The sequence below is a fragment of the Stappia sp. BW2 genome, from assembly GCF_008107695.1.
GTDB lineage: Bacteria > Pseudomonadota > Alphaproteobacteria > Rhizobiales > Stappiaceae > Roseibium.
The window spans coordinates 1-48,738 of sequence record NZ_VIRG01000046.1 but is presented as its reverse complement, the minus strand read 5'-3'; the positions used below and the strand labels follow the sequence as shown (position 1 = coordinate 48,738).

The window sequence follows — 48,738 nt, the reverse complement described above, 5'->3', positions numbered from 1 at the left end:
CGTCAATTGCCCGCCAGAGCCAGTATTTTACTCCGCCAATGACGATCACGGCTTCATCCAGATGCCATTTGCTGTTGGGCTTTGGTCTGTCCCGGCGAATGCAGCACGCGAAATGCCGGCCAAACCGGTTCACCCATTTGCGGATCGTTTCACGGCTGACACCAATACCCCGCTCAGCAAGGAGGTCTTCAACATCTGCCGTACTCAACGCAAACCGATGATAGGCCCAAACCGCATAGGAGATAATCGATCTGGGAAAACGGAAGCCCTTGAGGCGCGGCAAATCTGAACTTGGAAACATAACAGCGATCTACCAAACCGAAACCAGATCAACAAATTGGCAATGCCCGCCGGAAGCCTGGCAGGCACTCGCCCTTTCGCCTTACCGCCTAGCCCAGCCCGAGTTGCTTGCACTTCGCATCCGACTGGCGCTGCAGGACATCTCGACCGGCAATATCGGCCCCGACCTGTTCGCGCTCTATAACCTCGACCAGGATCGTGAGAAACTGCGCGCCGACCTCTCCCAGGTGGAGACCTATGCGCGTCTTGTCGCCGCCCAAATTAGGGCGCAGTGGCCCGATCTTGCCTCGGCCGGCAATTCACGAGGCGCATTTCTCGTCGAGAAGATTGTCGGCGCGATTGACCTGACGGCCCCCGCCGAAGCCGCGCTCGTCGCAGCCCTGCGCGGGCAGCTACCTCACGCTGACTCACCGGTGTAGGTACCTTCGGTTTGAATAGCGTGGCCGACTGCTTCGGGCGCGATCGCGAAATTCATGTCTGCTTTCAGACAGAGACAAAACTGACTGCAACGACCGATTTGGGGCCGCGAAGCGACGCCAGCGAAGTCGTTCGAATACGGCATGCCTGCCGCGCCGCCGCATGGCGGCTTGGAGCCCTAAGTTCGCCCGAACGATCATGTCCAATCCTTCAGTTCTGGTCTGGCTCCATCCCTTCGGGCTCGGCCGCGGTCGCGGAGAGCATCTCTTCGAACAAAGCCTTCCACTGCGGCTCGGGAAGAGCAAGCAGACCGAATGCCTTCAACAGGAATGCACCTTCTGCGGCGAGGAAGGTCGTTGCCAACCGACGGTCTTCCCGCTTCGTTAGGTCAAGTCCGCCAAAGCGGGCAGCATACCAGTCGCGCATCTCTAACAGCCGATCGGGATGTTGAAGAAGCGCGGTCATGGCCACGGCCGCACGGGAATGGTCCGCCTCATCGGCATCCCGCATTGCCGCGAGATGCCCCAGGATCAACGCTTGTGGCGAAGGATCGGGCCCGGTTCGCCGGGCCACATCGGCGTCGAAAGCGTCTTCCCAGCGGGTGATCATTGACCAGATCAGATTGTCGCGTGTCCCGAAGGCGTATTGCACGCCACCCTTGGTGATCCCCGCGGCTTTTGCCACCGCGTCGAAGCTGAGCGCAGAGGCCCCTTCGGCGATCACCAGCGCCTCGGCGGCATCCAGAACCTTGTCACGGTCGATAGAGCGGGGACGTCCGGCCATTTTCTCTCTTTCAATACGATACGACTGTATTTATATATATGCGCAGCCATGTGACGCAACCCTAACCCGACTCCCCAAGGAAACTCCAGATGCTTCCCCACAACCGTTGGCTTGTGCTGGCCATAGTCTCGAGCGCCCTGTTCCTGATCGTCGTCGACATGACGGTGCTCTACACGGCGTTGCCCAGGCTGACCCAGGACCTTGCCGCGACGGCGTCCGAAAAGCTATGGATCGTGAACGCCTATCCGCTGGTTGTAGCGGGCCTCCTGCCGGGTATGGGCGGTTTGGGAGACCGAGTCGGCCACAAGCGCATGTTCCTCGCCGGGTTAGCCGTCTTTGGCCTCGCCTCGCTGGCGGCCGCCTTTTCACCGACGCCCGCGGCGTTGATCGCGGCACGGGTGTTGCTGGCCGTTGGGGCAGCGATGATGATGCCGGCGACCCTGTCGCTGATCCGCCTCACCTTCACCGACGAGAAAGAGCGCGCCTTCGCCATCGGCATCTGGTCCGCCGTCGCCTCCAGCGGTGCAGCCGGGGGGCCCGTCCTCGGAGGCCTCCTGCTGGAGTGGTTCTGGTGGGGGTCGGTCTTTCTCATCAACGTGCCGATCGTCCTCGCAGCCCTCGTTAGCGGTGCGCTGATGCTGGTCAATCGGCGGCCCGAAACGGCGCCTCCCTTCGATCTTGCAGGCTCAGCCCAGGTGATGGTCGGGCTGGTCGGTTTGGTCTACGCCATCAAGGAGGTCGCCAAGAGCGACCCGTCCATCGCAGCCGCTGGCGTCGCTCTCGCCGTCGGTATCATCGCCATGGCCGCCTTCGTGCACCGCCAGCGGTCGAGTATCCATCCACTGATCGACTTCGCGCTCTTCCGCAACGCGCGCTTTGCCTCTGGCGTGGTCGCTGCGCTGGTGGCGGCAGGAGCCCTGACCGGGGTCGAGCTGGTGTTCAGTCAGCGCCTGCAGCTGGTTCTCGGCCTCTCGCCGCTCGAGGCGGGCCTGCTGATCCTGCCGATCTCTGCCGCATCCTTCATCGCCGGCCCCGTGACGGGCCTCGCGATGCCGCGTTTTGGGGACGTGCGCGTGCTGACGTCGATGATGGCGCTGACTGGCCTTGCCTTGGGCGCATTCCTGCTGACGCATCAGGGACCGACCGCCCTCTGGCTTTCGGTTCTGGCGGTCATGGGCTTCGGGATCGGGGCCACCATGACGGCCGCGTCGAGCGTGATCATGATGTCCGCCCCCGAGGAACAGGCCGGCATGGCGGCCTCGGTGCAGGAGGTCTCGTTCGAACTCGGCGGCGCCGTAGGCATCGCCATCCTCGGCAGCGTCATGACCGCACTCTACACCCGCGCCATGACCGTTCCCGCAGGTCTTAGCACGACCGTGACCGACAGCATCGATCAGGCGCTGCTGATTGCCGAGAGCCTGAACGACAGCGCCGCCGCGCACCTCACGTCGCTGGCCCGGGGCGCTTTCGACGAAGCTTTCGTCGGTGTGATCGCGGTGGCGTCCGTCATGGTCTTGGGTGCGGCGTTCGGGATTTGGCGCAGGGGGACATGAGATCGGGCCAAGCCGTTCGCGGCGACGTGGATCATGTGTGCCGAGCCGTAGGGCAGCAAAGTCCGCGCTGCCGACCTTGCCGAATTACCTGGTTGAGCAGTTGTAGCGAATGTCTCCTTCGACTGGCCGCATCGCAGCGAAGTGGAACCGGTCGAACGGCAGCAGTGGGCCGTTTGTGTCGAACCAGGCCCCAGCGAAGGTCAGGATCGATACGCAGCACCGCTGTATGGCCGCTTGGATTTCAACTGTATCAGTCTTCTGCAACGCGGCGAATAACGGCTAACAGCTCTCAGTGCAATACTTCGTTGTCAATCGGCGACTGAACTGAAATGTATCTAACGGATGTGTACACACATATTTAGTTGTGGTGACGCTTCCGAGGGCAAGCTGCAGCGCGAGAAAGATCGGCTTTGTTCACAGTTGGACCAAACTAGCGCAGCGCAGATCAAGAGGCACAGCGGAATTATAGGCATTCGACAAAATGGTGAACTGTTCGTTCCGAACCCAGTACAATTGTTGGCCTGCTGCCGTTTGTTCGCGAGACGCCAATGACGACCGGCTTGGATCACCCATCAATATCGGGAAGCATGATGACCACTCTGCCTCTTGCATGGATTGTCAGTATTTTGACCTCGATCGCTGCATTTGCATTGTCTCAAGATACAAGAATACCTTTCATCGCACGATTTTTCTTTTGTATTTTCCTTCTTACGCTGGCCGCCGCTGGCTTATTACTGGGGCTTCGACTTTCATTTGACACGAGGTGGGCAGCGCAACTTCAGCCGTTGGTGGCGGTGATGATCGCGCCGTCAGCCTATCTTGGTTTCGACGCATTAACCCAAAATGGAGCATCCGAATGGCGAAAACCGTTGCTCGTGAACGGTGTTCCGGTTGTCCTGGCTCAGGTCATGATAATGTCGGACCTTCCAGTGTCCGCGGATGTGTTCGTCTTGGGTTTCACCAGTACCTACCTTTTTCGGGTGGCACGGCTATTGCCCTGCAACGCGGATGACTTCGTGCATGTTGCTCCACACGCGCTGCGTATTTTGCGCTCCGCGGTTTATGCTACGATCTTCTTGCTTGGCATGATGGTTGCCTCCGACCTTTTGGTCGTTGCCGCCAGCGTCTTGGCGGGAGATGCCATTGTTCTGAGATTCTTGACCGGATTATCAGGCGTGTTTACGGCATTTATCTTTGTTGTCGCCCTTGTCGGTGCTCCGATGTTGCTACGGTCGACAAGAAGCAGCTTTGCCAGCCCTGAGAGTGCCACTCACAGCGACCGTGCATTACTCGCCAAACTCGATGCGATCATGAATGATCAAAACATCTATACAGACAGCAACTTGACGCTTGCACGGGTGGCGCGGAGATTATCGGTTCCAGTCCGAGATGTCTCGGTCGCGATTAACCGAGTAACGGGCGAAAATTTCTCTCGTTACATCAATGGCTTTCGTATTCGTCATGCCCAAGATGCTTTGCGAGCAACAGAACTGCCGATCACAGAGGTGATGTTTGACGCCGGGTTTATCAGTAAATCAAGTTTCAATACTGAATTTCGCCGGATCACTGGGCAGACGCCATCGCAGTATCGTTCAGGCAGGGCAAACGATTAACAGCGTCCCCCCTGCCTGTCTGGCCCTACATTTCTGAACAGGTCAAGCGGCTTGTCGCCGCACCGAAAACATCCGCAACAATGGAGGTTCCCGGATTAAGTACGAAGCCATGGTTTTCACTCAATCCACCTTCAATGATGATATCCGCGTCGGGGTCATTTATCTGGCTACTGATGACATAGATGTCACTTACGACGTCTTCACCGCGCGCCAACGCTTTTGAAACGCGTTCAGATTGAAGTATCAGACGAATGGGTTGCGCCGTGTGGGTAGAGACACTGTCGCCTCCAAAATCTCCGGCGACGAACCGTAACTGCATACTTTGACAATCCTGGTTATCGTCACTTCTTAGGATGGCTGTGCCACGCCCGATAACGCCTCGCAGTTGTAGTAAGTTTGCAACGCGGGGAGTCTGAATCTGGACAATTCCGTAAGCACCAGCAGGGATTTGTTGCCCCGTTTCGGTTTGGACTGCGACGCTTGTTGGCCAGATTACCTGGCGGTCTGTCTCTTGGGCGATTGATGCAAGGGGGGTGAAAAGTATAGTTGCTTGCAAAACTAAGCGAATTGACGGTTTGCGGTGAGTTGACATCTGGAAAGTCCTTTTGTGCAGTGTTGTTGAAGTTGCTGAATGCAGCGGCAACCTCTTGCACTTAGGCAATCCCAGTATGTGAAAAGCCCAGATACGCGATCTAGAACGTTCGAAATCGCGATTTCGAACACATATTAATCGCGTCTTTTCTCCCATAGGCACCGGGGCCTGCCTGTTGTTTTGATTAGAACAAGCGGGTTCCGTAAATTCCCGGACAGCGATTCCGGTAAATTTCGGAAAGCTTCCCGGAGTGGATTTTATCGGTCGGATCTCGGCTGCGCCGTTTTGGCAATGTGGTTTCTTTTCAATGCATTGAGAGAGCCCGTGCCAAGACGGAAGCAAACGAGAAGAACGACAGTGAAAGACATTCGATCGATCCTGTGCCTGACCTCTGACCAGGGTCTTTCATGCGGGAGGTGTCCAAGTGGCTGAAGATCAGCAAGACAACGGTTTCCGCGGCACTGTAAAGTTAGTGCGTCGGGTCGCATAAGCTGCGACATGGTTGCATGACCAATGCCCGCCTCTATCACCGCCATCGTTTCCCACCCGACGCATAAACTTTACAGCGCCCGCGACGGAAGTTGGGGGGCTAAATAAACAGTGGGTAGGGGTCCTTTTGCATTCGTTTGCGGAAATCGTTGCCTGTGACCAGTGCCAGAAATTTTAGACGATAGTGTGTGAAGTCGTTGTTTCACCACGATCAAACGCTGCTGCATTAACGACTCTTCCTGTCGGCTCAGACGGAGACTCTGTTCGGCATACGCCAACAGAACAGAATGATCAGATCGCTGCAGAACCCATCACGAAGTTTTGGTTACGGTAGTCTGTTGGTGTGATGCCGGTGAAACGGCGGAAGGCACGTGTAAAGTGTTGAGGGCTCTCGTAGCCGGCCATCATTGCAACATCAATGACCTTCAGCGTGGGATTTTCGAGGTTCTGGCGAGCAAGCTCAAAGCGTGCCTCCTGAAGCAAACCCGAATAGGAACTTCCGCAAAGCTTGAGCCGTCGCTGAAGTGTTCTTTTGCTTATCCCCGCCATTTCGGCGATGAAGGCGACATTGGTGCTTCGATCGGCAAGATACGGCTGAACCATCTTTCGAAGAAGGGTGACAAACTCCCAGTCCTCCGATTGACCGATTTGGTCACTATCCAAAGGGACCGGACCTGGCGTTTGCGGAGCCGGCCGGTGCGTTGCCTGGGCGTTCGTAGCCAGCACGCTCGTCGAGAGTGCGAGACACGCACGCTCAACCACAATGGAAGCAAAGGCCTGGCCAACTAGTATGCGCGTGTCGGGAAATGCGACGTGTACGGCATCGGGAAGACGATTCGTGGAAGTGAAGCACAACTCACTTGGATACCAAGTTGGGCCAACGACGCTGCGCATCACCGAGATGATCGCCTGGAGATTCAACCATTCCGCAAAACACACGTGAGGGTGGCGCTCCATTCCCCTCATGTTGCAGGTCACGCGAACTTCGTCGGCCTCCTGGCGGATGCTCATTTCAAGGGCACTGTCCTCGTAACGCGACAAGGCGCTCAAGGCCTCCAGACGTTTAAGGCCGGTTTGCGCCGTCATGATGGCGGCCTGCTGGGTCGGAGGCAAAGATGACAGCGAGGCTGCCTGCGCGCCAATCAGCCCAAGTTCCATGGCTGGAAGGTCGCGTCCGGTCCGCGCGACCCATTCCATGGCAATAGGTAGGCTGACGTAGAGATCCGGTGTCTCTTCAATGTATTTTGGCAATCTGGACTGTGCGAGCTCGCGATCTATCGGAGCGCCCATGTCACGCAGTACGGAAATGTAGGTGTTCAGATGCGTCGCCCGGACGAGCGCAAGCCTGGTTTCCAACTGAAATCCCCCTGGTGTGACCGCCCGAATATTGGCGCGTATTGGTCGGAGTTCGTTTTCCCGATCGGCCAATGTGACCATCCACCATCCTTCAACCTAGGGTAACATGGATGCCCAGCCGCACAAAGGGTTCCGAACAGGAACTTGCAAGAATCCGGTCGGTGATCGCCGGACTTGTTCTGGCCGGCACAATATCGCTTGAAGCCGCGGCAGAACGTCTTGCGACCAGTCCGCGAACTCTTCAGCGCAGATTGAGCAACCATGGCATGACCTTCTGGGAACTCGTGGAAGACAACCGGTTCAAGATCACCAGTGCCTTGCTGCGCGAGACCGACCTGAAGGTTCAGGAGATTGCCGCAAGGCTTGGCTACTGCACGCCAAGCACCTTTGCCCGGGCGTTTGCCAGGTGGACCGGCCAGTCTCCCAATGCCTACAGGAAAGCTCAAACAGATCGGCTATCCGACGCGAAATAATGGCGCGAAATGGGCAGAAGCAGTGACTGACCTAAGGTAATCTTCGAAAGCGGTCCAGACCTGTCCGAGGAGGAAGACGAATGATACGCCTGTCTGCTATGAGCGCCATTGCGTTCGCCCTAGCCGTTGGCCCTGCGGTGGGGCAGGTTTCAACCGTCGAACTCGACGCGATCTCCATCCCCGACAAGGTTGAAACCTCCATCGGGACGCTCGAGTTTTTCGATGGCGTCCCCAAGGATACGACAATCGCCGCGGTCTATGACAACCTCGACCGCATGCGCGGCATGGAGGTTTTTCTGGACAATGTCGGTGCGGTGTCGATGTACAGCGTGCGTACCGGCCTGGCCGACGCCGGATCGAAGGGCGCGAATAAGATTGCAATCTTCGAACAGTTGCTGAATTCGCAGACCCTCGTGGTCACCGCCAACACCTCGACGCTTTATGCCTATACCTACACGGATCTCGCCACTGACGGCCCGACCGTGATCGAGGTCCCACCCGCCATGCTCGGCTTTCTCGACGACGCCTGGCAGCGCTTTGTCGGCAATATGGGCGTCACCGGGCCAGACAAGGGCAAGGGCGGCAAGTATCTGGTGGTGCCCCCAGGTTATACTGGCGACATTCCGGACGGCTATTATCTGCTGAAGCCTTCGACGAACCGCAACTTCATGTTCCTGCGCGGCTCGATAAAGAATGGCCTCAAGCCGGCCGTGGAAAACATCACCTCCAAGCTGAAGGTCTACCCGCTCAAGGATGCGGAAAACCCTGCAGCAACCGAGTTCGTCAACATGTCGAACAAGCCTTTCAACACGGTTTTCCCGAGTGATTTTAGCTATTTCGAGAACCTCAACGAGGTCATCCAGGAAGAGCCCATCGACGCCATCAGCCCAGAAGTTCGCGGCGCCATTGCCTCGATCGGCATCATCAAGGGCAAGCCCTTCGCGCCAGACGACCGCATGAAGAAACTGCTCACCGAGGCGGCGACGCTCGGCGATGCGACGTCGCGGGTCATCACCTACCATCCGCGTATCGAGGGCGTGAGGATTTACCCCGACGATCCCAAGAGCGTCTGGTCAACCGCCTTCGCCAACAAGAATACCAGCTTCGAGGCCGACGGCATCATGGGGCTCGACGCGCGGGTGCTCTATTACTTCAACGCAGGCGGGGTGACCCCGGCCATGGCCGCGACGCGTGCGGGTGAGGGATCGGATTATGGCCTGGCGGTTCTCGATTCCAACCAGCAGCCCTTCGACGGTTCGAAGACCTACAGGCTGCATCTGCCGAAGGACGTGCCAGTCAACGATTTCTGGGCTGTGACCCTCTACGACACTCAGACCCGTTCTCAGCTCCAGACCGGCCAGCCTTTCCCGACCATCGGCAGCCAGACCGACGGCATGACCAGGAACGACGACGGCTCCTATGACCTCTATTTCGCCCCCGAGGCGCCTGCGGGCAAGGAAGGCAACTGGCTGCAGACCGTTCCGGGCAAGAGCTGGTTCACGATCCTGCGCATGTATGGCCCGCTGGAGCCGTGGATCAACAAGACGTGGCGGCCGGGTGAAATTGAACCAGTGAAGTAGGGTCTCGAGCCAAGTCTCCACAGGACCCCACACAAAGTCATTGTCAAGAAAGGAATATTTTCATGCACCGTCTCTCCATAAGTTGCGGACTGGTTATGGTCCTGTCACTGGCCAGTGCTTCCCATGCCGAAGTGACAGAACAGGTCGTCCAGTCTCTCGGCGCGCCCGACAAGATCGAGACGTCGATCGGTACACTGAACTTCAAGGACGGCGCACCGAGTGCGGAAACCGCGCAGACGGTCTTCGATGCACTGGACTTCACTCGTGCGCTCAACGTCTACAACAACAGCTTCCGCGGTGCCTCGGCGCTTGGCTTTCACAAGGGTTTCAAGAGCATCGGCGCCGACTACAACGATGTCATCATCACGCCCGAACTGTTAGACTCCGCCTCGCTTTTCCTCACAGGCAACGCAGACACGGTCTATTACCTCTCGGTCATTGATCTTTCGAAGGGGCCGATGGTAATCGAGCAACCCTCAGACGGCGTGGGCACCATCAACGACATGTGGTTCTCCTGGATCATCGATGTTGGCGGGCCCGGGCCAGATCGCGGCCTGGGCGGCAAATACCTGATCGTAGGCCCGGGTTATGACGGCCCGCTGCCCGAAGGCGGTTACTTCGTTGCCCACTCCAAGACGAACCGCATTCTCTACGCATCGCGCGCCTATCTGGTCGACAGCGACCCCAAGCCAGCAGTCGAAAACGTCAAGGCGAACATGAAGATCTATCCCTATGCCGAAGGCGCATACGGGACCAGCATTGCCCAGGCGCTGACCGGTGCGGTCCGCCTTGGGGCGGATGCCAGGATACCCGAGACAACCTTCGTCGAGGCGAGCAACCTCTCATTCAACACCATCCCGCCCAGCGATTTCGGTTTCTACGAATGGATCAACGAAAACGTCCAGGCCGAGCCCGCAACCAGCTACGATGTGGAACTTGCAGGACAGCTTGCCGCGATTGGTATCGTCAAGGGCAAGGAGTTCACGCCGGATGACCGGATGAAGAAAATCCTCACCGATGCGGCCGCTGTCGGGCAGGCCGCCGGGCGAGTGCTGAACTGGCGCCCCTACGGCGCGCATCCGGATTGGGCGTACTACCCGGGTTCTATGTGGGGCAACATGCTCTGGGAAGGCGGCGCCTTCTTCGAGACACCTCCGCCCGCATTTGAGGACGGCATGTTCAAGCCGCTTCCGCCTACCGGCGCCCGCACGCTGGATTCGCGCACGGCCTTCTACTACGGCTACACGCTCGACAGCCCCGGCATGATCATGAATATCCCCGGCGTCGGGTCGCAGTATCTGATGGGCTTCGTGGATGCGAACGGAGACACCTACGACGGCGCGAAGACCTACAAGGTGACGCTGCCAAAGGACATACCGGCGAAGGCTTTCTGGTCCTTCACGGTCTATGACAATCAGACACGGTCGATGCTACAGACACCGCAGAAATATCCGCGCGCAGGGTCGCAGAACTATCCCTCGCCGGCGGCAACATCAGCCGAGGACGGTTCCACCACTGTCTGGTTCAGCCCCGAGCAGCCCGATGGTGTGGACCGCGGCAACTGGATCCAGACCAATCCGGAGAAGGGCTGGTTCACCATCCTGCGTCTCTACAGCCCGCTACCATCCTTCTTCGACAAGACCTGGCGGCCGAGCGAGATGGAGGAGGTTCAATAGGAATGTCTGGAGTGATCGTGTAAGCCAGCGCCAGACTGTCCGGGCCATCCCGGAGGCAGCTTTGCAAGCCGGAGTATAGCGCTTGGGAAGCCCGGTCGTCTCAATCTGACTTGACCGCCACTAGAATTTTGTCCTTGAGCCACTTTCGCGTATCGGAAATGGCTACATTGTCAAACTGTTGGGAGACTTCAGATGAATACACAGGAACTTGCAGTAAACAGACGGACACTGGTAACGAGCCTGGCCGGAACCGCTGTAATTGCGGCGGCAGGCTCCTATTCGGCAGCACATGCCGCTGAAGACAATGCCGACTTCCTTTTTGTCCAGACTTCGAAAAGCATGGCATTCGATCCGGCAGCAATGACACTGACGCTCAAGGATGTCAGCCCGACGACGCTGTTCTTTTCCGATAGACCGGAGCGGATCGCCGGCAACATGACCACCGCTGCATTCCTTCCGTTCTGGAGCGAAGGCACAGATAGCTTCCTCACGGATCCGCCGAATGCCGATATTTCGGTTCTTGAAGACGGCGCGCTTCGACAATCGGTGGTGGTCCTGATGGATCCTCGTCTAGATGGAAATGATCTGGTCTATGCGGTGAAAACGATCGAGAGCGAGTTGCCTGCGACCGGGGAAAACGTATCCGTCTTTATTGATATCATCGGCATGCCGATGACGCCGCTTTCCTATGCCGGCGCCCGGCGCCGCGTCTATCGCCGGGCATATATGTACCGATAAATACGAACCGGAATGCGATATCGGCTCGACTAGTCCTGGAAGCCAGGCGAGATCGAACTCATAGAGTAAGACAACGTTTTCTCGTCTGGACCACTGAAGCAATAGATCTGGTGACGACATGTTGACACGCGTTTTGATTGCGACCGCAATTCTTGTTGGCTCATCAGCTTCCGGCTCCGCCGAAGATGCCGATCTGGCCAAAAGGCTTTCCAACCCCGTTGCGGCACTGATCAGCGTGCCGTTGCAATGGAATTACAATGACATGTTATAACATAACCAATAATAGTTATTATGGAATTTATTTTGACCGAGTGGTCAACTGCCTCTTCAGTGAACCATCCTATCTACGGAAGATGCGAACCGATTTACGAGCCTTGATCGCCCTTATCAGCTCTGCCTGGACCTGCTTGGTAAACTTGATACTGAATGCGCCGATCCGGCCGCCCGGTTCGAAGTAATAAGAGCGCTCGGGCATGTCAGAGTTAAATTCATCGCAGATCACCCAAAGCCTCAAACGTTCATCGAGCCCAGCTCGCCTTTTCTCGATTTGCGGCACTTCAACGAAATGGGATTCTGCAACCGGTTCCTTGGTGGTGATCGGCATCAGGATGACTTCTGTCAGTTTGTCTTGCTTTCGGTTGACGAGCGTCAGAGCACAGGGCCTGGCCTTCCGTCCCTCGGTTTCGCCGTGGTCGGCTTGCCAGGTCCAAAGATAGGGATACTCCCAAATGTCTCCGACTTTTGGATGGCTTTGCCGATCAGTCATTCTTTAGGCTGTCTTCCAAAGCGGAAAGCAGATCGCCGGCATCGGCGTCGGACAGATCCGACACATGGACAGCCTTTCTGGTATCCCCCTTGTGCTGCAGGCGTTCGAATTCCTCAGCTGAAAGCATCACGAAGCGGGATTTGCCGTGCCGTTGAATGGCGACGGGTTCCTGTGCGGCGGCGGCAAGAACATCTCCGGTCTTGTTGGCCAGTTCGGTTGCGCTGAAAGCACGCATGGCAGACTCCAAGTGGGTTTTGATGAAATCACTATATTAGCTAAAATGGGTACATTCAACATTTTCAAAGCCAAATAGCTGTGTTTCCAACCATATCTCGCGGTTAAAGAATTGGCCCGAATGGCGCGGACAATGGAAAGGCGGGTCACTTGCTCAGCTTGGGCTTAGCCGACATTCACGCGCTGACAGGGTGCTGCTGCGCAGACCACTGAAGCCACCATTCATTGCATGTGCGAAGACAGGTGACTGCCAAATGTCGGCACAGCGGGACGAAGCGGCCGTTGGTGTGCCCTCACAAAGTTCCAATCAGGGCAGCGCCTGCGAGCATCGCGCCGGTCAAAATGTTGGCGAGGAATAGACGGAAGTTGACTGGGCTTGTCGCAACTTTCGCCGACGGGCAGCTTTCTCATGTTTTGGGAGCGACTTTCAGGTTTCGTTAACTTTTTCAATTCCGAAGATCATCGCAAGCAGATCGTCCTGTTCGCAGACGCTCCATTGGCCGGTCAAGCCGAAGCCCTTCCTGAGCCACAGCATGGCTTCAAAACCGGCGATGGATTTTCTGGCTGAGTTGAACGAGCGGAACCCGCCGACCTTCGGCATGTTCTTCTTCACCCTGAAATGATCGCTCTCGATACCCTGTTGCAAATGCTTGGTCACATAGTGCACCGGATCCGGAGCAAGCAGGCCGCCGTCAACCGCATCCCCGATAGCCGGAGGAAAAGTGCCGGCACCATCTGTGCCGATTTTGCCCGGTGAAAGCAGCGGGGCATCCTTCAATATTTTTCGAAAGAACCGCTTGGCCGCATGCAGATCTCGCTTTGCCGTGAGCAGGAAATCGACCGGATTTCCATGCTTGTCGATGGCCCGATACAGGTAGCGCCATCGGCCCTTGATGCGCACATAGGTTTCATCGATACGGACCGAGCCACAATGCGGTTTGCGGAAACGCCGCAACCGTTTTTCCATAACAGGAGCGTAGGCCAGGACCCAACGGTTGATGGTGCTGTGGTCCACCTCAAAGCCGCGTTCTATGAACATTTCCTCCAGGTCCCGATAGCTCAGCGGATACCGCAAGTACCAGGAGACCGCCTGGATGATCAGCCATGCCTCGAACTGTCTGCCTTTGAAGTCATCCTTCGACTGGCATTTCAGTTTTTCAACCATGGCAGACAGAATCATGACGCGGAACTCCAAACTCAGGAGCGCTCTTTCAACAGCCAAATCTCAAGGCGTGGTTAACGCGAAAATCTTTGCGACACGCCCCAAAATCTCGGCGCAATGCCGTCTGGCCGTTCGCCCACCGAAATCGTAACCGGACAGTTCAACGGCATAGACGCCGAGCTGCTCGGCCAGATAGTCGGCCGCATCACGTGGAATTGGTGAAATCAATGTCGGCAAAACTTAGGCTCCATTGGCCGACAAAATCCGAACTCGAAATACCCGTACTCATCACCACGCTCCTCAAAATGGAGTGCAATGTCACGAACAGCTGCTTCTCAGGTTAATCCGGCAGGTCATGTTCCCACAACGTTCTTCGAGTTGGCCAAAATCGCAGCGTCGGGCCGACTGGGCCAATGCGGCAGAAACGTTGAGCACTTGTGCGAATAAGCCAGAGATTCGAATGTGTTCCGCAGGGACACAGCGCGAAACTCTCGTTCAGGAAGTGGTACCACTTCCTCTATCTTGCCCTCATTCTCTTACGTTCGTTAAACCGCATAAATACGCAATAAAAGGCGTTATTGGTCTTTGCTGTATTTAGTTGGAACTTGTCATCCGGTACGGGAAAATAATAGTTTTTAGGAGAAACCACCCTCAAAGTGACAAAAAAACACCTTTCAATGTGTGCGGCGGAAAACGAAGAGTCATTAAATATATGACTTTATTATATTTTTCGGCCATATCAGCCATTAAAAGGCTGTAAACGGGGATAACAGTAGAAAAGTCGCATAAATACTAGAAACGCGAACACCCAAGACACCCGACGTTAGGATATTGACAAACAAACGAATCTTGGATCGTGATCTTGGCGCGAGCTCAGCAAGAGTCGCCGCGCCGCAATTCGAAAACCGGACACGAACCTTTGGTTGAATCGACGGCGGGGAAAGAGAGGGTTTCGGAGCGCCACTTTTAGTCCGGCCAACGACGATAGTCAGCGATCACTGCCGGGTGTCCGGTGATTGTTCATCGTGTCACGGTCGAGCGACAAACTTTCAAGCTGTTTGCTGTGGCACCCGCAACCGTGATGTTAACACGGTCTTGAGATTTGGTTTGCCGTGTTCGCCCTGAAAAGCGGAGGCCGCGTTCCCTCCTGCTCTGTTGCAAACTTTGCGTCCCGACAGATTTCGGCCTATTCCGGCAATCCAGTTCAAGCTTCAGCATCTTGAAGATGGTTTTGAGCATGGTCATCGCTTCAGCCAGAGCACAGGGACCGATGCCGAACGCTCGTTCGACAATGCGAGCCTCGCCGAGAATGTCATTTGTGAAGTTGAAGATGCCGGCCTGCCCCTTGCGCAGAGCACGCATCACTTCAAATCCTTTGATGGTCGCATAGGCAGACTTCAAGGTTTTGAACCCGCGCACTGGCCGGATCAGCTGTTTCAGCTTGCCGTGATCGGCCTCAACGACGTTGTTCAGATATTTGACCTGGCGATGCTCAGTGTTCTGTGGGCATTTGCCCTCCGCCTTCAGCTCGGAAATGGCCACGCCATAGGTGGGAGCCTTATCGGTATTGATCGCATAGGGCTTTTCCCAGTCTTTCAGCCCCCTTAAGGCTTTGCCCAGGAACCGCTTCGCCGCCCTGGTGTTGCGGGTGGCCGAGAGATAGAAATCGATGGTGTTGCCGAACTTGTCCACGGCTCGGTAGAGATAGGTACATTTTCCGCGGACTTTGATGTAGGTTTCATCGACCCGCCAACTCCCCGAAACCGGCCGGCGCCATTGCCAGCGCAACCGTTTTTCCATTTCTGGCGCATAGGTCTGCACCCACCGGTAGATGGTGGCATGATCAACCCGCATACCGCGCTCGGCCATCATCTGTTCAAGATCCCGGAACGGCAATACCAACGAACCGCCCACAATACGACTTCGCCTGTGAAATGACGGCCCTTGAATGCATTCATGAAATCAACAACCTGCTCTGCAAAAGCAGCTTCTCACAACAAGGACAAAAATTTGCAACAGAGCCTTAACCACGCCTTGAGATTTGACTGTTGAAAGGGCGCTCCAGAAATTGGAGTTCCAGGAACATTTCTTCCAAGTCCCGATGGCTCAGCGGGTAACGCAAGTACCAGGACACTGCCTGGATGATCAGCCAAGCCTCGAACTGTCAGCCTTTGAAGTCAACTTTCGAACCGCGATTCCGCATGTCATCGCTGTCCGCCCGGACTTATATTGGTGCTGACAGGAGGCCGGTGATCTCTTGTTCCGCCAGCAGGTTTTCCCCGTTGCTACGGATATAGTCCAGAACCTTTTGCATTGCAGGATCCAGCGTCAGGTCGGCGCGGTGCAGGACGAACCAGTGCCGTACGATCGGCAGCAGTTCGGCGCGAATAATAGCAAGACGGTTCGATTTCAGTTCCTCGATCACGGTATGCGCGGAAATCAGGGCGATGCCGAGACCGGCAATCACGGCTTGCTTGATCGACTCGTTCGATTCCATTTCCGTGAAAGTGAAGGCCTGGCCTTCACCCAGCTGATCCAGAAAACGCATTGACAGGATGCGGGTCCCCGAACCGGGCTCCCGCATGATGAAGTTCTCGTTGACGATGTCTGAACTTTCGGCCGTGCCGCCTTGTGCCAGGGGATGGGCGGGGTGGGCAATCAACACATGGGGATGGTCGCCGATATTGTAGGCGGTTACCTCGGGTCGACGCGGTGGACGTCCCATGATCGCAATGTCGATTTTGCCGGAATCAAGATCGGAAATGGTACGGTCTCGGTTGCCAACTTGCAGCACCACTTCAATGTCCGGATAGTCCCTTTTCAGCTGGGCTACGATTGATGGTGCGAGATATTTGCCCGTACTAACCACTCCCAGGACCACGCGTCCGGCCAGGCCCTTCTTCATTGCATCGATACTGCCGATTGCCCTGTTCAGGGCTGACAATGAGGTTTCATACGCGTCCAGCAACGCCCGGCCCGCCGTTGTCGCCTCGAAACTGCCGGCCCGGGTGCGGTTGAGAAGAGCGCAGCCGAAATTCTCTTCCAGCACCTTGAGTTGGGTGTGGACGGCAGGTGGCGTCAGGCCCAGCAAGTCAGCAGAATGACTGATGCTGCCTGTTCTGACGACGGTGCTCAGAGCTCGCAACTGTTTGAAAGTGATGGCGTTAAGACGTGTCATTTAATTATTCTAAAACAAGGTTCTGAATTTTTAAATTTAGTTTATTTTCAAAACCCTGAATATCAAGGCCATCCACGAGGACGGGAGGCCTTGATGATCGACAATCGCCTAGCAGAAAAATGCGACCATCTTCCGGCTGAATGCCAGGCCCTGGTCGACGCTCTCTGCCGCGTGGCCATTACGCTGTCGCGAAAGATCGCAAGGGGACCGCTGGAGGAGGCGTTCGCAGCCGAAGTCGGCCGGAACACCGGAGGCGACTCCCAGAAAGCGCTCGATATCGAAGCCGATCTCGCGTTCGCTGACGCGGTGACCGGTTGCGGCGTGCGCTGGTATGCTTCCGAGGAACAGGAAAGTGTCCTGGAGATCGATCCGAACGGCTGGCTGGCGCTCGCGATCGATCCGCTCGATGGTTCCTCGAACATTGACGTCAACGTATCTATCGGCACCATATTTTCCGTGTTCGATGCCAAAGCGGATCGCGAAGCGTCTTTCCTGCGGCCGGCCCGGGAACAGATTGCGGCCGGGTATTTCATCTATGGCCCGCAGACCGCGCTTATCCTGACCTTCGGCGCAGGCGTGCTGCACTATGTGCTGGACCCCACCGATCTGCAGTTCAAGCTGATCAATGACCACCTGGTCATTCCCGAAAACGCCAGGGAATTCGCCATCAACGCGTCGAACTACCGCCATTGGTCCAGGCCGGTACGGGCCTATATCGACGATTGCCTGGCAGGCGACGAAGGCCCCCGGTCGAAAAACTTCAACATGCGCTGGGTGGCCTCGCTGGTGGCTGAAACTCACCGGATCCTGAGCCGGGGAGGCATCTTCCTGTATCCGGCGGACAGCCGGCCCGGCTACGAAAAAGGGCGTCTCAGGATCGTCTATGAATGTGCGCCTATTGCTTTCCTGGTTGAACAGGCCCGCGGCAAGGCGACCACCGGCACCGACCGCGTACTCGACCAGACCGCTCAAACCCTACACCAGCGTACGGGGTTTGTTTTCGGATCGGCCGACAAGGTTGACCGGGTTACCGCCTATCATGACCTGCCCGACCAGGAAGTCTCTGCCTTGTTCGGCACCCGTGGCCTGTTTCGTGGCTGAGACCTGTGCCCGCGTTGGCACGACAAGGATCTGAGGTATTATCATGTCCAAGAAACATCCGATTATCTCGGTGACTGGCTCCTCGGGTTCGGGCACTACGACGGTCAAGAGCACCTTCGATCAGATATTCCGTCGGGAGGGCATCAGCACCGTTTCGATCGAGGGGGATGCCTTTCACCGTTACGACCGGGCAGAGATGAAACGGGAGCTTGATGTCCGCAAGAGCGCCGGCGACGAGACCTTCAGCCATTTCAGCTATGACGCAAACGAACTGGAAAAGCTTGCAGAGGTCTTCCGCACCTATGCCGAAACCGGCCAGGGCGAAACCCGCCATTATATCCATGACGAGGAAGAAGCCGAACGTTATGGCGCTGAACCTGGAACCTTCACCGGCTGGGCGCCTTTTGAGGAAGGCTCGGACCTGCTGTTCTACGAAGGGCTCCATGGCGCCGTCGTAAATGACAGCGTCAACCTGTCAGCGCTCGCGGATCTTAAGATCGGCGTCGTCCCGGTGATCAATCTGGAGTGGATCCAGAAGATCCACCGCGACAAGGCCCGGCGGGGCTATTCGACCGAGGCCGTGACGGACACGATCCTTCGGCGCATGCATGCCTATGTGCACTGTATCTGCCCGCAATTCACCGAAACCGACATCAATTTCCAGCGGGTTCCGGTGGTGGACACGTCAAACCCGTTTATCGCGCGCTGGATTCCGACCGCGGACGAGAGCCTCGTGGTCATCCGCTTCAAGAACCCGCGCGGCATCGATTTCGCCTATCTGCGGACCATGATCCACGACAGCTGGATGACCCGCGCCAATTCCATCGTCATTCCCGGCGGCAAGATGGATCTGGCGATGCAGCTGATCTTCACCCCGATGATCCTCCGCCTCGTCAACGAATCCAGACGCGCCTAAAGGAGAGCCCAATGAACATTCAGGTCACCATGCAAGCAACGGAATCCGCGATGGCCAACGCCATTCGCGCCCTTGCGATGGATGCGGTCCAGGCGGCAAAGTCCGGGCATCCCGGCGCGCCGATGGGCCTTGCTGATGTTGCCGCGGTGCTCTTCAACCGCTTCATCAAGATCGATCCGTCAGATCCCGACTGGCCAGACCGTGACCGCTTCGTGCTGAGCGCGGGTCACGCTTCGATGCTGCTCTACGCAATCCACCACCTGCTCGGCTATGACGACATGGACGCGGAGCAGCTTCGCCGCTTCCGCCAACTCGGCTCACGCACGGCGGGTCATCCCGAGTACGGCCATGCCAAGGGCATCGAGACGACCACGGGACCGCTCGGCCAGGGCATCGCCACCGCAGTGGGGATGGCATTGGCAGAACGCATGCTGAATGCCCGTTTCGACAACAATCTTGTCAACCACTACACCTATGTTCTTGCCGGTGACGGCTGCCTGATGGAAGGCATCAGCCACGAGGCGATCGACCTCGCCGGCCACCTCGGCCTTGGACGCCTGATCGTCTTCTGGGACGACAACCGGATCACCATCGACGGTGCCACGGACCTGTCGACATCAATGGATCAAATGAAACGGTTTGATGCCGCCGGCTGGCAGGTGCAGGCTATCGACGGTCATGACATGGATGCGATCGCCGACGCCATAGCCAATGCTTGCGAAGAAACAGGCAAGCCGTCGCTGATCGCCTGCAACACGGTCATCGGCAAGGGCGCCCCCAACAAGGCGGGCAGCCACAAGGTTCATGGCGAGCCCCTCGGAGACGAGGAGATTGCGGCGACCCGGAAGGCGCTGGATTGGCCGCATGCTGCTTTCGAGGTTCCGCAACCGGTTCGAGATGCCTGGTTGGCTGTTTCGCGGCGCGGCCGCATTGCGAACGAGGCCTGGAAACGACGAAAGGCAGCACACCCCCGGGTGGCAGAGTTCGACGCAAGTTTCGCCGAACCGGACGCAGATACCCTCGGTAAGGCGATCAGCGATCACAAGCGACAGCTCAGCGTGGACGCGCCGAAGATCGCAACGCGCAAGGCTTCGGAATTGGCCCTTGAGGTGGTCAATTCCGTGCTGCCGAACACGATCGGCGGCTCGGCCGACCTGACCGGGTCGAACAATACCCGGACGAGTGGCATGCGAGCAGTCTCCCGGACAAATTTCGGCGGCAACTATCTCCACTACGGCATTCGTGAACACGGCATGGCAGCGGCCATGAACGGCATCACGCTTCACGGCGGGTTCCGCACCTATGGTGGCACGTTCCTGGCTTTTGCCGATTATTGCCGGCCGTCAATCCGTCTTTCAGCCCTGATGGGCGTGCCGGTGACCTACGTCATGACCCATGACAGCATCGGCCTTGGTGAGGACGGCCCGACCCATCAGCCGGTCGAGACGCTTGCCTCCCTGAGAGCCATGCCGAACCTGACCGTCATCCGCCCTGCCGACGCCGTGGAGACCGCCGAAGCCTGGGAAATTGCCGCGACCGCGAAGAAGACGCCAACGGTGTTGTGCCTGTCCCGGCAGGGACTGCCGACGGTCCGCAAGGATCACACAGGCGAAAACAGGACCCGCCGCGGCGCCTATTTGCTGAAGGAACCGTGCGGTGCTCGTCATTTGACGCTGATCGCCACCGGGTCAGAGGTCGAGATCGCGCTTGCTGCCGCAGACCTTCTGGCGATCAACGGCATCAAGGCCGCCGTTGTCTCTGCCCCCTCTTTCGAACTCTTTACCTGTCAGGATCAGGCGTATTGCGACGCAGTGCTCGGCACAGCGCCACGCGTGGGTGTGGAGGCGGCTGTCCGTCAGGGCTGGGACGTCCTGATCGGTTCCGGCGGCGCATTTGTCGGCATGACCGGCTTCGGCGCATCGGCCCCGGCTTCCGACCTCTACGACCATTTCGGCATCACCCCGGTCGCCGTCGCCACCGCTGCAAAAGCACTTCTGTAACCTCGAGGAGATCTCCATGGCGCTTATCACTCTCCGACAGCTCCTGGACCACGCCGCCGAGCACGGCTACGGCGTCCCGGCGTTCAACATCAACAATATGGAACAGGGACTGGCGATCCTGCGCGCGGCTTCAAGCTGCGATGCGCCAGTCATCCTGCAGGCAAGCCGAGGTGCGCGCTCCTATGCTGGCGACATCATGCTTCGCAACATGGTTGCCGCGCTCGCCGAGATGCATCCAGGCATTCCGATTGTCATGCATCAGGACCACGGCAACAATGAAGCCACCTGCCTTTCGGCGATACGCCACGGCTTCACTTCGGTGATGATGGACGGCTCGCTGGAGGAGGACATGAAGACGCCGGCGAGCTACGATTACAATGTCGAGATCACCCGCAAGGTGACACGCGCCGCCCATGCGGTCGGTGCATCGGTGGAAGGCGAACTCGGCGTTCTGGGCTCCCTGGAAACCGGCGAGGCCGGCGAGGAGGACGGCTCGGGCGCTTCGGGCAAGCTCGACCATCACCAGCTCCTGACGGATCCGGACCAAGCGGCAGATTTTGTACAGGCGACCAGATGCGATGCGCTCGCCATCGCCTGCGGCACCAGCCACGGGGCCTACAAGTTCAGCCGCAAGCCCGATGGCGAGATCCTGTCGATGAAGACCATCGAGGCAATCCACCGGAAACTGCCCTCGACTCATCTCGTCATGCACGGCTCGAGTTCGGTTCCGCAATATCTGCAGGATCTCATCAACGAAAATGGTGGCGATATGCCCCAGACCTATGGTGTGCCGGTGGAAGAGATCGAGCGTGGCATCAGGATGGGCGTGCGCAAGGTCAACATCGACACCGATTGCCGCATGGCAATGACGGGTCAGTTCCGCAGGGTCGCGAAGGAGAAGCTGGCCGAATTCGACCCGCGCAAATTCATGATCCCCGCGATGACCGAACTCGAAACGCTCTGCCGCGACCGGTTCGAACGGTTCGGCACCGCCGGACAGGCTTGCAGGATCAGGCCGGTGTCGCTCGACGACATGGCCGAGCGCTACAGGTCGGGGGCTCTCGACCCGCAGACCGTGACTTCCCGGGCCGCATAACCCGCCAACCAAGGAGACGGACCATGAACCAGATCAGCACGCCCAAGGAAATCAAGGGCAAGGAACGCTACAAGGCCGGTGTCCTGAAATATGCTCAGATGGGCTATTGGGACGGCGACTATGTGCCCAAGGACACCGACATTCTGGCCCTCTTCCGCATCACGCCACAGGATGGCGTCGATCCGATCGAGGCCGCGGCCGCCGTTGCCGGCGAAAGCTCCACGGCAACCTGGACAGTCGTCTGGACCGATCGGCTGACTGCCTGCGACAGCTACCGCGCCAAGGCTTACCGGGTCGAGCCGGTGCCGAACCAGGAAGGACAGTATTTTGCCTACGTCGCCTATGACCTGATCCTGTTCGAGGAAGGTTCGATCGCGAACCTCACCGCTTCAATCATCGGAAACGTGTTCTCGTTCAAGCCTCTCAGGGCCGCGCGCCTTGAGGACATGCGCCTGCCGGTTGCCTATGTCAAAACCTTTGCCGGACCACCGACCGGTCTGATCGTCGAGCGCGAGCGCCTCGACAAGTTCGGCAAGCCGCTCTTGGGCGCAACCACCAAACCGAAACTCGGCCTTTCGGGCAAGAACTACGGCCGTGTTGTCTACGAAGGCCTCAAGGGTGGTCTCGACTTCATGAAGGACGACGAGAACATCAACTCCCAGCCCTTCATGCATTGGCGTGACCGCTTCCTTTACTGCATGGAGGCCGTCAACAAGGCGAGCGCCGAGACCGGTGAGATCAAGGGGCACTATCTCAACATAACCGCCGGAACGATGGAGGAAATGTACAGGCGCGCCGAATTCGCCAAGGAACTCGGCTCCGTGGTCGTCATGGTGGACCTGATCGTCGGCTGGACAGCGATTCAATCCATAAGCAACTGGTGCCGCGACAACAACATGATCCTGCACATGCACCGCGCGGGCCATGGCACCTACACGCGGCAGAAGAACCACGGCATCTCATTCCGCGTCATCGCCAAATGGCTGCGTCTTGCAGGCGTCGATCATCTGCATTGCGGCACCGCTGTCGGCAAGCTCGAGGGAGACCCGCTGACCGTCCAGGGCTACTACAATGTCTGCCGAGAAACGCACAATGAGGTCGATCTGCCGCGTGGCAACTTCTTCGAGCAGGACTGGGCCGATCTGAAAAAGGTCATGCCCGTTGCTTCGGGCGGCATCCATGCCGGCCAGATGCACCAGTTGCTGGATCTGTTCGGCGACGATGTCGTGCTGCAGTTCGGCGGGGGCACTATCGGTCACCCGATGGGCATCCAGGCGGGAGCGACCGCCAACCGTGTGGCGCTGGAGGCCATGGTGCTCGCGCGCAACGAAGGCCGAGACATCAGGAACGAGGGTCCGCAGATCCTGCGTGAGGCCGCCAGATGGTGCAAACCGCTGGAAGCGGCCCTCGATACCTGGGGCAACATCACCTTCAACTACACCTCGACCGACACGTCGGACTTCGTCCCGACCGCCTCGGTTGCAATGTGAGGAGAACGACTCATGCGCATCACTCAAGGATGTTTTTCGTTTCTGCCCGATCTAACCGATGCCCAGATCAGCGCCCAGATCGAATACTGCCTGCAGCAAGATTGGGCGATCGGTGTGGAGTTCACCAACGACCCGCATCCGCGCAACACCTATTGGGATATGTGGGGCAACCCCATGTTCGACCTGCGGGACGCCAAGGGCGTGATGATGGAACTGGAAGACTGCCGCAAGGCTCATCCGGACGCCTATATCCGCATCAATGCCTTCGACGACGTGCGCGGCATCGAGTCGGTCAAGATGTCCTTCATCGTCAACCGTCCGGCAGCAGAGCCGAAGATCCATATGCAGCGCATCGACTTCATCGACCGCGCCCAGAAATACAGCTGGGACGTGCGCTACTGAACCTCGACCGGCCCACCTTCGCACGCTGCAGGACAGCGTGCGGCTCTTCCGCAAATGCAGGAGCGTGCGCAATGACCACCGAGATGATCGATGCAACTGAAAAGGCTCCGCCGACCACGATCGATCTGGCCACCGAGTATGAATCGTCCGGGGTTGCCGATGTCCTCAGGGAACTGGACGAGCACCTGATCGGCCTTGCACCGGTCAAGCAGCGCATCCGCGAGACCGCGGCTTTGCTCCTGGTCGACCGTGCCCGGCGCGAAATGGGACTTACCCAGGAGACCCCTACCTTGCACATGTCCTTCACCGGCAATCCGGGAACAGGTAAGACCACGGTCGCGCTGATGATGGCAGGCCTGTTGCATCGCCTCGGCTATGTGCGCAAGGGCCATCTCGTATCCGTGACACGCGACGATCTGGTCGGTCAGTACATCGGCCATACGGCGCCCAAGACAAAAGAGGTGCTGAAGAAGGCCATGGGTGGCGTCCTCTTCATCGACGAGGCCTATTACCTTTACAAGCCCGACAACGAGCGCGACTACGGCCAGGAAGCGATCGAAATCCTGTTGCAGGTGATGGAGAACAACCGCGACGACCTGGTCGTCATCATGGCTGGCTACGCCAACAAGATGGACCAGTTCTTTTCAGCCAATCCCGGCTTCCGTTCCCGCATCGCCCATCACATCGATTTTCCTGACTACGCGGAGGAGGAATTGCTGCGCATCGCCAAGTCCATGCTGGCGGCGCAGAACTATTTTCTCGATGACGCCGCCGAGCGGGCTTTGGCCGACTATATCGGCCTCCGCCGGCAGCAGCCGCACTTCGCCAATGCCCGCTCGGTGCGCAATGCCCTCGACCGGGCGCGCCTGCGCCAGGCCAACCGTCTCTTCAGCGAAGCCAAAGGCCCGCTGGATGCCGATGCCCTGTCGATGATCTGCGAACCGGACATTCGGGCAAGCCGTGTCTTCAGGGGCGGCCTCGATACCGACCTTGCCGCCCGGCCGCAAGCGGCGGTGTAGCCGGACCACTTAAGCAAACCTCAGAGGACAGACAGATGACCTTCGAACCTTCCGTCAAGATTGCCCCCTCGATCCTCTCCGCCGACTTCGCCGATTTCGGCGCCGAAATCCGGGCAATCGAGCAACAGGGCTGCGATTGGGTACATGTCGACGTGATGGACGGTCATTTCGTGCCGAACCTGACCTTCGGCCCGCAACTCTGCAAGGCGATCCGGCCCCACATAACAACGGTGATGGACGTCCACCTGATGATCGCGCCTGCCGACCCCTATATCGAGTCTTTCGCAGAGGCGGGGGCGGACATCATCACCGCGCATCTGGAAGCCGGCCCCCACCCCCACCGGACGCTCCAGGCCATCCGTGCGACGGGGAAAAAGGCCGGGCTCGCCCTCAATCCGGGAACACCGGTAGAGGCGGCCGCTCCCCTCCTGGACCTTTGTGACCTGATCTTGGTCATGACAGTGAACCCCGGTTTCGGCGGCCAGAAATTCATTGAAACGCAGGTTGACCAGATCCGCCGACTGAAGGCACTCGTCGGTGACCGGCCGATCCTGATCGAGGTCGACGGAGGCATCGACCCGGCAACCGCGCCTCTGGTGTCGGATGCCGGGGCGAGTGTGTTGGTCGCGGGTTCCGCCGTGTTCCGGGGCGGCTCCGTACAGGTTCCATCCGTTTACGGCGACAATATCCGCACCCTTCGCGAAGCGGCGGCAGAGGCAAGCAGAAAGGCGGCATGATCGAGCCGAGAATTCCCATCTTCCATTTGGAAAGCGGGAACAAACGCGCCAGGGCTTATCGGTCGATCAGGTCACTGCAGCACTTTGTGTCGATGTTTTCCTCTGAGCGGAACCTCTTCGTCCCATCACACGCCATCCACTCTGCAGCACAAATTCGAGATTATCGACTTTGGGCCATGGCCGCGTGGAAAGCCGTGGGTGAACGACACGTCTGAAAAAAGCCGACGCGGCTTCCCGCGTCTATACTTCAAACAATGTGACAGCTCGCCATGCAGGCCGACCAAACCTGGTTGTCAATGTCGACGTCGCATCTCAGACGCGGTCCAGAACCTCGGGACTGTAGCCCGGCATCACGTCAGCGCGGCTTCCGAGGAATTCAAGCCAGGCGTCGAGCAGGCGCTCCCGCTCTTCTTCCGACGCATCGAAACTGCCGTGGATTGCGATACCACGCAGCATACACAGGTTTAAATGCAGGAAGGTCAGGACCTGCGGGTCCTCCGCCTCATCTTCACGCCCCAGCAACTGCAGGGAGAGGAAGTCGCGCACGGAGCGCCACCGGGCAAGGACGCTGCGCAGATTGGCAGCAAGATCCCCGTCCATCCGGGCCGCCATCATCAACTCGAGCGCTGCCACATAGTTTTGCGAGGAAAAGACCACACGCCACAGGTGCCGGGTGTAGGCTTCGAAGCTTATTGGCTGTCCTTCGGGCAGTGAGGCGATATGTGTGCGCCGCTCCGCTTCCCAGGCTTCCAACAGATGTTCGAATGCAGCCGACAGGATGTCGACGCGGGTGGGAAACTGGTGCGTGAGAGCACCGCGCGAAACACCGGCACGGGCGCAGATTTCCTGCGTTGTGGTCTTCTCATAGCCGACTTCAGCGAGGGCACTCAAGGTGGCCTCGCACAGCTTCAAACGCATGGCTGCGGATTTTTCCGCCTGTGTCCGGCGAGGTGGCTTCCTGCCTGTCATTCCGTACTCCGGTAAGGGGCGGGCGCACCTCGAGGGAGCGCGTCCGCCCGATGTCGTGTCAGAGGATCGTCTGGACCCCGATGTCCTTCGAAGTCTTGGTCAGCACCTCCGGGGTATCGGCGACAACAACCGTGTCATCCAACCGGAATCCTCCTAGGCCCCAGATATAGATGCCGGGCTCTGCTGAGTACACTTCGTTCTTCATCAGAAGACGGGTGTTGAAAGCGGTGTCGGCCGGATACTCGTGACCGCGCATGCCCACACCGTGGCCGGTCCGGTGCATGATGTTTTCGCCAAAGCCGCGGGCCTCGATCACCTCGCGGGCGGCATTGTCGATACCACATACGGTTTGGCCGGGTCGCATCGCTTCGATGGCCGCTATCTGGGCCTGGAGGGCGGCGTCATAAGCCTCTTCCTGCGCCTTCGACGGACGGCCGCAGAAGAGCGTGCGCTCGTTCTCGATGGTGCAGCCATTGAGACGCGGTATGATGATATTCACCAGTCCGTCACCTTCCTGGATCGTTGCACCGGTTTGTGCGCCGTTGCCGTGCGGGGAGGAGGAATGCTCGCCGCGCAGGGTGTAGATGCGCCACTCACAGTTCTGGCCCGGGAAACGGCGAGCGGCCTCGACCACGGCCTGGCGCTGCATCTCCACGTCCAGCTCTTGAATCAAGCGGCCGGGCCGGATGTTCTCGCGATAGCGGTCCTGAAGCCAGTCGGAGATGGAGGCGGCTTCGCGCATCAGCGCAATTTCCTCGTCGGTCTTCACCAGACGCAGATCGCGGAGGTCCTGAACCATGGGTACGGCCTTGCCGCCGCCCAGCGAGGCGATGATCGCGGTCATGTGGGCGGAGGCGCCATCGTGGCCAAACGTAGCACCATGCAGCCCACGCGCACGCAACCGGTCGGCCACATGGTCGTGAAAACCGGTCAAGAGCCGTACGCCCTCGCGCTGATGCTCGTAGTAGAACTCCACGTCGGCGAGCCATGCGCTGCCGCGCTCACGGGCGAAGCGGAAGTGGTGTGTCGAAAGAGAGTGCAGGACGGCAAAGATCTCGCCCTCAGCGGGAACGACCACCGCGACGGGGCGTTCCCACACCTGAACGTCGACAATCCAGTTGGTATAGAACTCGGAGTCTGCGCCAAACAGAACCACGGCGTCGAGCCCTTTGCGGGCCATTACGGCGCGAAGCGCCGATATCCGGTGTTCGAAGACGTCAGAGGACAGGAAACCCATTTCGGGGAGCCTTTCTTTTTTGGATTGGAAAGCTAGACGGTTTTGCCGCGCACGACGCGCGTCACCACCAGGGTCGCCAGAACGGTCGTCGCCATGAGAATGAAGGCGAGGGCGGAGCCGAACGGCCAGTTCGAGATCACCGAGATCTGCTCGTAAAGCGCTGGAGCCATCATCTTGTAGCCCGGCCCACCAAGCAGATATGGCGTCGCATAGGCGTTCATGCAGAGGATGAAGATGAGCGCGAAGCCGGCGGTCACGCCAGGCATGACGAGGGGGAGAAAGACGAGGCGAAAGGCCTGGAATCGGCTCGCACCGAGATTGAGAGCGGCGTCCACAACCGAGAAATCGACGTTCTCGATCACGCTCTGCAAGCTGAGCACCATGAAGGGCATGACGACTGAAAGCGTGCCGATGATCACGGCCCAGTCGGTGTACATGATTTCAAGCGGGCTCTCTATGAGGCCGAGCTTTATCAGCGTCACGTTCAGAATGCCCTGCGATCCGAAAAGCGCAATCCATCCGGCGGCGCGTACAACGTTGCCAACCAGCAGCGGAAACACCACGAGGACGACCAGAAGGCTCTTGTAGCGGCTTTTTGTGCGGGCGAGGAAATAAGCTAACGGGAAGCCCAGCAGAAGGGCGCCAAAGCTTGCGCCAAATGCCACCGCGAGGGTCGTGAGAATGACCTCGTGGTAGTAGGGTTCGGCGAAGAAACGCGCGTAGTTCTCCAGGGTGAAGGTCTCGCGCATCAGCATGATGGGGTCGTAGGCGTTGAAGCTGTAGCGTAACAGCGTCAGCATAGGCGCGACCAGCGCCACGACCACCAGCAGCGTCGCGGGGAGGAGCAGCGCGGACGCCGCCCCTCCACGCTTCAGATCTGTTGCGGACAGAGCCATCGGCGATCAGGCCTTGAAGCTCTGGTTCCACCAAGCGAGCGTTTCGCTCTGCTCCTTGGCAATGTAGTCGAGGTCCGGCAGGATGAAGTTCTCACGCTCTGCGTCGGTGAAACCGAGATCCTCGCGCATCTTTTCTGGGATCGGAGCGTCGGAAACCGTAGGCAGGTAGCCCATCGCTTCAGCGAACTTGAGCTGCAACTCGGGATCGAGCAAGGCATCGAGAGTGACCCCCGCGCCCTTCACGTTCGTGGCGAAGGATGTGCAACCGGCTTCGAAGACCACCGGAACCGCACCCTCGCTCGGGGCGACTGCGACGAGGTCGAGCCCGGCCTTGCGCCACTGGAAGGCGCGCGCCTTCCACATGATCGTGGCATTGATCTCCTTGGCATTGAATGCGTTTGCGATTGCCTCGTTGGAGGAGTAGACACGCACGCCGCCGGACTTTTCCTTGTACTCTTCGTAAGCGGCCTTTGCTGCGGCGAAGTCATTGCCATTCTTGCCGAAGGTGGCTGCCGCGATCACCAGGTAGTAATTGAAAAGAATGTCGGAGAAACCGACCTTGCCCAGATACTCCTTCGTCCACAGGTCCTTAATTGACGTGGGCGGGGTGTCGACCTGCGAGCGGTCGTAGATGATCGTCATCGCGCTGTAGATGTGCGGGATGGCGTAGGGCTTGGCGAACTGTGGGAAGATTTTGTCCTGGCGGGTAAGGCCGAGTTCGTCAACCTGCTTCAGGGCGCCGGCGGTGGACATCTGATGCATGTCGGAGTTGGACAGGCAGGAGACGTCCATTGCACCGCCGCCAATGCGCAGGGCGGTGATCATCTTGGTCTTGCGCGAGGTCGCGTTACCCGTGTCGATGACGAGATCGACGCCGCTTTCCTGGGTCTTGGGATCGACTGCCGACTTGAGCAGACGCTCGTAGTCCCCGCCCCAGGCGCCGACGATGACGCGGCTCGTCTGGGCGCGCAGAACGGATGGTGCGGCAAGGGTTGCGCCTGCGGCAGCGGCACCCATGAGCATGGAACGACGGGTCAGGGTAAAACGGGACATTGTCTTCTCCGAAGGTTTTCTTATGGACTGGGAAGGTGAAGGCAGCGGGGCGGCCGGGTCAGGCCGCCTCGGACATGTCGTCAATGAGGAGCTGGGTGGCGTTGGTACGCCAGCCAACACGGATCGTGTCACCGACCGCCAGGTGCAGTTCCCTGCCGGTTCGGTTCTGGTGATGTGCGACGACGCGCTCGCCGCCAGGGAGCAAGAGGCTCGCCTCGGTTATGGAACCGAGGTAGGTGACTGTCTCGACCGTGGCGTCCAGTACCGTTTCGACGCCTTCCGTCTCGCCGCCCAGCAGCAGGTTCTCGGGCCGAACGGCAAGAACGCGTGGCCCGTCGGTGCTGGCGCTTGGCAGCTTGATGCCACCATCGGTTCTGAAACCGCCTTCGACAGGCGTTCCCGTCAACACGTTGGAGTGGCCCAGAAAGTCGGCGACAAAGCGCGTCGCGGGTTCCTGGTAAAGATGCTCCGCCGTGCCTTCCTGCACGACCCGGCCGGCGCGCATGATAACCAGCCGATCGGCCATCATCAGGGCCTCCTTCTGGTCGTGAGTGACGAAGACCGTTGTGAGACCAAGCTTCTGCTGAAGGGCACGCAGTTGCATTCCAACGCTCATACGCAGCTTGGCGTCGAGGTTCGACAAGGGTTCATCGAGCAGGAAGACGTCCGGGTTGACCACAAGGGCGCGGGCTACGGCCACACGCTGCTGCTGGCCGCCCGATAGCGCACGCGGACGTCGCTCGGCGTAGTCCGTCAGCGACACCAGGTCGAGGGCATGTGCTACGCGCTTTTCGATTTCCGACTTGGGAACCTTGCGCATGGCCAGGCCGAAGGCAACATTCTCCGCCACGCTCATGTGGGGGAAAAGCGCGTAATTTTGAAACACCATGCCGGTGTTGCGCTTGTTCGGTGCCAGCTTGCTGACGTCTCGTCCGTCGATCTCGATGGACCCGGAGGAGATGGGCACAAATCCGGCAATCGAGCGTAGAAGCGTCGTCTTTCCGCAGCCCGAGGGGCCTAACAGGGCCACCAGTTCTGCGGTCTCTGCCTTGAGGTTGATGGTGTCGACCACGCGGTGGTCGCCATAGGTCTTCACAAGGTTACGAATTACGAGCTCGGCCATATCACACCACCTGAGAGAGCTTGACGAAACGGTCGGAAATCAGCAGCAGCGCACCGATAACGAGGATCTGCACTGTGCTGGCGGCCGCGAGTGTCGGGTCCATGTTCCACTCGATGTACTGGAGCATCGCGATTGGTAACGTTGTGGCGCCGGGTTGAACCAGCAGCACGGAGACCTCGAGGTTCTCGAAGCTGATTACGAATGAAAACAGAGCCGCGGCGACGATCCCCGCACGCATGCGCGGCAGCGTCACGAGAAGAAATGCCTTTAGCGCGCCGGCCCCCAGGTTTCGCGCAGCTTCTTCCACCGAACGGTCCAGCATCCCCATGGAAGCCGCGATCAGGCGCACCGACCAGGGGATGGTCAGCATCACATGCGCTATCACCAGGCCGACAAGCGAGCGTGTCGGGTTCCAGCCCGTAGACTGGGCAATCTGGATGTAGAAGACGTAGAGCGCCGTGCCGATTACGATCCCCGGAACAAGGAGGGGAGCAAGAAGGAAGCTCTTGATTGCTTCACGGCCGGGAAACTCGAAGTGAACCAGCGCCAGGCTTGCCAGTACGCCGGACACAACGCCGATCAAAGAAGCGAGGACGGCGACCTCGGCACTCGTGATGAAGCCGCTGATCAGCGCCTCCTGCTCGAACACGTTGGCGAACCAACGCAACGTGTATCCGGGAGGTGGGAACGACAAGAACTGGCTGTTGAAGAAGCTGACATATGTAATCCCCAGCACCGGCAGCAGCAGGAAAAGATAGAGCAGCACGATCAGCGAGCCGAACAGGAGGCGAGATGTCAGAGCACGGGCCATTCGGCACCTCTATTAAAAACAGAACGTACTGTATGTTTATGGGTTTAAATAGGATGCGCAAGACATTTTTGAAAGCAGATACCCGCAAAATTGCCTAATAATTTGGCATTTTGCGATCTGTGAGTGCGCTGATTTAGTGGGGAGCGTTTCGTCTCGAACTTCTCCTCCGTCTGCAACCTTTTCCCACCGCCCAGCTCACAACGCTTCGCTCTTCGCTTCCACAGCCCTTGCCTGCGCGCATTGGCCGATCGGAACGCCGTAAGCCCGTGGCCATTTCTAAAAAACCCAAGGCAAACCAGTGAGGCTTGACAAGCCTCGCCTAGTTATAGAATGATCGTTCTAGAATTAAGGAAGCCTATGCTCCACCAGATTCAATTTGATCTCGACGATGTTCTTGATCGCACCATGAGCGCGTTTGGCCAGTTGGGATTGCGGCGCGTTCGGCCTGCGTTGGAGGCTGTTTCGGCGCGGGCACAGGCTCAAGGCGACCTGCCTGAGCAGATGTTGGCTGGAGTATTTGCCACTCAAACTTATGCGGTGATGAACGGACTGGCCGCGCTCCAACAAACAGGCACGTCGCAAGACCAAATTGTATCGACGCCAGGGTTTGGCCCGATCAATCGCTCCTCTGAAATAAATGGATGACTGACATGAATCGAAAGATCTTCCTGACTATTGCCTCCCTCATTGCGTTGAGCATCGGGTTTATTGCCACCTTCCTTCCAAACATTCTTCTCGTCGATATGAAGTATGCTGTCCCCAGCGAAACAGGGCTGGTCATGGCGCGAACTGCTGGCGTTTTTCTTTTGAGTTTTGGGGTGTTGAATTTTCTCGTGCGCGCTGACGAAACATCGCCAACAATGGTCAGCCTGCTTATGGCCAATGCTCTTCTTCAGCTTCTGATCCTGCCCGTTGACCCTCTGGCTTATGCGTTGGGTGTCTACGGATCCGTGCTGTCGTTCATCCCGAATACGGTGTTGCACGTCGGGCTGTTGTTCGGGTTTGTGTATTTTTGGAGAAATGCGAGGGCGTCGCTGCAGACCGCGAATGGAGTTCAGTAATGTCTTTGTTCGTCATGACAGGCGCAACGTCGGGCATTGGGTTGCAGGCGGCGCGGCAATTGCTCGAAAATCCACGGCATGAATTGATCGTTGGCGCCCGTGATCCGGAACGCGCAGAAGCTCTCAGGCGGTTGGCACCGGAGGACCGCCTGAAAGTCGCGCCCCTTGATACATCATCCCTGAAATCGGTCAGAGCATTCGCCGGCTTTGTCCAAAATGCATCTGCAGGCCGGAAGATAGCAGCACTTGGTCTGAACGCAGGAATGCAACCTTCAAACGCGGCGAGGTTTACAGAAGACGGCGTGGAGGAGTGTTTTGCGGCCAACTATTTAGGCCACTACTGCCTGAGCCAGCTTTTGCAGCCGCTTATGGAGAATAATGGTGCGATCATTCTCACTGCAAGTGGCGCCCATAACAAGGCTGACCCAGTCGGCAAATTTTTGGGGTATCACGGCCAAAAGTATTCAAGCGCCGCCAAAGTCTCGGTAGGCGCGTTGAGCGAGACAAGCTCCCCGGCCCAGGGCGCCCGCGATCGCTATGCGACATCGAAATTTTGCGTGCTGCTTTATGTGTTTTCAAAGGAACCCGTGAAGATCCATGAAAACGTAAGACTGATCGCTTTTGATCCGGGCACGGTTCCCGGCACGCAGATTGTGCGAGATCTCGGCCTTGTTGCGAAATTCGCCTGGGCTACAGTCTTCCCGGTCTTCGCTGGCATGCTCTCCGGGTTTAGTACAACAACCCAATCAGGAGACGCTTTGGCAAAGCTGATGGCTCATCCTGACCTGGCCCCTCACACGGGCTTGCACATTGATTACCGTCTCAAGACCGCGAAAGACTCCCCGGAAACGCATGACAGCAATTTGCAAAGTGACTTGATGGCCTATTCAGAAACTGCTTGGCCGCACTCAGCTTGCGCTCTGCCGTGAGCAGGAAGTCGACCGGATTTCCCTGCTTATCAATGGCTCGATACAGATAACGCCATTGGCCTTGATGCGGACCGTGCCGCAATGCGGTTTTCGGAACCGGGACAATCGTTTTTCCATCAATGGAGCGTAGGCCAGGCCCCACCGCTTGATTGTGCCGTGATCGACTTGAAAGCCGCGTTCCAGGGATATGTCCTCCAGATCGCAGTAGCTCGGTGAATACCGCAGCTACCAGGACACTGCCTGAAAGGTATGAGCGGTTTCCGCTCAAAAATCAGAGCCGTGCAATAGGAAGCCGGTCTGATCTGGCATAATCTGATCGGCGGGAGGACAGGCAGTTTGATGCCATTCGGAGCCAAAAGGCTCAATCTGGCGAGGAGGTATCTCTGGGGTGCAGTTGTTGCGGCCCTGATTCCGCTTGTCCTGATCGCGACGCTTTATGACCGCTACAGCGCCAACCTGATCGACAATCTCGTCACCAACCGCGTGAATGCTCACCTGGAAGGGGCGGCGGTCCAGATGAGCAACTTCATGGCCGTTCAGGTCAACAAACTGGAAAGCATCGTCGACCTTCCCGACACAACCGACTTCTTTCTCGAGCCGGATAGCAATTCGATCTCGCCCCTGATGCGGGACTTCCTGTTGCTGGAAGTCGAAAGCCCGGATGTCTATGCCATCGAACTGTCCCGGGTCTCCGGCGAAACCGTCGCAACGGTACCAAGGAACCGCGCAAGGGAAGAGCCTGCGGACCTGACCACGCTGCCGCTGGTTCAGCATGGTGTGGTGGAGGTGCTTGGCCCGGTCCTGCCTGAAAACGGGCGTCCCGGCTGGTTCCTGATCCGCATGCCCGTCCTGTTCAACCAGAAACAGATCGGCATGGTTTCGCTCCGCATGCGGCTGGCCTCGCTTACGGAACTGGCCGCGCAGCTCGTCGAACCTGGTGTCTACCAGCCGCAGATCGTCGTGTTCGACCGGGAGCGCCTGACACCCGTCGGAACCCGTGCCGAGGAAGCGGACATTCTCGCCCGCTCCCGCCAGTTCCTGCCGGGATGGCGCATCCAGCTGGTCGATGGCGGGGGCGATCTGGAGGAGCCACGGAATCGCATCCGGTATATCCTCCTGATAGCGGCCATCGTTTCCGCTCTCGGGCTGGTCGTCCTCTTTTTCATGATGTCCCAAAAGCTTACCGGTTACCTGCTTCCGCTGAACGAGGGCGCCCAGGCGATCGCCAACGGCAATTTCGGCGTTTCCGTTTCGGAGGACGGGCCGGGTGAACTGGGGTCGCTGGCACGTTCCTACAACCGTATGCGCGAACAGCTTGAAAACCTGATCACCTCGCGGGTCGAGGTCGAAAGGCGCGCCGCGCTCGGAGGCATGGCGGCGGGGATCGCCCACGAGATCCGCAATCCGCTGGCGACTGTGGTGACGACCGTTCACGGGCTGAAACGCAATGAGCAGGACGCGGAACGGCAAAAGATGTTCGAGGTGATTTCCTCGGAAATCACGCGCGTCGACAAGACCATCGGCGAGTTCCTGAACTATGCCAAGCCCAGTCCGCCGGTGCGCGAGCCGGTCCTGATCCGGGAAGCCTTCCGCACCATCCGGACGCTGCTGGCCACAACCGCGCACGAGAAGAATATCGTCATCGATCTCTCGGGCGAGTCCAGTCTGCAGATTGAGATGGACCGTGCGCATTTCAGCCAGATCCTCCTGAACCTGACCCTCAACGGGATCGACGCAATGCCCGACGGCGGTCACCTCCAGCTGCGTGCCTATCGCGATGACGGCAAGGTCGTCGTGAGTGTGGCAGACGATGGAACGGGCATGGATGCGGAGACCAGGTCCAAGGTGCTCCGTCCCTTCTTCACGACCCGGGGAAAGGGCTCCGGGCTCGGGCTGCCCGTCACCAAGCAGCTGGTGGAGACGAACGGCGGCCAGATGTTCATCGAGAGCGAGGCCGGTCACGGCACGACGGTCATTCTTGTTTTTCCGAAACACGATGCGGCACAGGAGAGGCCGGCATGAACAGACCCAATGTCCTGATCATCGATGACGAGATCAACCTGACACGCTCGCTGGCCTTCACCCTCCGGCAGGCGGGCATGGACTGCCAGGAAGCGCATAACGGCCATATCGGCTGCCGGATCGCACAGCGGGAGACGCCCGATATCGTGCTTCTCGACGTGCGCATGCCCGGCATGGGGGGGCTGGAGGTTCTCGACTGGTTCACCACGGAACTGCCCGGCGTTCCCGTCATCATGATGTCCGCGCTCGACGACACCCACGATGCGGTGACGGCCATCAAGATGGGGGCCGTGGACTATGTGTCCAAGCCATTCGATGTTGACGAGCTGATCCACCTTCTCAACGAGACGGAGTCCCGCCGCCAGCTTGATTCCGAGGTCCGTTACCTGCGTCAGCAATCCACCGAGTTCGATTTCATCGGTGGATATGCGGGCATTGCAAAGCTCCGCCACGAGATAGAGCAGATCGCGGCGAGCAATGCTCCGACCGTTTTTCTCTCCGGTGAAACAGGTGTCGGCAAGGCCGTGGTCGCCCGTGAGCTGCACAAGCGCGGCAGCGGTGTGGACGCGCCTTTTGTGGAGGTGAATTGCGCGACGCTGCCGGTCCGGCAAATCGATGCCGAGCTGTTCGGCGCCGAAAAGGCAAACGGTGCGGCCCTGCGCAGACGGGGCCTTGTCGAGATCGCCCATGGCGGCACGCTGTTCCTCGACGAGATCGGCGAGATGCCGCTGGAGATCCAGGCCAAGCTGCTGCATTTCCTGGAAACGCATTCCTACCGGCTGGCCGGCAGCAACCGGGAGCATCACGCCGATGTGCGGGTCGTCGCGGCCACAAACAAGGACCTTGCCACGGCGGTCAACGAGGGCACGTTCCGGCAGGACCTTTTTTTCAGGCTGAATGCCGTGCCAATCACCATTCCGCCGCTGCGCGAACGGGAAAAGGACGTCGAGCTTCTGGCAGCGCATTTCGCGGCGAAATATGCCCGGTCGTCCGCGGTCATGCCGATCGGCTTCGACAAGGCGACACGCGCCTTCTTCCAGTCCTATGACTGGCCCGGAAATGTCCGCGAATTGAAGAACCTCGTCGAACGACTGTCGATCCTCTATCCGGGCAGGACGGTGACAGCCGATCTCCTGCCTGCGGAATTCAAATCCGTCGAGCCCAAGACGGCTCTTTCCATCGAGCAGTCGATGGAGAATGTCGAACGAGACCTGATCCGCGACGCACTCATGCGCTGCAAGGGCAAGAAGGGGCTGGCCGCGGACCGGCTCGGCATTTCCCGTCACGCGCTGAAGCGCAAGATGCAGCGGCTGGGGATTGCATGAAGACCGTCGACATTTTCCGGGCCATTCTGTTCTGTCTTTTTCTGGGTGGCCCGGCCGCCGCGGACGAGCCTCTCCGGGTGAAGGCCGGCTGTCTCTATCCGCTGACGGGGCCGGGGGCGCTTTACGGCCGCGACAGCGCGGTCGCCATCAAGCTCGCACAGCAGCATCTGAAAACCCTGGAAGCGTTCGGGTATCCGCAGGTCGAGGTGTTGATCGAGGACACGCGCTCGAAATCCCTCCGCTCTCTCCAGATCGCCCGGCGGCTGGTCGACGAGGACAGGGTCGATTTTCTCTGCGGCGTGGTCAATTCCAGTGTCGCGCGCGCCGTCTCGGAGTTTGCCCGCGACGCCGGGGTCTTCTTCATCGGCACCGACCACGCCTCGCCGACGCTGACCAGCGAGGATCTGCATCCCTTCTATTTTCGCGTCAGCAACGACACGCGCCAGTCGATGCGCGCCGGGGCCAAGTTCATTCAGGAGACCTATGGAGGGCGCAAGGACCCGATCAGGATCGCGTTCATCGGTCCGGACTACGAATACGGCTACCAGGCCTGGGACGATCTGCGAACCTTCCTGTCACAGCAGAATCTTGACTTCGAGATCACGGGCGAATACTGGCCGAAGGTCTTTGAGACCGATTTCACCCCGTATATCCAGCAGCTCATGGCGACGCCAACCGATATCGTCGTCAACGGCCAGTGGGGACTCGATTTCGTGACCTTCGTCAAGCAGGCGAAACAGCTGGACCTGTTCGACAGGGTCCAGTTCATGAATTTCGACGCAGGCGGCAATTACGAGGTGCTGGCAGAACTTGAAAACGACATGCCCCTCGGCCTTGTTCTCTCGGCGCGGCATCACATCAACTGGCCACCGACAGACCGCAACCGATCCTTCGTGGAGGCCTTTCGGGAAGAGGCCGGGCGCTATCCGAGCTATGCGGCTGAGGGCGCTTATGCCGGCGTGCTGGCCATTGCCGAAGCCGTGCGCCTCGCGGGCGGCGCCGACGACCGGAACAAGCTTCGAGAGAAGCTTGAAACGCTTACACTGAGCCTGCCGGAAGACCCTGAGGGTTTCCGCTCGAAAATGGATCCGGACAGTCACCAGGTGCTGCAGGTCCAGGCCATCGGCAAGACGGTCTATGACAACAGCTACGCACCGGCAAAAGTGATGCTGGGCGATTGGCGGATCTATTATCCCCCGGAGACCTGGCCGGTCCTTGACGACGGTAGGTAGTAGGCCCGATTTCACGATATGAGCGCTCTCCGCGCATGATCCCGGCCTAATGAGCGCCTACCGCTCATTTACCGTTCCACGATCCATGGTTTTCCGCCCGTTTCCACTGAAAACTCCAGGACATGCGCTGCAAGGCGCATTGGGAGGAAAATCGCATCACCGAACAGGAAGGTAGGCACCGGGTGCCAGCCGACCGCGTGCATGCGGCTGTCTTTCCCTTCGAAAGATCAAGTGGAGGAGAACTGATCATGGCATCAGGCAAGCAGGCTGCGCGGTCGAGCGCAATCCGGAAATCAAGACACATTCTCATGACGGCAACGACCCTCGGACTGGCCTCGGTGCTTGCCGCGGCTGCGCCTGCACAGGCCGAGGAGGGATCCGTCAAGATAGGCTTCGTGACCTTCCTGTCCGGCGGGGCGGCGGGTCCCTTCGGCGTTCCTGCGCGCAATGCTGCCGAATTGATGATCGAGGCCATCAACGCGGGCTCCGTGCCAGCGCCCTATGCCAGCACCGGTCTGGCGGGAAAATCGATCGACCCGATCTTCGTTGACGAAAACTCCAAGCAGAAGAACGCCGACTATCAGAAGCTCGTCGAAAAGGACGAGGTCGACATGGTTCTCGGCTACATCTCGTCCAGCAGCTGCAAGGCCATCGCGCCGGAAGCGGAGAAGGCGCAGAAGCTGACGATCCTGTTTGATTGCGGCACGCCGCAGATCTTCGAGGAAATTGTTACTGATCCGCAGTACACGTTCCGCACCGGCGCCCATGCCACCATGGACAATGTTGCCGCGGCCCGTTACCTCGCCGACACCGGAGCGAAGACCGGATCCTATGCCGGGATCAACCAGAACTACGCCTTCGGACAGGACTCCTGGCGCGACTTTTCCGCGTCCATGGCGCAGATCGACAGTAATGCCAAGATCGCGGCCGAGCAGTTCCCGAAAATCTATGCCGGACAATACGGATCAGAGATATCGGCTCTCTTGACCTCGAAACCCGATGTCGTTCATTCCAGCTTCTGGGGCGGCGACATGGAGGCCTTTGTCATCCAGGGCTCCGCTCGTGGCATCTTCGAACGCGCCAAGGTGGTGCTGACAACCGGCGAAACGGCAATGCATCGCCTCGGCGCGCAGATGCCGGACGGCACGATCATCGGCGCACGCGGTCCCCATGGCGACCTGGCCCCGGAATCCGAGCTGAACGACTGGTTCCGCAAGGCCTATTACGACCGGTTCGGCACCCTGCCAACCTATCCTTCCTACAAGATGGCGCAGGCTCTGCTGGGTGTGAAGGCGGCCGCCGACAAGGCAGGCAGCACGGATCAGGATGCGGTCATCGGTGCCCTGAAAGGCCTGGAATGGGAAGGCCCGAGCGGCAAGGTGTCCATGGCTCTGGCCAATGGTCACCAGGCGATCCAGGGAACCGCCTATGGCACCTACGAATTCGACAAGGAAACCGGCAAGGCAAGCCTCGTCGACATCGTTCGCTATGACGCCGAGTGCGTTAACCCACCTGCCGGAATGAACTCCATCGACTGGATCAACAGCGGGTTCGAAGGCGCCAAGTGCGACTAGCCGTCAGGCACTTGCGTCAGAGGTCTCCTCAGGCATCTAGCCCGATCCTCTGACACATTGCCGGGTCCCGCACATCGCATTGCGGCGGGACCCGGTCTTTCCCGGCAGCCGGGGCGCCCGGAGGCCACATTCACATAAGACTGGTACGGAGAATTCAATGCTAACCGCTGTCGCGATAGCAGTGGACGGGCTCGGCTTTGCCGCATGGCTCTTCCTGTCATCCGTCGGCCTCACGCTGGTTTACGGCGTGATGCGGATCCTCAACATTGCCCATGGCGGTTTCTATGCGCTCGGCGCCTACACGTCCGCCTGGGCCATAGGCCTCTATACACAGACCGGCAGCACCATCGCGCTGACCTACCTGATCATCCCGCTCGCCGCGCTCGCGGCCGGTCTCGTCTCGGGGCTACTCGTGGAGCGCGGCATCCTGCGGTTCATGTATGGCCGGGACGAGGTGCTGATGGTCCTGGTGACCTACGCCATCTTCCTGGTGCTGGAAGATGCCACCAAGCTGATCTGGGGCACGGACTCCTACGTCTCCTACCAGCCAGCCTACTGGCTCGGCACAATCGACGTTTTCGGTCTGCCCTACACGGTCTACAAGTTCCTCATCGTCGGTGTGGCCATCCTTGTCGGCGCGGCGCTCTACTTCGCCCTCAATCACACACGGACAGGCAAACTTCTGCTCGTCGTGATCGAGGACCGCGAGGTCAGCAGCGCGCTCGGCATCAATGTCACGCTGTTCTTCACGGTCACCTTCGTCATCGGCGCAACCCTGGGCGCACTCGGCGGCGCACTGACAGCTCCGGAGATTTCCGTTGTGCCTGGTATCGGCGCGGAAATCATCGTCATGGCCTTCGCGGTGATCGTCATCGGCGGCATGGGTTCGATCGGCGGCGCCATGCTTGGCGCGCTGATCGTTGGCTTTTCCCGGGCAGCCTTCGTCCACCTGTACCCGCCGGCGGAGCTTTTCTCGATCTATCTCGTCATGGCCGCAGTCCTGACAGTGAAGCCTTACGGGCTGTTTGCACTCTCGGAAAGCAGGAAGATATGACCAAGTCCTTCGACAAGACCGAATGGGGACTGCTGCTCGCGCTGCCGGTTCTCATCTGCCTCACCTTCCTTCTTCCCGCATGGGTGGTCAATTACATCCAGGTGTCGCTCGGCACCGGGCTGGTCGCGCTCGGCGTCATGATCCAGATGCGCGCGGGCCTCGTGTCCTTCGGCCAGGGTCTCTACTTCTGCATCGGCGGATACACGGCCGGACTGGCGGGCAAGTTCCTCGGCATTTCGGATCTCTTCGTGCTGCTCGTGATGGGACTTCTGGCCAGCGTCGTCATCGCCTTCCTGCTCGGCTTCCTGTTGCGCCGCTACCGCGAGATCTTCTTCGCCATGCTGAGTCTGGCGGTCTCGATGATCCTGTTCGGCCTGCTGTCCAGCACCGAGGAACTCGGCAGCACGGACGGCTTCAACCTGCCGCAGCCCACCTATCTCGGCTGGGCGCCCGAGGGCGACCTGGGTGAAACGGTTCTCTACGTGGTCACCTGCGTTGTCACACTCGGCCTCGCACTCGGTCTCAACAGGGTCCTGCGCAGCCCCCTCGGCTACATCAACGAAGCCATCCGCGAGAACGAACTGCGGGTCGAATACCTGGGAACCTCGGCGCATCGTGCCGTCCACATTACCTATGTGATCGCTGCGGCCGTCTCGGCAGCGGGCGGGGTGCTGTGGGCCATGGCGCTCGGCCATGTCGATCCGGAGATGACCAACTGGACCACGTCCGGGCAATTCGTCTTCGTGTCGATCCTCGCCGGGACAGGCAACATTGCCGCGCCTCTCATCGGCACGTTCCTTCTGGAAATCGTCCGCGTCTACGCAGTCGAGATTTCACCGAACACCTGGCAAATGATCCTCGGCACTTTGATGCTCCTGACGATCATTTTCCTGCCCAGGGGCCTGTGGTCGCTGATCGCTTCGGCAAAACGGAAAACAGCCGCGCCGAAGGCCTCGGAAATCATGGAGGGAAATTGACATGACACCCATCCTGGAAACCAGAAACCTGGAACGCACCTTCGGCGCTGTCGTTGCCGCCAGGGACATCAACATCCGGATCGGCGCCGGTGAAATCCTCGGCGTCATCGGCTCGAACGGGGCCGGCAAGACCACCTTCGTCAACATGGTCACCGGCTATCTGCCGCCGAGCGCCGGCGAGATCCTTTACCGGGGCAGCTCGATCACCGGCAAGCCGACACGCGAGATCATGCGGCTCGGCATCTGCCGCTCCTTCCAGATCCCCCAGCTTTTCCCGGAAATGGATGTGCTGGACAACATGCTGATCGCGCTGACGATTGCGAGCCGCGTCAAACCCGCCCTGCTGACGCCGGCCATCGATGCAGGCCGGGAGGAGGAGGCCCTGTCGCTCCTCGCCCGCTTCGGCATCGAGCGCTACGCCCATCAGGAAATCGCGACGCTGCCGCAGGGTGTGCGCAAGCTGGTCGACATCGCCATGGCCACTGTCTCGGACCCTGACCTGCTTTTCCTGGACGAGCCCACCAGTGGTGTCAGTGCCGACGAGAAGATGGACTTCATGAAAACGCTCATCAACGCCCTGAAGGCCAACGACACGGCGGTTCTGTTCATTGAACACGACATGGAGATCATCGAGGCGTTCTCGCCGCGCTGTGTCGCCTTTTACGAAGGCACAATTCTGGCGGATGGGCCGACGCGCGAGGTTCTGGAAAACCGGAAGGTGCGGGAATTCGTCATTGGCAGCGAGTTTCACCGCAAGACCGACAAACAGGCGGCGCCCGCCGCCGGAAATGGAGCCGCCTGATGCTGACCATCAGCCAACTCAACCTTTCGATACAGCGCGTTCCCATTCTCCGGGGCGTTAGCATGGACCTGGAGACCGGGACCACCTGCGGCCTGATCGGCCGCAACGGCGCCGGCAAGACAACGTTGATGCGCGCGGTCATGGGCCTGCTTCGAGCAGACAGCGGATCGATCCTGTTCAATCACGAGAGCCTGCACACGGAGAAAGCCCATCAGCGCGCGGCGCTCGGCATCGGCTACCTGCCGGAAGACCGGCGGCTGGTGCCGCATTTCACGGTCGAGGAGAACATTCTCGTGCCGCTCTGGGCGACGGGCAACACCGATCGGTCCCGTGTCAAATGGGTCTATGACCTCATGCCTGAGATCGGCCGCTTTGCCGGGCGCAAGGCGATGACACTCAGCGGCGGGCAGCAGAAGCTGGTCGCCCTGGCGCGGGCACTCGTGTGCGGCTCAAATCTCCTGTTGCTGGATGAACCCTTCGAGGGCGTTGCGCCGGCGCTCGCCCAACGTCTCATGGAGGTGATCGCGAACCTGAAATCGGAACATCTGACGGTGCTGATTTCGGAATCCGACTACACCCATTCCGAGAACGTGGTCGACAAGGTCTATTCGATAGAAAGAGGCCAGATAAGCCTCATGAACTCTCTGGCGGCGTGAGGTGGATCATGGATGATTTCGTTTTCAACACGACCCCCTCGATACGGCTTCAGAGAAACGGCGCCGCCCAGCTCGGCGAGATGCTTGAAACCATGCCATTCGCCGCGAAGAACCGCAGCGTGCTCTTCGTGACGGATCCCGGGATTGTCAAGATCGGCCTTGCGGAAACCGCGCTGGCGAGCCTCCAGTCAACCGGCTTCAATGTGACGCTGTTCGACGGCGTCGAGGCCGATCCCAAAGCGGACACTGTTCTGGAGGCGGTCGAGATTGCAAAGGCTGACAACATCGCCTGCATCATCGGCTTCGGCGGCGGCAGTTCGATGGATGTGGCCAAGGTTGTTGCGCTGCTTTCTGCGTCCGACCAGCCGCTGGACACAGTCTACGGCGTCAATCAGGCACGCGGCACCCGGTTGCCGCTCGTGCTTGTGCCGACGACGGCGGGCACGGGATCCGAGGTGACCGCCGTTTCCATCCTGACGACGGGGACGGAGGAAAAGAAAGGCGTCGTCTCGCCGATCATTCTGCCCGACATCGCTCTTCTGGACCCGGAACTGACCGTCGGCCTGCCTCCGCACATTACAGCGGCGACGGGGGTCGATGCCATGGTGCATGCCATCGAGGCCTATACGTCCCGCAGCGCCAACAACAATCCCATCTCGAGAATGCTTGCACTGCAGGCGCTTGATCTGCTCGGCGCGAATATCCGCGAAGCAGTTCATAACGGCGGCAACGTGGATGCAAGGGTCAACATGCTGCTTGGATCGATGCTCGCCGGACAGGCCTTCGCCAATTCGCCCGTTGCAGCGGTGCATGCGCTGGCCTATCCGGTCGGCAGCCTGTTTCACGTGCCCCACGGCCTGTCCAATGCGCTGGTGCTTGCCGAGGTCATGCGCTTCAACGCTCCTGAATGCGGCACCGCCTATGCGGAGCTGGCACCGCATGTCTTCCCGGATATCGGGGGGGGCCGTTCCAGCCAGGCCGTAACGGCGGACTTCATCGATCGACTCGCCGGTCTCAATCGCGACCTGGGCCTTGAACCGGGCCTGCGTCAGGTCGGCATCACGGCGGCGGACATTCCGAAGCTCGCCTCAGACGCGATGAACCAGACCAGATTGCTCGTGAACAATCCGCGTGACGTCCGGGAGGAGGACGCCGCACGGATTTACGAAGCCTCGCTCTGACCGTGCGGAGCTTCTCAGGGTAGGAAAGCGGTCGCCTGCCACAGTCACGTTTCGGGCCGCATTCAATCGGGAGGAATAAAAGATGAAATCCTTATTACTGGCCTCGGCCCTTTGTTGCGGACTGGCAGGGACTGCCCTTGCCGAAGACTGGCACGATTCCCCCTGGGGCCCCGACGATGAAATCGGCGCCGCGAACCTCATCACGCCGGAAAGCGTGCTGGAGGCCGCCAAACTGGTCAAGACGGGCAAGACCTACAATCTCGGTATCGTCGTAGACAAGGATACGCCTGCCTTTTCGCCGCGCTCGATGAGTATCACGGTGTTGCAGCCGAACCAGATCACGACCGAAGGTCTTGGGACCAACGGGATGACCTATAACGACGATATCTTCATGGGCTGGCTTGGCATCGGGCCACAGATTGATGGCCTCGGCCATATCGGCATCAAACACACCTATTACAACGGCCTTGCCGAAGCAGATGTTGCCAAGGCTGATGGCCTTGTGAAACTCGGTCTGGAAAAATTGCCGCCGATTGTGGCGCGCGGGGTCATGCTCAACATGGCCGCCTTCTACGGTCAGGACATCGTCAAGGAAGGCACCGCCTATACGAAGGACGACATCGTCGCCGCTGCGAAAGCCCAGGGTGTTGAATTGAAAAAGGGAGACGTCGTTCTGTTCCATTCCGGTTGGCTTGACCTTCTGGACGGCGAAACACCGGACCATGATCGCTATGTGAAGGTGGAACCCGGCCTCGGGATCAGTGGTGCGGAATATCTTGCGGAGGTCGGTGTCATCGCTGTGGGCGCGGACACCTGGGGCGTTGAGGCCGTTCCTTTCGAAAACGGGACCGATGGCGTGTTTGCGGTCCACCAGATTCTCATTCCTCAAAACGGCATCTATATTCTGGAGAACATGGACACCCGCGCGCTTGCCGAGGACAATGCCCATGAGTTTCTGTTCGTCCTGGGCGTGACCCGCATGAAGGGTGCCGTTCAGATGATGATCAATCCGACGGCCATCCGCTAATTTGGCGGAACGAAAACTGCTGCCCCACGTTCGCCTTGCGAGCGAGGGGCTTGCGAAAGAAAGGAATACCATGTCGACACCATCCGAAAGCCTGACAGGGCGATTGAAACGCCAGGATCTTCTTTGCACGCAGGCCTTTGTTGCCGGAAACTGGCTGGACAAGGCTAAGGCAGGGGATGAATTCGAGGTCACCAATCCCGCGAATGGCGAGGTGCTCGCAAGACTGCCCGATCTCGGCGTCGAGGACACACGAACCGCGATCGACGCAGCCTTCAAGGCGCAAAAGGACTGGGCGGCAAAGACCGGCAAGGAGCGCGCCGGAATCCTGCGCAAGTGGTTCGATCTCATGGTCGCGAACGCGGACGATCTCGGTGCGATCCTGACTGCCGAGATGGGCAAGCCCCTTGCCGAGGCGAAGGGCGAAATCATGTATGGCGCCAGTTTTATCGAATGGTTTTCCGAAGAGGCCAAACGCGTCTACGGCGACGTTATCCCGGGACACCAGAGCGACAAGCGAATTGTCGTGCTGAAACAGCCGGTCGGCGTCGTTGCCTCCATCACACCCTGGAACTTCCCCAATGCCATGATTGCCCGCAAGGTCGGCCCGGCGCTTGCGGTCGGCTGTGCCTTCGTTGCCAAACCGGCTGCGGAAACGCCGCTGTCCGCCCTGGCGATGGCAAAGCTCGCGCAGGAAGCCGGTGTTCCGGACGGCCTGTTCTCCGTCGTCACTTCGACCAGGTCGGCCGATATTGGCCAGGAATTCTGTTCTAACGACAAGATCCGCAAGATCACCTTTACCGGGTCCACGCAGGTCGGCCGCATTCTGTTGCGCCAGGCCGCCGACAAGGTGCTGAAGGCGTCAATGGAGCTTGGCGGCAACGCGCCCTTCATCGTGTTCGATGATGCCGACCTCGACGCCGCCGTCGAAGGCGCCATGATTTCCAAGTATCGCAACAACGGACAGACCTGCGTCTGCGCCAACCGCATCTACGTTCAGGCCGGTGTCTACGACGCTTTCGCGCAAAAGCTGACGGAAGCGGTGAAAAAAATGAAGGTGGGCGACGGTTTCCAAGACGGTGTCATCGCCGGCCCCCTGATCAGCGAAAAGGCCGTTGAAAAGGTGGAAGACCACGTTGCCGATGCGCTGTCGAAAGGCGCGCAGGTCCTGACAGGCGGCAGCCGCCACGAATTGGGTGGTACCTTCTTCCAGCCCACGGTGATGACCGGGATCACTCGCGAAATGAAGGTCGCATCGGAGGAAACCTTCGGGCCGGTCGCACCGCTGTTCAGGTTCGACACCGTCGATGATGTGATCGAGCAGGCCAACGACACGATCTTCGGCCTGGCCTCCTACTTCTACGCAAGGGACCTTTCCAGGGTCTGGCGGGTCGCGGAAGCACTGGAATACGGCATGGTCGGCATCAACACAGGACTGATCTCGACCGAAGTTGCCCCGTTCGGTGGCGTCAAGCAGTCCGGTCTCGGCCGTGAAGGTTCCAAATACGGCACGGACGATTTCACCGAGATGAAATATCTCTGTTTCGGCGGAATCTGACATCAACCCATCCAAGCCACTTTCGAGCGTGCCGTACAGGACGGCACGCCTCTCTGTCAGGAACGGACATACGGTCCTACCAAGGGCTCGTCGCAAGTTCTGTCGGGGGAGATGTCTCCCCCGGTTGGGGCAGACTTTCAGGCTTCGCTGACTTTGTTAATTCCGAAGAGGTCTGCAATCAGATCGTTCTGCTCGCGGACCGTCCATCGACCGGCTAGGTCGAAACCTGACCCTCTCCCCATGAAGTGGTCCGTAGGGTTCTGTCGCAAAAATTTGCGGGTGACGAGATGATCTTGCGGATGCATCAGGCGAGGCAGTTTTTCGCAAGCGTCTGCTTCGAAAAGAGGTTTTGGCTGTGTTCGATGATCAGCCCAGCTATTTGGTTGCGATGGCTGCTTGCTGTTGATTTTCACTGAGAACGACCCTGCATTTCCACCGGCAATTGACCCGCCGTTTGCGTATGGAGCAGCAGTTACGCTGTGGTCAAGATCTTGGTTTCCTCCTTTCGGTGTCGGTCTGATTTGCGGTGCAGTTTTGAAGCGGAAGCTTTCGTTTCCAATTTCAAGGACATGCCAGTGGAGGGCGTTCGGGAATTTATTGGCATGGCTAAACCTAATTCCGGATCCGAAGTTGCACATTGGCCAATACCCGCGCAAAAACTCCTGTAAGCCCGTTTTCTGGGCATAAACGCCGCCGCGGTCGACCCTATGATCTGCCAACTCGACCTTACGCCCCCTCCGCGAACTCATCAGTCGCGACAGGTATAGGGCTTGGGATATTCTGTGACTTTTGATTGAGTGATCTGAGACAGATCCAGTGTGATCAAAATCAAGCACCGAACCAAGGTCTCAATCCGGGCGATAACCCCGCTTGTGTTTTTGAACTGCGAGCTTCTCCAGGTGGGCCAGAGCCGATGAGACATCCGCGAAGAGATCCAGACGTGTCCGACCCGTGGCGCCCAGACGTCCCCATGTCCGGCAAACGGCAAAGCCGCCGAACAGGGTTGGCTCGACCGACAGGTGGTAGAACCGGTTCATATTCCGGCCAAGGTCCACGCGTTTGAGCAATAAAGAAGCAGCCAAAGGTTCCATCCCGCAAATCTCGAGGACTTTCGATCCGCGGTCCAATGAATGATTGGAATCTAAGCGCGGGAATGGATTCGTGAAGGTAATCAGTGGCAGGGAAGAACGCGGTCAGGTTGGCTCGACCCAAAAAGTGAACGGAGTGGTTTTGACGGCATTGCCAATTTGTTGATCTGGTTTCGGTTTGGTAGATCGCTGTTATGTTTCCAAGTTCAGATTTGCCGCGCCTCAAGGGCTTCCGTTTTCCCAGATCGATTATCTCCTATGCGGTTTGGGCCTATCATCGGTTTGCGTTGAGTACGGCAGATGTTGAAGACCTCCTTGCTGAGCGGGGTATTGGTGTCAGCCGTGAAACGATCCGCAAATGGGTGAACCGGTTTGGCCGGCATTTCGCGTGCTGCATTCGCCGGGACAGACCAAAGCCCAACAGCAAATGGCATCTGGATGAAGCCGTGATCGTCATTGGCGGAGTAAAATACTGGCTCTGGCGGGCAATTGACG

At 58.9% G+C, this 48,738-nt stretch carries 47 protein-coding genes and 4 pseudogenes; 31 read left to right on the top strand and 20 right to left on the bottom strand.

Features of this window, described 5'->3' with window-relative positions; translation table 11 throughout:
• On the bottom strand, positions 1-301 hold a 301-nt coding region (locus FMN63_RS03300), incomplete at its 3' end, for an IS6 family transposase (RefSeq protein WP_148582489.1).
• Between FMN63_RS03300 and FMN63_RS03295 the strand changes: the two genes are divergently transcribed.
• Entirely contained in the window at positions 270-719 is a 450-nt protein-coding gene (locus FMN63_RS03295) for a hypothetical protein (RefSeq protein WP_162529971.1), read from the top strand. The genes FMN63_RS03300 and FMN63_RS03295 overlap by 32 nt on opposite strands.
• Positions 720-927: 208 nt before the next feature.
• Here the strand turns inward: FMN63_RS03295 and FMN63_RS03290 are convergent, their stop codons facing one another.
• Positions 928-1,500, bottom strand: coding sequence for a TetR/AcrR family transcriptional regulator (locus tag FMN63_RS03290; RefSeq protein WP_148582527.1), 573 nt, complete (start codon positions 1,498-1,500; stop codon positions 928-930).
• 89 nt (positions 1,501-1,589) lie between these two features.
• On the opposite strand from FMN63_RS03290, the gene FMN63_RS03285 reads away from it, so the two are divergent.
• Positions 1,590-3,053, top strand: coding sequence for an MFS transporter (locus FMN63_RS03285; RefSeq protein WP_148582526.1), 1,464 nt, complete (start codon positions 1,590-1,592; stop codon positions 3,051-3,053).
• Between the two features lie 590 nt (positions 3,054-3,643).
• Entirely contained in the window at positions 3,644-4,666 is a 1,023-nt protein-coding gene (locus FMN63_RS03280; protein WP_286192536.1) for a helix-turn-helix domain-containing protein, read from the top strand.
• Between the two features lie 25 nt (positions 4,667-4,691).
• On the opposite strand, the gene FMN63_RS03275 is transcribed toward FMN63_RS03280, so the two are convergent.
• The gene (locus FMN63_RS03275) at positions 4,692-5,258 is read right to left on the bottom strand and encodes a hypothetical protein (protein WP_209000917.1); all 567 of its coding nucleotides are present in this window, start codon (positions 5,256-5,258) and stop codon (positions 4,692-4,694) included.
• Between the two features lie 780 nt (positions 5,259-6,038).
• Positions 6,039-7,184: a helix-turn-helix domain-containing protein gene (locus FMN63_RS03270; protein WP_148582525.1), complete on the bottom strand. Its 1,146-nt coding sequence runs from the start codon at positions 7,182-7,184 to the stop codon at positions 6,039-6,041.
• 29 nt (positions 7,185-7,213) lie between these two features.
• On the opposite strand from FMN63_RS03270, the gene FMN63_RS03265 reads away from it, so the two are divergent.
• The 5 genes from FMN63_RS03265 (at position 7,214) to FMN63_RS03245 (ending at position 11,841) form a co-directional block, all read left to right on the top strand.
• On the top strand, positions 7,214-7,576 hold the full coding sequence (locus FMN63_RS03265; protein WP_148582524.1) for a helix-turn-helix domain-containing protein: 363 nt from the start codon (positions 7,214-7,216) through the stop codon (positions 7,574-7,576).
• An 80-nt stretch (positions 7,577-7,656) separates the two neighbouring features.
• Positions 7,657-9,156: a DUF1254 domain-containing protein gene (locus FMN63_RS03260; protein ID WP_148582523.1), complete on the top strand. Its 1,500-nt coding sequence runs from the start codon at positions 7,657-7,659 to the stop codon at positions 9,154-9,156.
• Positions 9,157-9,251: 95 nt separating this feature from the next.
• Positions 9,252-10,832: a DUF1254 domain-containing protein gene (locus FMN63_RS03255; protein WP_209000918.1), complete on the top strand. Its 1,581-nt coding sequence runs from the start codon at positions 9,252-9,254 to the stop codon at positions 10,830-10,832.
• A 192-nt stretch (positions 10,833-11,024) separates the two neighbouring features.
• Complete coding sequence (locus FMN63_RS03250; RefSeq protein ID WP_148582521.1) at positions 11,025-11,570, top strand: hypothetical protein; 546 nt, start codon at positions 11,025-11,027, stop codon at positions 11,568-11,570.
• Positions 11,571-11,688: 118 nt separating this feature from the next.
• Positions 11,689-11,841 (top strand): hypothetical protein, encoded by a 153-nt coding sequence (locus FMN63_RS03245; RefSeq protein ID WP_209000916.1) that lies wholly within the window; start codon positions 11,689-11,691, stop codon positions 11,839-11,841.
• Positions 11,842-11,910: 69 nt separating this feature from the next.
• Here the strand turns inward: FMN63_RS03245 and FMN63_RS29720 are convergent, their stop codons facing one another.
• The 7 genes and pseudogenes from FMN63_RS29720 to FMN63_RS03210 form a co-directional block, all read right to left on the bottom strand.
• On the bottom strand, positions 11,911-12,174 hold the full coding sequence (locus FMN63_RS29720; protein WP_209000915.1) for a hypothetical protein: 264 nt from the start codon (positions 12,172-12,174) through the stop codon (positions 11,911-11,913).
• 154 nt (positions 12,175-12,328) lie between these two features.
• The gene (locus FMN63_RS03235; protein WP_148582519.1) at positions 12,329-12,571 is read right to left on the bottom strand and encodes a type II toxin-antitoxin system Phd/YefM family antitoxin; all 243 of its coding nucleotides are present in this window, start codon (positions 12,569-12,571) and stop codon (positions 12,329-12,331) included.
• A gap of 426 nt (positions 12,572-12,997) precedes the next feature.
• Entirely contained in the window at positions 12,998-13,750 is a 753-nt protein-coding gene (locus FMN63_RS03230; RefSeq protein ID WP_148582518.1) for an IS6 family transposase, read from the bottom strand.
• An 84-nt stretch (positions 13,751-13,834) separates the two neighbouring features.
• Positions 13,835-14,021 (bottom strand): annotated as a pseudogene (locus FMN63_RS03225) (hypothetical protein); the annotation flags it as partial.
• 915 nt (positions 14,022-14,936) lie between these two features.
• Positions 14,937-15,690 (bottom strand): annotated as a pseudogene (locus FMN63_RS03220) (IS6 family transposase).
• A gap of 119 nt (positions 15,691-15,809) precedes the next feature.
• Positions 15,810-15,935, bottom strand: a pseudogene (locus FMN63_RS03215) (IS6 family transposase); the annotation flags it as partial.
• 21 nt (positions 15,936-15,956) lie between these two features.
• Complete coding sequence (locus tag FMN63_RS03210) at positions 15,957-16,910, bottom strand: LysR family transcriptional regulator (RefSeq protein WP_205513839.1); 954 nt, start codon at positions 16,908-16,910, stop codon at positions 15,957-15,959.
• 93 nt (positions 16,911-17,003) lie between these two features.
• Here FMN63_RS03210 and FMN63_RS03205 point away from each other — a divergent pair, with 93 nt between their 5' ends.
• The 8 genes from FMN63_RS03205 to rpe all read left to right on the top strand — a co-directional run bounded on the left by FMN63_RS03205 (position 17,004) and on the right by rpe (position 25,671).
• The gene (locus FMN63_RS03205; RefSeq protein WP_148582516.1) at positions 17,004-18,011 is read left to right on the top strand and encodes a class 1 fructose-bisphosphatase; all 1,008 of its coding nucleotides are present in this window, start codon (positions 17,004-17,006) and stop codon (positions 18,009-18,011) included.
• A gap of 43 nt (positions 18,012-18,054) precedes the next feature.
• Positions 18,055-18,927: a phosphoribulokinase gene (locus tag FMN63_RS03200; RefSeq protein WP_148582515.1), complete on the top strand. Its 873-nt coding sequence runs from the start codon at positions 18,055-18,057 to the stop codon at positions 18,925-18,927.
• Between the two features lie 11 nt (positions 18,928-18,938).
• The gene (gene tkt / locus FMN63_RS03195) at positions 18,939-20,927 is read left to right on the top strand and encodes a transketolase (RefSeq protein WP_148582514.1); all 1,989 of its coding nucleotides are present in this window, start codon (positions 18,939-18,941) and stop codon (positions 20,925-20,927) included.
• A gap of 16 nt (positions 20,928-20,943) precedes the next feature.
• Positions 20,944-22,023, top strand: a complete 1,080-nt coding sequence (fba, locus tag FMN63_RS03190; RefSeq protein ID WP_148582513.1) for a class II fructose-bisphosphate aldolase — start codon at positions 20,944-20,946, stop codon at positions 22,021-22,023.
• Positions 22,024-22,046: 23 nt separating this feature from the next.
• Positions 22,047-23,513 carry a form I ribulose bisphosphate carboxylase large subunit gene (locus FMN63_RS03185; protein WP_148582512.1) on the top strand — a complete coding sequence of 489 codons (1,467 nt, stop codon included), beginning with the start codon at positions 22,047-22,049 and terminating at the stop codon, positions 23,511-23,513.
• A 12-nt stretch (positions 23,514-23,525) separates the two neighbouring features.
• Positions 23,526-23,915, top strand: coding sequence for a ribulose bisphosphate carboxylase small subunit (locus FMN63_RS03180; protein ID WP_148582511.1), 390 nt, complete (start codon positions 23,526-23,528; stop codon positions 23,913-23,915).
• 71 nt (positions 23,916-23,986) lie between these two features.
• Positions 23,987-24,934 carry a CbbX protein gene (gene cbbX / locus FMN63_RS03175; protein WP_162529972.1) on the top strand — a complete coding sequence of 316 codons (948 nt, stop codon included), beginning with the start codon at positions 23,987-23,989 and terminating at the stop codon, positions 24,932-24,934.
• A 35-nt stretch (positions 24,935-24,969) separates the two neighbouring features.
• A complete protein-coding gene (gene rpe / locus FMN63_RS03170; RefSeq protein WP_148582510.1) occupies positions 24,970-25,671 on the top strand; it encodes a ribulose-phosphate 3-epimerase in 702 nt (233 codons plus the stop codon).
• Positions 25,672-25,983: 312 nt separating this feature from the next.
• Here rpe and FMN63_RS03165 read toward each other — a convergent pair whose 3' ends face one another.
• From FMN63_RS03165 to FMN63_RS03140, 6 genes are read right to left on the bottom strand one after another with little or no spacing between them, the layout of a single operon-like run.
• Positions 25,984-26,640, bottom strand: coding sequence for a TetR/AcrR family transcriptional regulator (locus FMN63_RS03165; protein ID WP_148582509.1), 657 nt, complete (start codon positions 26,638-26,640; stop codon positions 25,984-25,986).
• Positions 26,641-26,698: 58 nt separating this feature from the next.
• Positions 26,699-27,877, bottom strand: coding sequence for a M24 family metallopeptidase (locus FMN63_RS03160; RefSeq protein WP_148582508.1), 1,179 nt, complete (start codon positions 27,875-27,877; stop codon positions 26,699-26,701).
• A 32-nt stretch (positions 27,878-27,909) separates the two neighbouring features.
• On the bottom strand, positions 27,910-28,773 hold the full coding sequence (locus tag FMN63_RS03155) for an ABC transporter permease (RefSeq protein WP_148582507.1): 864 nt from the start codon (positions 28,771-28,773) through the stop codon (positions 27,910-27,912).
• A 6-nt stretch (positions 28,774-28,779) separates the two neighbouring features.
• On the bottom strand, positions 28,780-29,826 hold the full coding sequence (locus FMN63_RS03150) for an ABC transporter substrate-binding protein (RefSeq protein ID WP_148582506.1): 1,047 nt from the start codon (positions 29,824-29,826) through the stop codon (positions 28,780-28,782).
• 58 nt (positions 29,827-29,884) lie between these two features.
• Positions 29,885-30,949, bottom strand: coding sequence for an ABC transporter ATP-binding protein (locus tag FMN63_RS03145; protein WP_148582505.1), 1,065 nt, complete (start codon positions 30,947-30,949; stop codon positions 29,885-29,887).
• Between the two features lies 1 nt (position 30,950).
• Entirely contained in the window at positions 30,951-31,760 is an 810-nt protein-coding gene (locus tag FMN63_RS03140; protein WP_148582504.1) for an ABC transporter permease, read from the bottom strand.
• 357 nt (positions 31,761-32,117) lie between these two features.
• Here FMN63_RS03140 and FMN63_RS03135 point away from each other — a divergent pair, with 357 nt between their 5' ends.
• The 3 genes from FMN63_RS03135 to FMN63_RS03125 are packed head-to-tail and all read left to right on the top strand — an operon-like array spanning position 32,118 to position 33,750.
• Positions 32,118-32,405, top strand: a complete 288-nt coding sequence (locus FMN63_RS03135; RefSeq protein WP_148582503.1) for a hypothetical protein — start codon at positions 32,118-32,120, stop codon at positions 32,403-32,405.
• A 5-nt stretch (positions 32,406-32,410) separates the two neighbouring features.
• Entirely contained in the window at positions 32,411-32,821 is a 411-nt protein-coding gene (locus FMN63_RS03130; RefSeq protein ID WP_148582502.1) for a hypothetical protein, read from the top strand.
• Positions 32,821-33,750 carry an SDR family NAD(P)-dependent oxidoreductase gene (locus tag FMN63_RS03125; RefSeq protein ID WP_148582501.1) on the top strand — a complete coding sequence of 310 codons (930 nt, stop codon included), beginning with the start codon at positions 32,821-32,823 and terminating at the stop codon, positions 33,748-33,750. The genes FMN63_RS03130 and FMN63_RS03125 overlap by 1 nt, the downstream gene beginning before the upstream one ends.
• Here FMN63_RS03125 and FMN63_RS03120 read toward each other — a convergent pair.
• Positions 33,704-33,993, bottom strand: a pseudogene (locus FMN63_RS03120) (DDE-type integrase/transposase/recombinase); the annotation flags it as partial. The gene FMN63_RS03125 and the pseudogene FMN63_RS03120 overlap by 47 nt on opposite strands.
• 96 nt (positions 33,994-34,089) lie before the next feature.
• Between FMN63_RS03120 and FMN63_RS03115 the strand changes: the two are divergent.
• The 11 genes from FMN63_RS03115 (at position 34,090) to FMN63_RS03065 (ending at position 47,155) form a co-directional block, all read left to right on the top strand.
• Positions 34,090-35,772, top strand: a complete 1,683-nt coding sequence (locus FMN63_RS03115) for a sensor histidine kinase (RefSeq protein WP_148582500.1) — start codon at positions 34,090-34,092, stop codon at positions 35,770-35,772.
• Positions 35,769-37,097, top strand: a complete 1,329-nt coding sequence (locus tag FMN63_RS03110) for a sigma-54-dependent transcriptional regulator (protein ID WP_148582499.1) — start codon at positions 35,769-35,771, stop codon at positions 37,095-37,097. The genes FMN63_RS03115 and FMN63_RS03110 overlap by 4 nt, the downstream gene beginning before the upstream one ends.
• Positions 37,094-38,329 (top strand): ABC transporter substrate-binding protein, encoded by a 1,236-nt coding sequence (locus FMN63_RS03105; protein ID WP_148582498.1) that lies wholly within the window; start codon positions 37,094-37,096, stop codon positions 38,327-38,329. Before FMN63_RS03110 ends, FMN63_RS03105 begins: the two co-directional genes overlap by 4 nt.
• A 248-nt stretch (positions 38,330-38,577) precedes the next feature.
• Positions 38,578-39,903 carry an ABC transporter substrate-binding protein gene (locus FMN63_RS03100; RefSeq protein ID WP_205513837.1) on the top strand — a complete coding sequence of 442 codons (1,326 nt, stop codon included), beginning with the start codon at positions 38,578-38,580 and terminating at the stop codon, positions 39,901-39,903.
• 157 nt (positions 39,904-40,060) lie between these two features.
• Positions 40,061-40,957, top strand: a complete 897-nt coding sequence (locus FMN63_RS03095) for a branched-chain amino acid ABC transporter permease (RefSeq protein WP_148582497.1) — start codon at positions 40,061-40,063, stop codon at positions 40,955-40,957.
• Positions 40,954-41,934, top strand: coding sequence for a branched-chain amino acid ABC transporter permease (locus FMN63_RS03090; RefSeq protein WP_148582496.1), 981 nt, complete (start codon positions 40,954-40,956; stop codon positions 41,932-41,934). Before FMN63_RS03095 ends, FMN63_RS03090 begins: the two co-directional genes overlap by 4 nt.
• A gap of 1 nt (position 41,935) precedes the next feature.
• Positions 41,936-42,736 (top strand): ABC transporter ATP-binding protein, encoded by an 801-nt coding sequence (locus tag FMN63_RS03085; protein ID WP_148582495.1) that lies wholly within the window; start codon positions 41,936-41,938, stop codon positions 42,734-42,736.
• Positions 42,736-43,392, top strand: a complete 657-nt coding sequence (locus FMN63_RS03080) for an ABC transporter ATP-binding protein (RefSeq protein ID WP_148582494.1) — start codon at positions 42,736-42,738, stop codon at positions 43,390-43,392. Before FMN63_RS03085 ends, FMN63_RS03080 begins: the two co-directional genes overlap by 1 nt.
• Positions 43,393-43,400: 8 nt before the next feature.
• The gene (locus tag FMN63_RS03075; protein WP_148582493.1) at positions 43,401-44,573 is read left to right on the top strand and encodes an iron-containing alcohol dehydrogenase; all 1,173 of its coding nucleotides are present in this window, start codon (positions 43,401-43,403) and stop codon (positions 44,571-44,573) included.
• An 82-nt stretch (positions 44,574-44,655) separates the two neighbouring features.
• Complete coding sequence (locus FMN63_RS03070) at positions 44,656-45,600, top strand: cyclase family protein (RefSeq protein ID WP_148582492.1); 945 nt, start codon at positions 44,656-44,658, stop codon at positions 45,598-45,600.
• Between the two features lie 70 nt (positions 45,601-45,670).
• Entirely contained in the window at positions 45,671-47,155 is a 1,485-nt protein-coding gene (locus FMN63_RS03065; RefSeq protein WP_148582491.1) for an NAD-dependent succinate-semialdehyde dehydrogenase, read from the top strand.
• 137 nt (positions 47,156-47,292) lie between these two features.
• On the opposite strand, the gene FMN63_RS29355 is transcribed toward FMN63_RS03065, so the two are convergent.
• Both FMN63_RS29355 and FMN63_RS03055 read right to left on the bottom strand, forming a co-directional pair.
• Positions 47,293-47,874, bottom strand: a complete 582-nt coding sequence (locus tag FMN63_RS29355) for a hypothetical protein (protein WP_153297091.1) — start codon at positions 47,872-47,874, stop codon at positions 47,293-47,295.
• Positions 47,875-48,003: 129 nt separating this feature from the next.
• Positions 48,004-48,246: a WGR domain-containing protein gene (locus FMN63_RS03055; protein WP_148582490.1), complete on the bottom strand. Its 243-nt coding sequence runs from the start codon at positions 48,244-48,246 to the stop codon at positions 48,004-48,006.
• A 191-nt stretch (positions 48,247-48,437) separates the two neighbouring features.
• On the opposite strand from FMN63_RS03055, the gene FMN63_RS03050 reads away from it, so the two are divergent.
• Positions 48,438-48,738, top strand: a 301-nt coding sequence (locus tag FMN63_RS03050; protein ID WP_148582489.1) for an IS6 family transposase, incomplete at its 3' end; no start/stop codon positions are given.

Coding starts and splice junctions, on each gene's coding strand:
- FMN63_RS03165 (WP_148582509.1), bottom strand. CDS start 26,640: ATGACAGGCAGGAAGCCACCTCGCCGGACACAGGCGGAAAAATCCGCA.
- FMN63_RS03095 (WP_148582497.1), top strand. CDS start 40,061: ATGCTAACCGCTGTCGCGATAGCAGTGGACGGGCTCGGCTTTGCCGCA.
- FMN63_RS03110 (WP_148582499.1), top strand. CDS start 35,769: ATGAACAGACCCAATGTCCTGATCATCGATGACGAGATCAACCTGACA.
- FMN63_RS03140 (WP_148582504.1), bottom strand. CDS start 31,760: ATGGCCCGTGCTCTGACATCTCGCCTCCTGTTCGGCTCGCTGATCGTG.
- cbbX (WP_162529972.1), top strand. CDS start 23,987: ATGACCACCGAGATGATCGATGCAACTGAAAAGGCTCCGCCGACCACG.
- FMN63_RS03055 (WP_148582490.1), bottom strand. CDS start 48,246: ATGGAACCTTTGGCTGCTTCTTTATTGCTCAAACGCGTGGACCTTGGC.
- FMN63_RS03180 (WP_148582511.1), top strand. CDS start 23,526: ATGCGCATCACTCAAGGATGTTTTTCGTTTCTGCCCGATCTAACCGAT.
- FMN63_RS03255 (WP_209000918.1), top strand. CDS start 9,252: ATGGTCCTGTCACTGGCCAGTGCTTCCCATGCCGAAGTGACAGAACAG.
- FMN63_RS03155 (WP_148582507.1), bottom strand. CDS start 28,773: ATGGCTCTGTCCGCAACAGATCTGAAGCGTGGAGGGGCGGCGTCCGCG.
- FMN63_RS03085 (WP_148582495.1), top strand. CDS start 41,936: ATGACACCCATCCTGGAAACCAGAAACCTGGAACGCACCTTCGGCGCT.
- FMN63_RS03280 (WP_286192536.1), top strand. CDS start 3,644: ATGACCACTCTGCCTCTTGCATGGATTGTCAGTATTTTGACCTCGATC.
- FMN63_RS03125 (WP_148582501.1), top strand. CDS start 32,821: ATGTCTTTGTTCGTCATGACAGGCGCAACGTCGGGCATTGGGTTGCAG.
- FMN63_RS03130 (WP_148582502.1), top strand. CDS start 32,411: ATGAATCGAAAGATCTTCCTGACTATTGCCTCCCTCATTGCGTTGAGC.
- rpe (WP_148582510.1), top strand. CDS start 24,970: ATGACCTTCGAACCTTCCGTCAAGATTGCCCCCTCGATCCTCTCCGCC.
- FMN63_RS03260 (WP_148582523.1), top strand. CDS start 7,657: ATGATACGCCTGTCTGCTATGAGCGCCATTGCGTTCGCCCTAGCCGTT.
- FMN63_RS03235 (WP_148582519.1), bottom strand. CDS start 12,571: ATGCGTGCTTTCAGCGCAACCGAACTGGCCAACAAGACCGGAGATGTT.
- FMN63_RS03150 (WP_148582506.1), bottom strand. CDS start 29,826: ATGTCCCGTTTTACCCTGACCCGTCGTTCCATGCTCATGGGTGCCGCT.
- FMN63_RS03135 (WP_148582503.1), top strand. CDS start 32,118: ATGCTCCACCAGATTCAATTTGATCTCGACGATGTTCTTGATCGCACC.
- FMN63_RS03275 (WP_209000917.1), bottom strand. CDS start 5,258: ATGTCAACTCACCGCAAACCGTCAATTCGCTTAGTTTTGCAAGCAACT.
- FMN63_RS03145 (WP_148582505.1), bottom strand. CDS start 30,949: ATGGCCGAGCTCGTAATTCGTAACCTTGTGAAGACCTATGGCGACCAC.
- FMN63_RS03230 (WP_148582518.1), bottom strand. CDS start 13,750: ATGATTCTGTCTGCCATGGTTGAAAAACTGAAATGCCAGTCGAAGGAT.
- FMN63_RS03270 (WP_148582525.1), bottom strand. CDS start 7,184: ATGGTCACATTGGCCGATCGGGAAAACGAACTCCGACCAATACGCGCC.
- FMN63_RS03105 (WP_148582498.1), top strand. CDS start 37,094: ATGAAGACCGTCGACATTTTCCGGGCCATTCTGTTCTGTCTTTTTCTG.
- FMN63_RS29720 (WP_209000915.1), bottom strand. CDS start 12,174: ATGCCGATCACCACCAAGGAACCGGTTGCAGAATCCCATTTCGTTGAA.
- FMN63_RS03265 (WP_148582524.1), top strand. CDS start 7,214: ATGCCCAGCCGCACAAAGGGTTCCGAACAGGAACTTGCAAGAATCCGG.
- FMN63_RS03285 (WP_148582526.1), top strand. CDS start 1,590: ATGCTTCCCCACAACCGTTGGCTTGTGCTGGCCATAGTCTCGAGCGCC.
- fba (WP_148582513.1), top strand. CDS start 20,944: ATGGCGCTTATCACTCTCCGACAGCTCCTGGACCACGCCGCCGAGCAC.
- FMN63_RS03100 (WP_205513837.1), top strand. CDS start 38,578: ATGGCATCAGGCAAGCAGGCTGCGCGGTCGAGCGCAATCCGGAAATCA.
- FMN63_RS03205 (WP_148582516.1), top strand. CDS start 17,004: ATGATCGACAATCGCCTAGCAGAAAAATGCGACCATCTTCCGGCTGAA.
- FMN63_RS03115 (WP_148582500.1), top strand. CDS start 34,090: ATGCCATTCGGAGCCAAAAGGCTCAATCTGGCGAGGAGGTATCTCTGG.
- FMN63_RS03070 (WP_148582492.1), top strand. CDS start 44,656: ATGAAATCCTTATTACTGGCCTCGGCCCTTTGTTGCGGACTGGCAGGG.
- FMN63_RS03075 (WP_148582493.1), top strand. CDS start 43,401: ATGGATGATTTCGTTTTCAACACGACCCCCTCGATACGGCTTCAGAGA.
- FMN63_RS03080 (WP_148582494.1), top strand. CDS start 42,736: ATGCTGACCATCAGCCAACTCAACCTTTCGATACAGCGCGTTCCCATT.
- FMN63_RS03065 (WP_148582491.1), top strand. CDS start 45,671: ATGTCGACACCATCCGAAAGCCTGACAGGGCGATTGAAACGCCAGGAT.
- FMN63_RS03290 (WP_148582527.1), bottom strand. CDS start 1,500: ATGGCCGGACGTCCCCGCTCTATCGACCGTGACAAGGTTCTGGATGCC.
- FMN63_RS03160 (WP_148582508.1), bottom strand. CDS start 27,877: ATGGGTTTCCTGTCCTCTGACGTCTTCGAACACCGGATATCGGCGCTT.
- FMN63_RS03200 (WP_148582515.1), top strand. CDS start 18,055: ATGTCCAAGAAACATCCGATTATCTCGGTGACTGGCTCCTCGGGTTCG.
- FMN63_RS03250 (WP_148582521.1), top strand. CDS start 11,025: ATGAATACACAGGAACTTGCAGTAAACAGACGGACACTGGTAACGAGC.
- FMN63_RS03090 (WP_148582496.1), top strand. CDS start 40,954: ATGACCAAGTCCTTCGACAAGACCGAATGGGGACTGCTGCTCGCGCTG.
- FMN63_RS03245 (WP_209000916.1), top strand. CDS start 11,689: ATGTTGACACGCGTTTTGATTGCGACCGCAATTCTTGTTGGCTCATCA.
- tkt (WP_148582514.1), top strand. CDS start 18,939: ATGAACATTCAGGTCACCATGCAAGCAACGGAATCCGCGATGGCCAAC.
- FMN63_RS03210 (WP_205513839.1), bottom strand. CDS start 16,910: ATGACACGTCTTAACGCCATCACTTTCAAACAGTTGCGAGCTCTGAGC.
- FMN63_RS03185 (WP_148582512.1), top strand. CDS start 22,047: ATGAACCAGATCAGCACGCCCAAGGAAATCAAGGGCAAGGAACGCTAC.